Source organism: Streptomyces sp. NBC_00090 (assembly GCF_045160815.1).
Taxonomy (GTDB): domain Bacteria; phylum Actinomycetota; class Actinomycetes; order Streptomycetales; family Streptomycetaceae; genus Streptomyces.
In genome coordinates, this window is sequence record NZ_CP108224.1 from 8626216 (window position 1) to 8683886 (window position 57671).

Annotated in this window: 22 protein-coding genes and 2 pseudogenes (2 of these 24 only partly in view); 8 read left to right on the top strand and 16 right to left on the bottom strand. The window is 72.5% G+C overall.

Translation table 11 applies throughout. The annotated features are described in order from the left end of the window. The 4 genes from OG361_RS38190 to OG361_RS38205 form a co-directional block, all read right to left on the bottom strand. On the bottom strand, positions 1-6538 hold the 5' portion of the coding sequence (locus OG361_RS38190; protein ID WP_405861086.1) for an amino acid adenylation domain-containing protein. Its footprint begins 1295 nt before the window's first position; only the first 6538 of its 7833 coding nucleotides appear in the window; it begins with the start codon at positions 6536-6538; its stop codon lies beyond the left edge, outside the window. Beyond that, positions 6523-7572 (bottom strand): MupA/Atu3671 family FMN-dependent luciferase-like monooxygenase, encoded by a 1050-nt coding sequence (locus OG361_RS38195; RefSeq protein WP_405861088.1) that lies wholly within the window; start codon positions 7570-7572, stop codon positions 6523-6525. Before OG361_RS38195 ends, OG361_RS38190 begins: the two co-directional genes overlap by 16 nt. A 66-nt stretch (positions 7573-7638) precedes the next feature. Beyond that, entirely contained in the window at positions 7639-11544 is a 3906-nt protein-coding gene (locus OG361_RS38200; protein WP_405861090.1) for an amino acid adenylation domain-containing protein, read from the bottom strand. 156 nt (positions 11545-11700) lie between these two features. Beyond that, positions 11701-11919 carry an MbtH family protein gene (locus OG361_RS38205; protein WP_405861092.1) on the bottom strand — a complete coding sequence of 73 codons (219 nt, stop codon included), beginning with the start codon at positions 11917-11919 and terminating at the stop codon, positions 11701-11703. A 204-nt stretch (positions 11920-12123) separates the two neighbouring features. Between OG361_RS38205 and OG361_RS38210 the strand changes: the two genes are divergently transcribed. After that, complete coding sequence (locus tag OG361_RS38210) at positions 12124-13389, top strand: MFS transporter (RefSeq protein ID WP_405861094.1); 1266 nt, start codon at positions 12124-12126, stop codon at positions 13387-13389. A 262-nt stretch (positions 13390-13651) separates the two neighbouring features. Here the strand turns inward: OG361_RS38210 and OG361_RS38215 are convergent, their stop codons facing one another. Genes OG361_RS38215 through OG361_RS38225 form a run of 3 tightly spaced genes read right to left on the bottom strand, consistent with a single transcriptional unit; the run spans position 13652 to position 18781 of the window. After that, the gene (locus tag OG361_RS38215; RefSeq protein WP_405861096.1) at positions 13652-15532 is read right to left on the bottom strand and encodes a hypothetical protein; all 1881 of its coding nucleotides are present in this window, start codon (positions 15530-15532) and stop codon (positions 13652-13654) included. Positions 15533-15548: 16 nt separating this feature from the next. Continuing rightward, entirely contained in the window at positions 15549-17096 is a 1548-nt protein-coding gene (locus OG361_RS38220) for a patatin-like phospholipase family protein (protein WP_405861098.1), read from the bottom strand. Further along, entirely contained in the window at positions 17093-18781 is a 1689-nt protein-coding gene (locus OG361_RS38225) for a GMC oxidoreductase (RefSeq protein ID WP_405861100.1), read from the bottom strand. The genes OG361_RS38220 and OG361_RS38225 overlap by 4 nt, the downstream gene beginning before the upstream one ends. A gap of 287 nt (positions 18782-19068) precedes the next feature. Here OG361_RS38225 and OG361_RS38230 point away from each other — a divergent pair, with 287 nt between their 5' ends. Continuing rightward, positions 19069-21495 carry a bifunctional serine/threonine-protein kinase/ABC transporter substrate-binding protein gene (locus OG361_RS38230; RefSeq protein WP_405861102.1) on the top strand — a complete coding sequence of 809 codons (2427 nt, stop codon included), beginning with the start codon at positions 19069-19071 and terminating at the stop codon, positions 21493-21495. 70 nt (positions 21496-21565) lie between these two features. Here OG361_RS38230 and OG361_RS38235 read toward each other — a convergent pair whose 3' ends face one another. The 4 genes and pseudogenes from OG361_RS38235 to OG361_RS38250 form a co-directional block, all read right to left on the bottom strand. After that, positions 21566-24940, bottom strand: coding sequence for a pyruvate carboxylase (locus OG361_RS38235; RefSeq protein ID WP_405862662.1), 3375 nt, complete (start codon positions 24938-24940; stop codon positions 21566-21568). A gap of 220 nt (positions 24941-25160) precedes the next feature. After that, the gene (locus OG361_RS38240) at positions 25161-25853 is read right to left on the bottom strand and encodes a DUF4328 domain-containing protein (RefSeq protein ID WP_405861104.1); all 693 of its coding nucleotides are present in this window, start codon (positions 25851-25853) and stop codon (positions 25161-25163) included. A 174-nt stretch (positions 25854-26027) separates the two neighbouring features. Then, positions 26028-27377, bottom strand: coding sequence for an ABC transporter substrate-binding protein (locus tag OG361_RS38245; protein WP_405861106.1), 1350 nt, complete (start codon positions 27375-27377; stop codon positions 26028-26030). Positions 27378-27445: 68 nt separating this feature from the next. Next, a pseudogene (locus OG361_RS38250) lies at positions 27446-27547 on the bottom strand (carbohydrate ABC transporter permease); the annotation flags it as partial. A 281-nt stretch (positions 27548-27828) separates the two neighbouring features. Here OG361_RS38250 and OG361_RS38255 point away from each other — a divergent pair. Both OG361_RS38255 and OG361_RS38260 read left to right on the top strand, forming a co-directional pair. Beyond that, complete coding sequence (locus OG361_RS38255; RefSeq protein ID WP_405861108.1) at positions 27829-28389, top strand: hypothetical protein; 561 nt, start codon at positions 27829-27831, stop codon at positions 28387-28389. Between the two features lie 102 nt (positions 28390-28491). Beyond that, the gene (locus OG361_RS38260) at positions 28492-29115 is read left to right on the top strand and encodes a hypothetical protein (RefSeq protein WP_405861110.1); all 624 of its coding nucleotides are present in this window, start codon (positions 28492-28494) and stop codon (positions 29113-29115) included. Positions 29116-29193: 78 nt separating this feature from the next. Here OG361_RS38260 and OG361_RS38265 read toward each other — a convergent pair whose 3' ends face one another. Then, on the bottom strand, positions 29194-30450 hold the full coding sequence (locus tag OG361_RS38265; protein WP_405861112.1) for an extracellular solute-binding protein: 1257 nt from the start codon (positions 30448-30450) through the stop codon (positions 29194-29196). A gap of 494 nt (positions 30451-30944) precedes the next feature. On the opposite strand from OG361_RS38265, the gene OG361_RS38270 reads away from it, so the two are divergent. From OG361_RS38270 to OG361_RS38285, 4 genes and pseudogenes are all read left to right on the top strand, one after another. Then, a complete protein-coding gene (locus OG361_RS38270) occupies positions 30945-32045 on the top strand; it encodes a peptidoglycan-binding protein (RefSeq protein WP_405861114.1) in 1101 nt (366 codons plus the stop codon). A gap of 145 nt (positions 32046-32190) precedes the next feature. Further along, positions 32191-32274: pseudogene (locus tag OG361_RS38275) on the top strand (chemical-damaging agent resistance protein C); the annotation flags it as partial. Positions 32275-32339: 65 nt separating this feature from the next. Then, positions 32340-33488 (top strand): DUF475 domain-containing protein, encoded by a 1149-nt coding sequence (locus OG361_RS38280; protein ID WP_405861116.1) that lies wholly within the window; start codon positions 32340-32342, stop codon positions 33486-33488. Positions 33489-33627: 139 nt separating this feature from the next. Beyond that, positions 33628-34809, top strand: coding sequence for a cytochrome P450 (locus OG361_RS38285; RefSeq protein ID WP_405861118.1), 1182 nt, complete (start codon positions 33628-33630; stop codon positions 34807-34809). A 57-nt stretch (positions 34810-34866) separates the two neighbouring features. Here OG361_RS38285 and OG361_RS38290 read toward each other — a convergent pair whose 3' ends face one another. From OG361_RS38290 to OG361_RS38305, 4 genes are all read right to left on the bottom strand, one after another. Further along, positions 34867-38019, bottom strand: coding sequence for a type I polyketide synthase (locus tag OG361_RS38290; protein WP_405861120.1), 3153 nt, complete (start codon positions 38017-38019; stop codon positions 34867-34869). A gap of 28 nt (positions 38020-38047) precedes the next feature. Next, positions 38048-41653: an SDR family NAD(P)-dependent oxidoreductase gene (locus OG361_RS38295; protein WP_405862664.1), complete on the bottom strand. Its 3606-nt coding sequence runs from the start codon at positions 41651-41653 to the stop codon at positions 38048-38050. Beyond that, positions 41596-49548, bottom strand: a complete 7953-nt coding sequence (locus OG361_RS38300; protein WP_405862666.1) for a beta-ketoacyl synthase N-terminal-like domain-containing protein — start codon at positions 49546-49548, stop codon at positions 41596-41598. Before OG361_RS38300 ends, OG361_RS38295 begins: the two co-directional genes overlap by 58 nt. A gap of 67 nt (positions 49549-49615) precedes the next feature. After that, on the bottom strand, positions 49616-57671 hold the 3' end of the coding sequence (locus OG361_RS38305) for an SDR family NAD(P)-dependent oxidoreductase (RefSeq protein ID WP_405861122.1). 10838 nt of this gene lie beyond the right edge of the window; 8056 of the gene's 18894 nt are visible here — the last part of the coding sequence; the start codon falls outside the window, past its right edge — the gene reads right to left on this strand; the stop codon is at positions 49616-49618.

The following is a 57671-nucleotide window of genomic DNA, read 5'->3' on the forward strand; positions in this document are numbered from 1 at the left end:
GCCGGTCGAGCAGCGACTGGAGCAGCGCCCGCAGCCCCGGCAGGGACAGGGCCGCCGGGGTCCGTACGAGCACGGACTGGTGGAAGCCGTCGACGGGGCCGCCCCGTTCGCGCTGCCAGTGGACGATCGGGGTGAGCGGCACCTCGCCGGCCGACGGCGCCGGGGCGGATCCCGTCGCCGCGCCCGCCTTGGGCGTCCGCACCTTCGCGTGGACGGCCAGTTCGGCGACGGTCCGGTACCGGAAGACGTCCCGCGTGGAGATGGCCAGACCTCGTGAGCGGGCCCGGGACACCAGCCGGATCGACACGATGCTGTCGCCGCCGAGCTCGAAGAAGTCGTCCTCGACGCCGACGTCGGGCCGTCCGAGGATGGCGGCGAACAGTTCACAGAGAAGCTTCTCGGCGGGGGTGTTCGGCTCCCGGGCCTCTCGGGTGGGGGAGACAGGGCCGTTCGGGGCGGGCAGGGCGGACCGGTCGAGCTTTCCGTTGGGCGTGAGCGGCAGCCCGTCGGGAAGCACGACGAGGGTGGGGACCATGTACGGCGGCAGCGCCCGCCGCGCCCACTCGGCGAGTTCGGAGACGAGGCCGTCGGCGGCGCCGGCGGCCCGGACGGGGGCGACGTACGCGACGAGCCGGCGCTCGCCCGGCCGGTCCTCGCGCACCACGACGGCGCAGCGGGTGACGCGGTGGTGCCGCTCCAGGACCGCCTCGATCTCGCGGGGCTCGATACGGAAGCCGCGCAGCTTCACCTGGTCGTCGGTGCGCCCGAGGAAGTCGAGTTCCCCTTCGGAGGTCCACCTGACCAGGTCGCCGGTGCGGTACAGGCGGGCGCCGGGCGGGCCGTACGGATCGGCCACGAACCGCTCGGCGGTCAGCCCCGGGCGGCCGAGGTAGCCCCGGGCCACGCCCGCACCCCCGATGTACAGCTCGCCCGGCACTCCCACGGGCACCGGCCGCAGCGCCTCGTTCACGACGTACACCCGGGTGTCGCCCAGCGGGGAGCCGAGCGGCGGGCGCTCCGCGTTGTGCGGGCCGATCGGGGCCGCGAGGGACCAGATGGTCGTCTCGGTGGGCCCGTACACGTTGGTGACCTCCGCGGCCAGGGCGGCGAGACCGTCGGCCAGGGCGGGGGGCAGCGCCTCGCCGCCGACGAGGACGCGCAGCCCCCGGACCGCGTCGGGGACCTCGGCCACGAGGCCGGACCACAGGGAGGGCGTCGCCTGGACGGCGGTGACCCCGTGCCGTCCGACCAGCCGGGCGAGGGCGTGCGGCTCGCGCACCTCGTCGGGAGAGGCGAGGACGACCGCGGCGCCGCCGAGCAGCGGCAGGAGGAGCTCCAGGTGGGCGATGTCGAAGGCGACGGTCGTCACGGCGAGCAGGCGGTCGGTCGGGCCCAGCGGCAGCCGGTCCCGCATGGCGGCAAGCAGATGGGCGAGATTGCGGTGGGTGACCGTCACCCCCTTCGGCCGGCCCGTCGAACCGGAGGTGTAGAGGACGTACGCCGTGCCGTCGGCCGGGATCGCCTCGTCCGGGCCCGGGCCTTCGGCACCGGCCCCGGCGGCGAGCCGGGGATCGTCCAGGGCGAGCCAGTCGTCGGTGCCGAGCGCGTCGCGGGTGGCGCGGTCCGAGAGCACCAGGAGCGGCGCGGCCTCGGACAGCACCATCTCCACCCGGTCCTTGGGGTGGTGCGGATCGACCGGGAGGTACGCGGCACCGGTCCGGTGCACGGCGAGGAGCGCGACCAGGAGGTCGGGAGTACGGTCCATGGCCACGGCGATCAGCCGCTCCGGGCCGGCGCCGAGCCGCCGCAGATGCCCGGCCAGCCGGTCCACCCGCGCGTCGAGCTCCCCGTACGTGATCCGGCGGTCCCCGTGGAGCACCGCCGCCGCGTCGGGTGTCCTGGCGGCCTGATCACGGAACCACTGCGGCACCGAACCGGTCGGCTGCTCCGCACCGGCCGCCGCACCGCTCCACTCCGTGAGGACGGTGTGCCGCTCGGCGGGGGACAGGACGTCCAGCTGCCGCACGGGCCGGGTGGGACGGGCGGCCGCGTCGGCGAGGTAGGTGGTGAAGCACCCGGCGAGCCGTTCCGCGCTGGCGTGGTCGAAGAGGTCGCGGGCGTAGAAGAGGGTGCCGTCCAGGCCCCCGTCGGACTCGGTGAGGTCGAAGAGCAGATCGAAAGGGGTGGTCCGGTGCCGGCCGTGGTTGAGCATGTCGACGTGGAGGCCGGGCAGTTCGACGGCGCCGGTCGCGTTGTTCTGCAGGCTCAGCATGACCTGGAAGAGCGGGTGCCGGGCCGCCGACCGCACCGGGTTCACGGCGTCCACGACCTGCTCGAAGGGCACGTCCTGGTTCTCCAGCGCGGCGAGGACTTCGGTGCGGACGCGGTCGATCAGGTCGCCGAAGTCCGGATCCCCTGAGGCGTCGGTCCGTACCACCACCGTGTTCACGAAGCAGCCGACCAGGTCGTCGAGAGCGCTGTCGGTGCGTCCGGCGACCGGGCTGCCGATGAGGATGTCCGTCCCGGCGCCGAGCTGCCGCAGCAGGCCCGCCAGGGCGGCGTGCAGCACCATGAACACGCTCGCGCCGTGCTTACGCGCCAGGGCGGTGAGGCGCGAGTGGTCCTCCGGGGCGAGCCGGAACGGCACCGCGCCGGCGCGATGGGAGGCGGCGGCGGGGCGTGGCCGGTCGGCGGGCAGCGGGATCTCGTCGGGAGCGTCGGCCAGCGTGCCGGTCCAGTGGGCGAGTTGCCGGGCGAAGGGGCTGCCGGGGTCGTCGGGCTCCCCGAGTCCCTCACGCTGCCACAGTGTGAAGTCGGCGTACTGCACGGGCAGTTCCGGGAAATCGGGGGCCCGCCCCCGCAGCCGGGCGGCATAGGCGCCGGAGAGGTCGCGGAGGAAGGGTGCGGCGGACCAGCCGTCGAAGGCGATGTGGTGGATCGTGACCGCGAGGACGTGCTCCTCGGAGGCGCAGGCGAAGAGCTCGGCCCGCACCGGTCTCTCCCGCGCCAGGTCGAAGTCCCACTCCGACGCCGCGACCAACGCCGTCTCGATGTCGCTCTGTGACGCCTCCCGCACCGTCAGGTCGAACTCTTCCGCCTCCAGGACCAGTTGACGGGGCACCCCGTCGGTGACCGGGAACACGGTGCGCAGACTCTCGTGCCGTTTCACCACATCCCGCAGCGCCGCCGACAGCGCCTCGGCGTCCAGCGGACCGGTCAGCCGCAGGGCGGTCGTGACGGTGTGCGAGGCGGCGCCCTCCGCCAGCTCGCCCTGCAGCCAGAACCGCAGCTGGGAGAAGGACGGAGGCAGTACCTCCCCGCGCGGCCGGGGCCGCAGCGGGCCACGGCCGGTACCCGCGGCCCCGACCCGCTCGGCGAGTCCGGCGGGCGTCGGCGACTCGAAGACCGTACGCATCCCGATCCCGTCGCCCAGCACCTCGCGCAGCCGGTTCACCAGCCGGATGGCGAGCAGGGAATGACCGCCGAGCTCGAAGAAGTCGTCGTCCGCACCGACCGCCGACAACCCGAGCACCTCGGCGAACAGTCCGCACAGCAGCCGTTCGGCGGGCGTGCGGGGCGGGCGGGAGCCGGTGCCCTTCCCGGGGGCGGGCAGAGCCGCCCGGTCGAGCTTGCCGTTGGGCGTGAGGGGAAGCCCGTCGGGGAGCACGACGACGACGGGGGCCATGTAGTCGGGCAGGGTCCGCCCGGCGTGCTCGGCGACTTCCGCCGCGGGATCGCCGTCGATGTGCGGGGCGGGGACGACGTAGGCGACGAGGCCGCGCTCCCCGGGCCGGTCCTCCCGTACGAGGACGGCGGCGCGGCCGACGGCCGGGTGGCGCTCCAGGGCGGCCTCGATCTCGCGGGGTTCGATGCGGAAGCCGCGTATCTTGACCTGGTCGTCGATGCGGGTGAGGAAGTCGAGCTCGCCGCCGGCGGTCCATCGGACGACGTCACCGGTGCGGTACATGCGGGTGCCGGGCGCGCCGTAGGGGTCGGCGACGAAGCGCCCCGCGGTGAGTCCCGGGCGGCCGAGGTAGCCGCGGGCCAGTCCGGCGCCCGCGACGTACAGCTCGCCCGGCACCCCCACGGACACCGGCCGGAGCCGCTCGTCCAGCACGTACACCCGCGTGTTCGCCATGGGCCGGCCGATCGGCGGCTTGCCGCCGTCCGCGTCCCGGGCCGGGTCCAGGCTCCTGAAGGTGGTGAACGTCGTGTTCTCGGTCGGCCCGTAGACATGGGTCAGCGCGGCGCCGGGGAAGCCCGTCAGCATCTGCCGCACGGCCCCGGCCGACGGCTGCTCGCCACCCGTCCAGACGTGCCCGAGCCGGCCGAGCGCCGAACTTCTCTCCGCGACAAGCAGGTTGAAGAGCGAGGTGGTGAGGAAGGCGCTCGTCGCGCCACCCTCGGCCACGGCCCGCTCCAGCGCCTGCGGCGAGGAGTCGCCGGCCGGCACCATCACGACCGTACCGCCGCCGAGCAGCGGCACCCACAGCTCGTACGTCGAGGCGTCGAAGGAGTGCGGCGAGTGGGCGAGCACCCGTGCGTGGCCACCGTCCGCCGCCCAGCAGGGATCGGCGGCGAGAGCGACGATGTTCCGATGGGTCACCAGGACACCCTTGGGGCGGCCGGTGGAGCCGGACGTGTACATCGCGTACGCGGCCCGGTCGCCGGTGATGTCCGGCCACCCGCCCGCATCCGGATCGAGGTCGACCGGACCGGCGTCCTCGGCCAGAACCAGCGGCACACCGAGCGGCGCGCCCGCGAGATCCTCGGCCCGCTCCTTCGTGGACGCGTCCGCCAGGAGCAGGCAGGGCCGCGCCTCCTCCAGGATCGCGCGCTGCCGCTCATCCGGGTTGCGCGGGTCCAGGGGAAGGTAGGCGGCCCCCGTCTTCAGTACGGCGAGCAGGGCGACGACCAGGTCGGCCGAGCGGCTCACGGCCACGGCGACCAGCCGTTCCGGCCCTGCGCCCTGCCGGCGCAGACGGCGGGCGAGGCGGTCGGCCCGGGCCTCGAGCCCCGCGTAGGTGAGCCGGGACTCGCCGCAGATCACCGCGGTGTCGTCGGGCGCGGCGACCGCGCGCCGCCGGAACAGCTCCGGTACGGAGTCGGCCGGGAGCGCCGTGTCCCGGCCGTTCCACGTCTCCAACGCCGTGCGGCGCTCGGCGGGGGTGAGGAGCTCCAGAGCGCCGATGCGCCGCTCCGGCGCGGCGACCGCCTGGGTCAGGAAGGCCGTGAAGCAGCGGACCAGACGCTCGGCGGTGTCGTGGTCGAAGAGGTCGCGGGCGTAGACCAGGGTGCCGTCGAGCGCCCCGTCGGTCTCCGTGACGTCGAGGAGCAGGTCGAAGGCGACCGTCCGGTGGGGGCTGGGGTCCAGCAGGCGGGTGTCGAGGCGGGGGAGGTGCACGGCGGCGCCCGCGTTGTTCTGCAGACTGAGCATGACGTGGAAGAGCGGGTGCCGGGCCGCCGACCGCGCCGGGTTGACGGCCTCCACGACCTGCTCGAAGGGCACGTCCTGGTGGTCGAGTGCGGCCATGACCCCCGTCCGGGCCTGCTGGAGCAGATCGTGGAAGTCGGGGTCGCCGGAGGTGTCGGTCCGGATGACGACCGTGTTGACGAAGCAGCCGACGAGGTCGTCGAGGCCGACGTCGGTGCGGCCGGCGACCGGGCTGCCGACCAGGATGTCGGTGCCGGCGCCGAGCCGTCCGAGGAGCCCCGCGAGCGCCGCGTGGAGGACCATGAAGGTGCTGGCGCCGTGCCGGCGGGCGAGTTGGGAGAGGTGCCGGAAGCTGTCGGGCGGCAGGTGGAAGGGGACGGTGCCGGCCCGGTGGGTGGCGGCGGCGGCGGGGCGCGGCCGGTCGGTGGGGAGGGGGAGTTCGGCCGGCGCGCCCGCGAGGGCGCGGGTCCAGTGGGCCAGTTGCTCGGCGAAGAGGCTGCCGGGGTCGTCGGGCGCGCCGAGCTCCTTGCGCTGCCACAGGGTGAAGTCCACGTACTGGAAAGGGAGTTCGTCCCAGGACGGAGGTCGGCCGTCGAGGCGCGCGGTGTAGGCGTGCGAGAGGTCGCGGAGGAACGGTGCGACGGACCAGCCGTCGAAGGCCATGTGGTGCACGGTGATCGCCAGCACATGGTGGTCGTGGGAGCCGACGGCGAGCAGGACGGCCCGCAGCGGGATCTCGCGCGCCAGGTCGAAGTGATGCTCGGCCGCGTCGGTCAGGGCCGCCTCGACGTCCTCCTCCGCGACCTGTCGTACGGGCAGCTCGACCGTCACCGCCTCCAGGATCCGCTGCCCGGGCACCCCGTCGGTGACCGGGAAGACGGTGCGCAGACTCTCGTGCCTCGTCACCACGTCCCGCAGCGCGTCGCGCAGCGCCGCCGCGTCCAGCCGGCCCGTCAGCCGGAGCGCCATCGAAGCGTTGGGCCATTCGCCGGCGCGGTCCATCTCTCCCTGGAACCAGAACCGCAGCTGCGAAAACGACAGAGGGATCACGGTGGTCTCGGCCTCTCGGGTCTCTCGGGTTTTTCGGATCAGTTCGCTTCGCATGCTTCGCGGAGGGCGTTCAGGTAGCGCAGCCCGTCCAGCACGGTCTTGGTGTCGATGCCGAAGTCGATCAGGCAGGCGATCTCGTCCACGCCGATGCCGCGCAGCCGCTCGACCGTCGCCTTCGCCTCCTCCACCGTCCCGAACAGCCCCCGTTGCTCGAAGTAGGCGTCGAAGGACTGGGCGACGAGGAAGTCGAGGTCCTCGTCCTCCAGTGCGTCGATGTCGAAGTCCGGGTCGAGGGCGCCGAACGAGCGGGCGATGAGATGGACCGAGCTTCTGAGGTAGGCGGACAGCGGCCCTTCGACGGTGGCGCGCACCTCGTCCCGGCCGGCGCCGAGAAAGGTGTGCAGCATCAGGACGACATGCCCGTCCCAGCCGTCGTGCGTCTCACGCGCCGTCCGCCGGTACTCGGCGATCTTCGCGGCGAGTTCGTCGACATCCTGGTGCAGCAGATGGGTGAGGACCCCGGCCCGCGCCGCCGCCGCCGTACGGAACGTGTCCGCGTCGCCGGCGCTGGTCACCCAGAGCGGCAGCTCCCGCTGCACCGGTGGCGGGAAGATCCGTACGGTCGCCGGGGCGCCGTTGCCGTCCACGACCTCGTGGCCGTCCCCGCGCCACAGCCCGCGGAGTTGCTCGATGCTGTCGGTCAGCTGGCGTTTGCGGTCCTTGTACGGCACCCGGCTCAGCGCGAAGTCCACCGGGTGCCAGCCGGAGGCGAGCGACACCCCGGCCCTCCCGCCGGAGAGGTTGTCCACGACCGACCATTCCTCGGCGATCCTCAGCGGATGGTGGAGGGGCGCGACGACGCTCCCGGCGCGGATGGCGACGGTGCTCGTGACCATCGCCAGGGCGGCGCCCACCACGGACGGGTTCGGGTAGAGCCCGCCGAAGGGGTGGAAGTGCCGTTCGGGCGTCCACACCGCGCGGAAGCCGTGCCGGTCGGCGAAGCGGGCGCCCTCCAGGAGCAGTTCGTACCGTCCTGCGTCCCCGTCAGGTGTGCTGTCGTCGGCGAAGTAGAAGAGGCTGAAGTCCATCGGGAATCCTTCGATAACCCTTGCCGTACGTGATCCGGTCGGTGTCGCGGGCCCGTGCTGCTGCCGTCAGCCGGGGCGAGGCATCCTCCGCAGGGCCGGTCGTGCCCTGCGGGCCTCCGTGAGCCTGGACGCGAGGCCGGCCACCGTGGGCGCGTCGAAGACCGTGCGGACCTGGACCTCCACCCCCAGCTCGGCGCGGACGCGGCTCACCAGCCGGGTGACGAGCAGCGAATGGCCGCCGAGCTCGAAGAAGCTGTCGTCGATCCCCACCGCGTACGCCGTGTCCGCCTCGCTCGCCGCGTCCACCCCGTCCACCGGTCCCGCCGTGGCGAGCCCGAGGACCTCCGCGTACATCCGGCACAGCGCCTCCTCCTGCGGGTTCCGCGGTCGGCGGCCGGCCCCGCGCCGGGCGCCGCGCGAGGCGGGCAGGGCGGCCCGGTCGAGCTTGCCGTGCGGGGTGAGCGGAAACTCGTCGAGGACGACGATCGCGGACGGCACCATGTACCCGGGGAGGTACGCGGCCGCCCACGCGGCGACCGACGCGATGAGCTCCGCGTCGTCGGACGCCGCGAAGGGCACGTTGACATGGCGCTCGGGATCCACCGCCGGCTCGGTCCCGACCTCCGGCGGGAAGTCCCGCTCCCCGGAGGAGAACTCGGCGTCGACGTGGTCGGGTCCCGCCTTCGCGGACCAGCGCACCACGACGCGGTACCCCAGCCGTTCGCCGAGGCGCGCCAGGTCCTCCGGGTCCGGACCGGAGGCCGGCGACCCGCCCGACGCGCGCAGATCCTCGGCGAGGCGCGCGTTGGGCACCCCGGCGACCCGGACGGGTACGGCGTCCCGCGCGCGGTCCCGCAGGGCGTCGGCGACGTCGTCGAGCGTACGGACGTCCGCTCCCCACAGCAGTTCCGCCACCGCACCGGTGGGGGTCCGCGCTTCGCCGGTGCGGGACGGCGCTTCCATCGTTCGGCGCAGGACGACGTCGTAGCGGTAGCGGGTCAGTTCGTTGTGATGGGTTCCCCGCTTCAGCCGCACGTCGGAGGTCGCGAAGCGCGGCCCGGAACCCTCGGCCGCGACCGTCAGCGACCGGAAGAACTCCGGATCCACCAGCAGCTCCGGCTCCGTGGCCATGCCACGCGCCACGGCCCGGCGATGCTCCCCGCTTCCCGGTACGGCGCCCGCCGAGCGGGCCGCGGCCGCCCCGTGGAAGGACTCCATGAGCCCCAGGTGCCGGACGTCGCCGACGAACACCGACCCACCGGGCGCCAGAGCGGCCGCGGCGAGCCCGAGCACCCGCGCGAGATGGCGCCCGCTGGGGAAGTACTGGACGACGGAGTTGAGGACGACCACGTCGAAGTACCCGCGCGGGACGCCCTCGTGGTCGTCGGCCGGCCGGCTGTGCAGGACGACCCGCCCGGCCAGGTCCGGTCGCTCGTCCACCTGCCGCCGCAGCCGCTCGATCACCCGGGGCGAGAGGTCGAGCCCCCAGTAGGCCTCCGCCTCGGGGGCGAGACGTGACAGCAACAGGCCACTTCCCACGCCGAGTTCGAGCACGCGCCGGGGCCGCAGGGCGCGGATGCTCCGTACCGTCTCGTCGCGCCACTCCCGCAGCTGCTCCAGCGGCAGCGCGCTGCCGTCGTATCCGCTGTTCCACCCGGTGAAGTCCTCGCCGAAGGCCGTCGGCCGGTCGTCGGCCGGCACGGCGTCGTGGACGCGCCGCCATGCGGCCACGCGGGCCGCTTCGCTCCGGCGGTCGGCGCCTGCCGACCCGGTCGGCTCGCGGCGGACGTAGGCGACGAGCCTCCGGTCGCCGTCCTGGTCCTCGTGCACGGTCACCGCGGCGGCGGACACCCCGGGATGGCCGACGAGCCTCGCCTCGACCTCGCCCGGTTCGATCCGGTGCCCGCGCACCTTGACCTGGTCGTCCGCGCGACCGGCGAACTCCAGTTCGCCCGACGTGTTCCGGCGGGCCAGGTCGCCGGTGCGGTACATCCGCGTCCCGGCCGGGCCGTACGGGTCCGCGACGAAGCGCTGCGCCGTCAGACCGGGCCGGTCGAGGTAGCCGCGGGCCAGGCCCGTCCCGGCGACGTACAGCTCGCCCACCACTCCGGCAGGCACCGGCCGCAGGGCGGCGTCGAGGACGTAGAGGCGCGTTCCCCGGATCGCCCCGCCGATCGGCGGCGTGCCGCCGCTCGCCGTGAGGGGCCGGCTCATGGTGGCGCAGACCGTGGCCTCCGTCGGTCCGTACGCGTTGATCAGGGTCCGGCCGGGAGCCCAGCGCCGCTGCTGCTCCGCGTCCAGGGCCTCGCCGGCGGCGACCAGGACGCGTACGCGCGGGAGGGCGTCGGACGGGAGGACGCGCAGCACCGACGGGGGCAGGGTCGCGTGGGTGACCCGCTGTTCGTCGGCGAGACGGCACAGGCCGGGCCCGGGCAGGAGGCTGAGCGCGGGCGCCAGGACGAGCGCGGCCCCGGCGGACAGCGCCATCGCCAGTTCCCAGAAGAACGCGTCGAAGCTGGGCGAGGCGAACTGCAGGACTCGGCTGTCGGCGTCCACCGCGAGGGCGCCGCGCTGGTGGGCGGTCAGGTTGGCGAGACCGGAGCGGGTGACGACCACACCCTTGGGCAGGCCGGTGGACCCGGAGGTGTGGATGACGTACGCGGGCAGGTCGCCCTGTGCGCGCCGGGCGCCGGCCGGCGGGCCGGACGCCGGGGCGCGCCGCAGCGCCGCGCCGGTCTCCGGATCGTCCATGTCGGTACGGGGTACCGCGGTGCCGGCCGGGAGGACCGTGCCGGAGTTTGCGAGGAGCAGTGCAGGGGCCGCGTCGCCCAGGATGTGGGCGATGCGCTGCTCCGGGTAGCCGGGGTCCACCGGAAGGTGGGCGGCCCCGGCCTTCATCACCGCCAGGACCGCGACGACCAGCTCCACGGAGCGGTCGAGCGCCGAGGCGACCACTGTCTCCGGCCCGGCGCCCCGCGCGGCCAGCACGTGGGCCAGCCGGTTCGCGCGGGCGTCGAGCTCCGCGTAAGAGACCTCGTCCTTCCCGAACACCAGGGCGGTGGCGTCCGGGGCGGTCCCGGCGCGCTCCTCGAAGAGGTCGAGCAGCGGCCGTGACGGGGCGTCCGTGACGTCGGGGGCGCCGTGCGGCGCGGGGCCCTCCGGGGCGTCGGGTGCGGGGTGGGCGGCACGGTCGACGTACTCGATCTCGCCCGGCTCGCCCTCGGCCACCGGCCGCAGCGCACCGTCGAGGTCGGTGGCCCCGTACTCCCTGAGGAACCGGGCGAACAGCCCCGGATCGGCGCGCAGTTCGTCGGTGGGAAGGAGCAGGGTGTCGCCGCGGCAGATCCGGACCCACTGCTGGACCGAGGCGTCGAAGCCGAGGCCCGCGTTCCACACCACCCGCGCCGGGGCCGGGGGATAGACGCCGCGGTCCTCCCACGCGCGGACGAGACGCGCGGTGTTGCCCCGGGTGACTGTCACTCCCTTGGGACGCCCGGTGCTGCCCGAGGTGTGGACGACGTACGCCGGGGCCGCGTCCGGCACGTCACGCGCCGGGGCCGGTGTGCCCGACGCGAACGGGTCGAGGCCGGAGGCGAGATCGAGGCGGCGCGTGCCCGCCGGCCACTCGGTGTCGTCCGGCCCCGCGGTGAGCACCAGGCGCGCCCCGGCATCCTCGGCGAGCAGGCGCCGCCGGTGCGCCGGATCGGCGGGGTCGAGCGGTACGTACGCCGCGCCGGCCCGCCACACCGCGAGCATCGCCGTCACCAGGTCGACACCGCGGGGGAGATTCAGGGCGACGGTCGTACCGGGCTCCGCGCCCGCCGCGCTCAGCGCCCGGGCGGTCCGCTCCGCCCGCTCGTCCAGTTCGGCGAACGTCACCGACTCCGACGGCGTGACCACGGCTGCGCGTTCGGGGTGCCGGGCCGCCTCCCGCAGAAAGCGTGTGAGGAGGTCGATCGCGCTGGTGACCACGGACAGCTCCTTGCACGGTAAGGGGGGGCGGTGTCGGTGTGTGCGACGACGGAGGGACCGGGTGCGGGTTCCCGGCGCTCTCGGAGGGATCGGGTGGGGTTCCCGGCGCCCTCGGAGGGGCCGGAGGCGGTCGCGGCGCCCTCGGAGGGGCCGTCGCTAGTGCGGTGCCGTGTCCATCGCGGCGCGCAGGCTCGCCGGCCGCATGTCGGTCCAGGCGTGCTCCACGTACTCCAGGCACGCCGCCCGCAGGTCCGGTCCGAATGCCGTGCTCCAGCCGGCCGGAATATCGAATTCCAAGGGCCAGAGGGAGTGCTGGTTCTCGCCATTGACAAGGACCAGGAATTGGCCGGAATCATTCTCGAACGGATTGATCATCCGGGCTCGACCCTCCCACGGGGCATGGTTCGTTGGCAATGGACGCGGCAGAGCCTAAGCGGCACCGGCGGGAAATGGCCACCCTGGTTTCCGGGACGATGAACTTGTACGATCCAGCCCGAACTCACGTCCACCGCACGTACTCTGTGGCGCGTCAGGAATTCGTCGTGCTATCGAGGTCCGGAGGCCGTGCTGGAATCCGCCGTGCCAACTGCCACGCAGTCCGCGAAAGACCAGGGCCAACGCTCCCGCCGGAACTTCCGGTTGCTGCTCATCGGCGAGACCACCAGCAAGCTGGGCACCAGCGTGACGTCCGTCCTGCTGCCGCTCGTCGCCGTCACCACACTCCACGCCTCGCCGTTCGTGATGGGTGTGCTCACCGCCGCGCCGTGGCTGCCGTGGCTGGTCATCGGCCTGCCTGCCGGTGCGTGGGTCGACCGTCTCGCGCCACGCCGGGTGATGCTCGTGTGCAACGCCGTCTCCGCGGCGGTGTTCGTGAGCGTGCCGGTTACCTGGTGGCTGGGAGTCCTGACCATCGGGCACCTCCTCGGGGCCGCCCTGATCTCCGGTACCGCCTCCGTCTTCTTCTCCACCGCCTACTCGGCCTATCTGCCCCAACTGGTCGCCACGGCCGAGCTGATGGACCGCAACGCGCAGCTGCAGGCCGGGGATCAGGCCGCCAGGGTGGCGGGCCCCGGTCTCGGCGGGCTGATCGCCCAGACCCTGGGCAGTGTGCCGGGCCTGCTGCTCGACGCGGCCTCCTTCGTGGTGTCATCGCTCTGTCTCACGGCCATCCGCTCCGACGGACCGCGCCCCGCCCCGGCACCCCGGCGGCGGCTGAGCCGCGAGATCTCCGACGGCCTGCGCTTCGTCGTCGGTGATCCTTGGGTCAGGGCCGTCACCGCGTTCGGCGCGGCGGTCAACCTGGCGATGGCCGGCCTCCAGGCCGTCCAGATCGTCTTCCTCGTGCGGACCGTCGGCGTCGGCTCCGACACGCTCGGCTGGCTCGTCTCCTTCGGCGGTCTCGGCGGGGTGCTCGGCGGCCTCGTGGCCGGTCGGCTCGCCAGGCGCCTGGGCACGGCACGCGCCCTGCTGGCCATCCAGTTCGCCGCCTCGCCCTTCGGCCTGCTCGCCGCGCTCGCCGGTCCCGGGCCGAGGCTGGCGTTCTTCGTGCTCGGAACGGTCGTGATGCTCGCCGGGGTCGTGGCCTGCAACGTCATCATCGTCAGCTTCCGGCAGGCGTACTGCCCGTCCGAGCTGCGGGGGCGCGTCACCGCGACCACCCTGTTCCTCAACTACAGCACCATCCCGCTCGGAGCCCTCCTGGGCGGCTCCCTCGCCTCCCTCTTCGGCGCCCGCTCCACGATGTGGGTCGTCACGGCCGCGCTGGTGGCCGCCGGCGGTTTCCTGCTGGTGGCACCGCTGCGCGGGCTCCGCGACCTGCCGGGCGCACCTGCCGCCGACGGTTGAGAATTCCGATGAATTCCGGCCAAGAATCTTCGAGGGTCGAGAAAACGCCCGACGAGGTGCTTAACAGGGGGCGTCAATGGGGAGGTCTTGGTCCGCTTATGGTCCGGATCTCGGTGAGGACCGTGGAGATGCGGCTGGTGTCAACAATGTCGACGCATGACAGCCGCGTGCGGGTGTGGTTCGCCCGGACTGCATCCAGCGCGTGGGACGCGCCTTTCTCGGCCAAATGGGCGCGGGCCGGGGCAACGTGTCCAGCGGCACGTCACACAGCGTCTTCTGCCGGGTCAGCCGGGGCCGGAGGCGGTTGTCCTTGGCCGTGCCGCGCGATCACGAACGGCTCTTCGATCAGGCGTACGGTCTGGGGTGTCGCGGGCACCGGTCGCGTCCACGCGGCCGGGGTGTCCGCGACCTCGTCGAGGTCCCAGTCCCGGCAGGCGCCGTCGAGCGCCAGCGGGTAGAGGGTGAGTCTTCCGTCCCGTCCGATGTGCATCCGAACGAATCCCTTGTGGTCGTCGATGGACTGCCCGGACATCTGCCACTCGGCGACCAGACCATGGTTCGTCCACAGGACCCACAGGGCGAAGAGCTGGGAGCCGAGGGACGCGCCCGCCACGGCGGCGACCACCAGCAGGATCGCCAGGAACATGAACCCGTTCCAGGAGGAGGGGACCAGTTGGGCGATGGCGACGGTGCCGGTCAGTGCCGCGGTGGTGACCGCCAACTGGAACAGCACGACCACGACCGGACCGGACGGTGCAACGGGCCGCCGTTCGCGGAGCAGCCCCGTCCACCAGCCGATCACGAAGGGCAGGACGAAGAGGGCGGCACTCGTGCAGAGCAGGCCGAGCAGGTCGTCGCCGTCGGCGGCCCGCAGGGCGTCGACAGGATTGTGTCTGCCCTCGGCCAGCGCGAACGCGCCACACAGGATCAGGGCGAGCACCATGTGCACCACGCCGGTCAGGACCGCGAACCCGGGGTTTCGCCGCGGGAGCCAGTGCGGCGACCAGAACGCGGCGATCCCGCGGGCGAGCGAGCGGGACTCGCCCGCATCCGGGTACGTCTGTTGTGCGAGGGCGAAGGCCGGCGGCGGGTCATCCTTCTCTCGCATACGCGAGGTGGCCGGCGGCAGCGGCAGAGCCTTCGGAAGCCTGTGCGTGGCTGCCAGGTACGCGCCGCCCAGGCCGCACGTCACCATCTGGCGCCGGCGAGGGTCCGGAGGCAGGGCGTCGTCGGCTCCGGGCCCGTCGTCGGGCAGCCGTTCCGCGTAGCGGGCGTAGTGGTGCTTGTCGCCGGTGAGCCACAGCCGAATCGACGCGCCCGTGTCCTCACGCTTCCGGGTCGTCCGGTCGAACCGGGTCCGTACGATGTTGCGGTCGAACCAGTGCAGGGAGTTGAAGGCGTCGGGCTCCTCGCCGCTCTTCACCCAGGTGGGCGCGGCGGAGCAGACGATCACGCTGTCGCCCGGCCGCAGCCGCGGCGAGAGGTGGGTCTCGAAGTAGCGCCGCTGCGGATCGTCGAAGTAGGAGCCGAGTTGGCTGTCCAGCCCGACGAGCCACCAGCGCTGCGGCAGCTCCACGGCGAAGTAGCTCCGGGTCTGCCGCGTCTGCCAGCCTCCGATGGGGCTCTCCTGGGCGAACACCCGCAGGAACGCGGTGAGTCCGTCGTACCAGTCGTGGTTCCCCGGCAGTGCGACCATGAGCGGCTCGTCCGGTGCCGACGGGAGCGCGGCGCGGTAGGGCCCCTTCATCCGGTCCTCGTACGCGGTCGTCGACGCCACCGGGTACACCTGGTCCCCGCCGAGGACGAGCAGCGAGCCACGAGGGAGCGGGGCGGGCCCGGCGACGGCGAGCCGGTCCGCCGCCAGGGCGGATGCCACGGAGGCCGTCGCCTCGAACCCGTCGCCGAGGTCCGCGACGAAGTCGATCCAGATCTCCTCGGCACCGGGGTCCGCCAACGGTGCCCGCAGGAGACCTGCCTCGAGCGCGCCCTGTATCTCGCGCTTGTCCGAGTAGTCGGCGAACATGGCGGCCAGCGCGACCTTGACCGCCGTACGCGTCAGCTCTTTCGGTGCCAGCCAGCGCACCGGTTCCTGGGGTGTGAACCGGAGTGCCTCCACGTGCTTGCGCAACTCATGGATGTCCACGACGGCTCCTCCTCGGTCACAGCGGAGACCAGGGCATGACGTTCTGCGCGTACACGTCCCACAGCTTGCCGAAGAAGAACTGCCCGAAGCGCCGCAGCGTGGTGACCCTGCCGGGCAGCGTCGGAGCCTCGACCCGGAAGGTGGTCAGTTGCTTCAGGAAGTCGGCGGGGCGGATGTGCACGGTTCCGGAGGCCACCGGCACGGCTGCGGACTCTTCGCCGGCATCGACGTGGCCACGGAGCACGCGCGTGTGGAGGACGGACGTGTCCTTCCAGACTCCCCGACGGGAGTCCTCACTGACGTCCTTGTACCCGCTGAGCGTGAGCCGGTGACCGGCCCGGTCGGTGAAGAACAGGCGGTAGCGCATCCGCAGGTGCTGCGGGTCCGAGTGCTCCACGAACAGCTGGAAGGTTCCTCGTTCGACCGGAAGGCGCCCACCCAGCTCCTGGCAGACGATCTCTCCGCGCAGTGAGGCCTCGTGCTCCGGATCGACGAGGAAGCGGTCCACTCCCTGGATGTCGACGGTCAGGTGCAAGGCGATGTCGGCGGTTGCTCCACCCTCCGTCGAGACAGTTTCCTGGACGTCCTTCTCCCCGAAGACGACACGGCCGACCATGCGTTCGGTGAAGCGAAGGCGGGTCGGGTCGTCGGGGCGGCCCGGAGGGGCGCCGGCCTTCCAGGGAATCCCCTGGGCCGTGCACCAGTGGCGAGCACGTTGGACCCCGAGTTCCACGGCCTGGGCGAAACGGTCCCTGCTGAAGTTGATGAGGTAGTTCAGGGGGACCTCGCCACTCAGGAGGCGGACGTCGATCAGGCGCCCGAACTCTCCGTCGTCTCCTCTGCGGATGGCCGCGTTGCTGGCCTCGATCCGACGCAGCCAGTGCTGCAACTGACCGTTGGCAGTTGTTTCGATGATGTGGAAGTAGTTGGCGATGAAGCCGTCCCGCCAGCGGTGCCGTCGGCTGACCGTCCAGATGATCCACAGCTCGTCACAGCCTCGCCGGATCGCCTCCTCGACGTTGCCGTCGGTCAGATAGACAGGGTCGATGTAGGTCTGTCCGTCGATGACGACCGGAGGGAACCACATGGGCAGCGACACCCCGGCACAGAAGCGGTCCTCGTCCATGCGGTCGGCGGTCACCGTCTCCAGTTCGTTGGAGCTGAAGTTGTAGAGGTTGAAGGTGGCTTCCCGATCGGTGGCCCGGATCCGATCCCAGTCCAGCCCCCAGTCCGGGAAGACGCGTCGCCGATACCCGTCCAGCGTGAAGAGGGAACGGGCGTACGGCCCCTTCGGCAACTCGCGCCAGTTCGGGGAGACGCCCTTCAGCGGAGAGAGCCTGCGCCAGTTGTCCGCCATCTCGCGTCCGGACATCCCCTGGCAGTACATCGCGAGGTTGAACACACCTCCGCTGGCGCCGTCGGCATGGTCGAACGTCAGCTCGGCCTCGTCGAGGAGAACCTGGAGGACCCCGGCCTGGTAAGCCACCTTCAGCCCGCCGCCGGCGAGGATGAGCGATCTGCGCGGGGATCCGCTGCGGGCCGTGGCGCCCTGTCCGGTCGTCATGAGGGGCTCACAGGGTTCTGCTGGTGGTCCTCGATGATGCGGTCGGCCGACCGGTCGGCCAGCGCCGCGATGGTGAGCGAGGGATTCGGTCCCACGGGGCCGGGCAACACCGATCCGTCGGCGATCGACAACCCCGGACAGCCGTACACGCGGCCGAAGGGGTCCACCACGCCTTCCCGTGCGGTGCGCCCCATCGGCGCGCCGCCCACGGGATGCACGGTGATGAGGCGGTTGAGCAACCACAGGGGATTCGCGGCGTAGTGTCCGCCGAGACTGCGGGACACGCGCTCCATGGTCTCGTTCATCTGGTCGAAGTACTGATCGGATGCGGCCGGCTTCCAGTCGAGGTCCAGATGTCCGTCCCGGAGGAACATCCGGCCGTCGGGGACGTCCCGTCCCATGCCGAGCAACGGCAAGGACGTGGCGGTGAACAGCCCCTTCCCCATGGCGTCACCGATCTGTCGTCCCACACGGCTCCTGGCGGTCCTCGTCAGCTGCGACCACCCTCGCCGCAGCACGAACCTCGCGACCCTGTTGGACATGGTGAGGACGTTGTGCTCGACGAGCCAGTTGAGGAACTCCGGGTACCCGGCGTCCTCGATGTAGAAACCCCGGTCCCTCTCGCCGCTCCCCTTGCGGTCCACCCGCATCGCACTGGTGATGACCGGGCCGAGACTCGGATCCAGTATGCGCGGCACCGTCTCCCCGGGCCGGTCCTGGCGTCTCTCCCGCGCTTTGAACACCAGCCCGAGAAAGTCCCCGTTCCCGGAGAAACGAGTACCCAGCGCGGGGCTGAGCGCAGGAAAGGCGCTGCGGTTCCTCAGCAGCAGATAGGTGGTGCCGAGCGTACCGGCAGAGAGAATCAGCCGCCTGGCCCTGACGGTGCGCTGCTCGGGAGGAGCCGACGGATCTCCGTCCCCGGCCCCGCCGTGCTCGATGTACGAGACCAGGAACCCCTCTTGGGCCGGTTCGAACGAGCGGACCTCGCAGAGGGTCCGGATTTCCACCCCGAGCCGGTCCGCGGCGCTGAGGTAGGTGAAATCCAGACTGTTCTTGCTGCCGAAGTTGCAGCCGAGGTCGCATTCACCGACAAGCCTGCACGCATAGCGCGGGCTGTGGTGCAGATTGTCCTCACCGCCCTCGAGGGGGGCGCCCGGAACCGGGGGGTTCCCGAAGGAGACGGCCAGCGGCGGCAGCTCCCACGGAAGACCCAGCCGCTCGGCCGCCTGCCGCATGGCGGCGGTTTTGGGCGTGCTCCGGTAAGGCTCCACATCGAATGGGTACTTTTGCGCACCCATCATGGTCTCGACGTCGGCGTAGTGCGGATCGAGGTCCGCACGTGTGACGGGCCAGTCCTCGTAGCCACCGTCGAAAGACTCGTGGACGAACCAGCTCTCCGGCTTGCGAATCAGCACGTTCGCATAGATCAAGGAGCCCCCGCCCAGCCCGCTGGACACCAGCGCGTCCATCTTCGAGAAGCTCCACATGTCGTACATTCCGTAAAGCCGGGAATCCGGATCCCAGAAGTTCTTGGCCGTTTCGTGGGGACTCCGCGGAAAGGATCTGGGCGGGAACGGCTTTCCTCTTTCGAGAAGGCACACGCGAAGTCCGGCATCGGCCAGGCGATAGGCGGTCACGGATCCACCGAAACCGGATCCGACGACGACGGCATCGAAAACGTCCATCCTCGCCACCTCTGGGAGCCGAAGCTGAAACCCGTGCCTTGACTTCCCCCCGTCTGCGGCTGCTGCACGCACGACCTCTTTCCATGGTTCACCCACGTGTGGTGAGGCGCACGTCGAAGCGTCGGCCCGTCGCCGCCGGATCGGCCGGTTTCCCGTCTTTCCGTGCGTCAGGAAGCGAGTCAGCGTGCAGGAGCGGCGGTATTTCCACTCCGTGTCCTCGTCACCGTGGGCGTGATCAAGCCGTCTTTCCGTCACCTGATCGGCTCAGCAGGACCTAGAGTGTGCGCGTGACCGAGCAGAATCCCGAACTCATCGCCGGCCGGTACCAGCTGGTCGAACGCATCGGCCAGGGCGGTATGGGCCGGGTCTGGCGCGGCCTGGACCAGCAGCTCTTCGGACGCGAGGTCGCTGTCAAGGAGATCCTCTTCCCGCCGGGCCTGGACGACGGCGACCGCGCCGAGCTGCTCAGGCGGTTCACCAGCGAGGCCCGCGCAGCGGTCACTCTCAGCCACCCCGGGGTCATCACCGTCCATGACGTGGTGGAGCACCACGACGCCCCCGTCATCATCATGGAGTTGATCCGCGGGCAGTCCCTGGCCGCCGCCATCCGCGACCTCGGCCGACTCCCTGTACGGCGGGTGGCCGAGATCGGCGCCGCCATGCTCGACGCACTGGCCGAGGCGCACGCGGCGAGGATCGTCCACCGCGACATCAAGCCGGACAACGTGCTGCTGACCAAGGACCGTGTGGTCCTGACCGACTTCGGCATCGCCCACCTCGCGGACGCCACGACGAAGCTGAGCCACAGCGGGATCGTCATCGGCACGCCCCAGTACATGCCGCCGGAGCAGTTGGAGGGCAAGCGACCGACCCCTGCCAACGACCTGTGGGCGCTCGGCGCCACCCTCTACCACGCCGTCGAGGGGCACCCGCCGTTCGATGTGGAAGGGCTCCACGCCCTCGCCGTGGCCGTGTTCACCCGCCCGCACCGGCCACCGGTCCACGCCGGTCCGCTGACCTCCGTGCTGGACGCGCTCCTCACCAAGGACCCGACGCAGCGCGTGGGCGCCGCGGAAGCGGCCGAGATGATCGCGTCGGTGCTGCGGTCCTCCCCGTCTCGGCCCGACGTATCCGGCGGGCACGGGCCGACGCACGACCCCGAGCCCGAACCCACGCCAGATCCGCGAGCGACGCCCGCACCGGCACCGGCACCTGACGCGGCACCGGACGCGGCGGCGGAGCACGCTTCCGCTCCGACGATGCCGCAGCACGCACCATCACCTCCGCCGACACCACCAACCCCCACGGTCCTGGACTCCGGGTCCGCCGCCGGCACCCCGCCCCGCCCCGTGCCGGACCGGCCGACCGCCACGCCCGTACCCGTACCCCCGTCTGGGAACCGGGCCACGCTCGGTGCGACGGCCAGGTCGGAGCACAATGAGCCGGCGTACGCCCGGCGACGTGGCCTCACCCGGCGCTCCGCGGTCCTCGGCACGGCGCTGGCCGTGCTCACCACGGGCTCCGTCCTGACGTGGACCCTCACCCGTGACGATGACGCACCCGGCGGCGGGGCAGCCGGCAGCGGCGCGGGGGCCTCCACTGTCACGGTGGTGATCGGGGTGGACGCGCCACTGAGCGGGGGACTGTCCTCGATGGGCGTCGGTATCAGGAACTCCGCCGACCTGGCGGCCAGGACCGCCAACGAGTCCCGGCACGTCACCGGCGTGAAATTCGAGATCAAGGCCCTGGACGACGGGGCCGACCCCGCCAAGGGAGCGCCCAACGCCGCCCAGTTCGTGTCCGACGAGAAGGTGCTGGGGGTCGTCGGCCCTCTCAACTCCGCTGTCGCCCGGACCCTGGTGCCACCGCTCGCGCGGGCGGACGTGGTCAACGTGTCACCGGGCAACACCGACCCCTCCCTGACCCTGGGCACCGACTGGGCCGCGGGCACCAGGTCCCGTCCTCACTCCACCTACTTCCGCACCATCGCCACGGACGTCGACCAGGGGCCGTTCGCCGCCCGCTACCTGCATGAGGCGAAGAAGACCAAGCTCTACGTGATCGATGACGCGAGTGCCCACGGCACCGCGCTCACCTCCGGTCTCACGGCAGAGTTCGCCAAGCTCGGCGGGACCGTTGTCGGCACCGAACAGGTCGATCCCGCGGAACGCGCCTTCGCGGGCCTCGCCGTCAGGGTGCGGTCGTCGGGCGCCGACGCCGTCTACTTCGGCGGCTACCACGACACCGCGGCGCCGCTCTCCCAGCAGCTCAAGCAGGCGGGGGTGAACGTCCCCCTGATGGGCGGCGACGGCATCTTCGACCAGCAGTACCTCACGGCGAACCCACAGGCCGAGGGCGACCTCGCGACCAACCCCGGCCTACCCGCCGAGGAATCGGAGGCAGGGCAGGACTTCCTCACCCGGTACCGGAAAGCGGGCTACCCGCAGCCGGCCGGCTGGTACGGCCCTTACGCCTACGACGCGACCTGGACCCTCATCGAGGCGGTGAAGAGCGTCGTGGCGGCCAACGGCGGAACCCTCCCCGACAACGCCCGGGCGAAGCTGCCGCAGGCCGTCGCCGGGTTGGCCTTCGACGGTGTCACCGGCCGCGTCGCCTTCGACGAGGACGGCGACACGGTCAACCGCCGGCTGACGGTGTACGCGGTGAACGCCGGCAGCTGGAGGATCGTGACGAGCGGCCCCGCCACCCCCTGACACCCGCCGGAGCGACGCGGCCCGGCCGGGACACCTGGCTCGGTGTCCCGGCCGCCCACCGACCAGTGCCTCACCCGATCTCGACGAGGAGGTCGCCGCCTTCCACCTGCTGGATCCTGGTGATGGCCAGACGGGACACCCGTCCGCTCCGCGGGGCGGTGATCGAGGCCTCCATCTTCATCGCCTCGATGGTGGCCACCGTCGCACCGGCCTCGACGTCGTCGCCCTCGGCGACGGCCAGCGTGACCACCCCGGCGAACGGCGCGGCGACATGCCCGGGCTTGGACCTGTCGGCCTTCTCGGTCACCGGGAGGTCGGCGGCCGCCGCGTTGTCGCGTACCTGGATCGGCCGCAGTTGGCCGTTCAGGGTGGACAGGACGGTGCGCATGCCGCGTTCGTCGGCCTCGCCGATGGCCTCCAGCTCGATGAGCAGCCGCACACCGGGCCCGAAATCGACGGTGTACTCCTTCCCGGGGCGCAGCCCGTAGAAGAAGTCCTTGCTGTCGAGGACGCTGGTGTCGCCGTAGGCCTGGCGGTGTGCCTCGTACGCCTTCGTCGGGCCGGGGAAGAGGAGGCGGTTCAGCGTCGCGCGGCGGTCCTTGGCCAGGCCGGTGCGGTCCTCGGCGGTCAGGTCCGGCATCGGCTTGGGGCCGGCGCGGCCCTCCAGCGCCTTGCTGCGGAACGGCTCGGGCCAGCCGCCGGGCGGCGTACCCAGCTCGCCGTGCAGGAAGCCGATGACCGAGTCGGGGATGTCGAAGCGGTTCGGCGCCGCCTCGAAGTCCCCGGGCGCCACGCCGGCACCCACGAGATGCAGGGCGAGGTCACCCACCACCTTCGACGACGGCGTGACCTTCACCAGTCGGCCCAGCATCCGGTCCGCGGCGGCGTACGTCGACTCGACGTCCTCGAAACGGTCGCCGAGGCCGAGCGCGACGGCCTGCGTACGCAGGTTGGAGAGCTGCCCGCCGGGAATCTCGTGGTGGTACACGCGCCCGGTCGGCGAGTCCAGACCCGCCTCGAAGGGGGCGTACACCTTGCGGACGCTCTCCCAGTACGGCTCCAGGTCACCGACCGCCTGCAGGTCGAGCCCGGTGGGCCGATCGGAGTGGTCGGTCGCGGCGACGATCGCCGACAGCGACGGCTGAGAGGTGGTACCGGCCATGGAGGCCACCGCGCCGTCCACCGCGTCAGCCCCGGCCTGGATCGCCGCGAGATAGGTGGCGAGCTGGCCGCCCGCGGTGTCATGGGTGTGGAGGTGCACCGGCAGGTCGAACTCCCTGCGCAGCGCGGAGACCAGCTTCGCCGCGGCGGGGGCGCGCAGCAGGCCCGCCATGTCCTTGACCGCCAGCACATGCGCACCTGCGGCGACGATCTTCTCGGCCAGCCGCAGGTAGTAGTCCAGCGTGTACAGCTTCTCCGCCGGGTCGGAGAGGTCGGACGTGTAGCACAGCGCGACCTCGGCCACCGCCGTCCCGGTCTCCCGTACGGCGTCGATGGCGGGGCGCATCTGGTCGACGTCGTTGAGCGCGTCGAAGATCCGGAAGATGTCGATGCCGGTGGCGGCGGCCTCCTGCACGAAGGCGTCGGTCACCTCGGTCGGGTAGGGGGTGTACCCCACGGTGTTGCGGCCTCGCAGCAGCATCTGCAGGCAGATGTTCGGCACGGCCTCGCGCAAGGCGGCGAGGCGCTCCCAGGGGTCCTCCGCGAGGAAGCGCAGCGCGACGTCGTAGGTGGCGCCGCCCCAGCACTCCAGGGACAGCAGCTGCGGGAGGTTGTGCGCCACCGTGGGGGCGACGGCCAGCAGGTCCTTGGTCCTGACCCGGGTGGCGAGGAGCGACTGGTGGGCGTCGCGGAAGGTGGTGTCGGTGACACCGATGGTCGGCGACTCGCGCAGGCTCCGCGCGAAGCCCTCCGGGCCGAGCGCGAGGAGCCTCTGCCGGGAGCCGGCGGTCGGCTCGCCGGCGGGCAGCGCCGGCAGCTTGGTGGCCGGGGCGATCAGCTCGGGCCGAGGGCCGTGCGGCTTGTTCACGGTGACGTCGGCGAGGTAGGTGAGCAGTTTGGTGCCGCGGTCGGCGGAGTGGCGCGCGGTCAGCAGGTGCGGCCGCTCCTCGATGAAGGCCGTCGTGACGTGCCCCGCCTGGAAGTCCGGGTCGTCGAGCACGGCCTGCAGGAAGGGGATGTTCGTGGAGACGCCCCGGATGCGGAACTCGGCCACCGCGCGCCGGGCCCGGTTGACCGCGGTCCTGAAGTCCCGGCCCCGGCAGGTCAGCTTGACCAGCATCGAGTCGAAGTGGGCGCTGACCTCCGTACCGGCGTGGGTGGTGCCGCCGTCGAGCCGGATGCCGGAGCCTCCCGGAGAGCGGTACGCGCTGATCATGCCGGTGTCCGGGCGGAAGCCGTTGGCCGGGTCCTCGGTGGTGATCCGGCACTGCAGGGCGGCACCGCGCAGGACGACGGACTCCTGCGCCAGGCCGAGGTCGGCAAGGGTCTCGCCGGCGGCGATGCGCAGCTGCGACTGCACCAGATCGATGTCCGTGACCTCCTCGGTCACCGTGTGCTCGACCTGGATGCGCGGATTCATCTCGATGAAGACGTGATTGCCGTCGCGGTCGAGGAGGAACTCCACGGTGCCCGCGTTCCGGTAGCCGATCCGACGGGCGAACTTCACGGCGTCGTCGCAGATGCGCTGCCGCACCACCGGGTCGAGGTTCGGGGCGGGCGCGAGTTCGATCACCTTCTGGTGGCGCCGCTGCAGCGAACAGTCGCGCTCGAACAGGTGGATGACGTTGCCCTCGCCGTCGGCGAGGATCTGCACCTCGATGTGACGCGGGTCGACGACGGCCTTCTCCAGGAAGACGGTGGCGTCGCCGAAGGCGGACTCCGCCTCGCGGGCTGCCGCTTCGATGGACTCGCGCAGCGTCGCCGGGTCCTCGACCCGCCGCATGCCGCGACCGCCGCCGCCGGCGACGGCCTTGACGAACACCGGGAAGCCGATGCCCTCGGCGGCCGCCACCAGCTCGTCCACGTCGGTGGAGGGCGCCGAGGAACCCAGCACCGGTACGCCCGCCTCCCGGGCGGCGGCCACGGCACTCGCCTTGTTCCCGGTCAGCTCCAGGGTCTGCACGCTCGGGCCCACGAAGGTGATGCCCGCCGCCTCACAGGCGCGCGCCAGTTCCGGGTTCTCGGACAGGAATCCGTAACCCGGGTAGACGGCGTCGGCGCCGGCCAGGCGGGCCGCCCGGATGATCTCCTCCACGGAGAGGTAGGCCCGCACCGGATGTCCGGGGTCACCGATCTCGTACGCCTCGTCGGCCTTCAGCCGGTGCAGAGAGTTGCGGTCCTCGTGGGGGAAGACGGCGACCGTACGCGCACCCAATTCGTAGCCGGCGCGAAACGCGCGAATCGCGATCTCCCCGCGATTGGCCACCAGTACCTTGCGGAACATCATGATCCCTTCACCCTGCCGGTGATGAGCAACGGGTTGCCGACGCCTCCCCGCGTACGCAGTGCACTGGGGAGCGGCACTCGCCCGCGTCGCGCCCGGCTCGTTTCGCCAACGCTAAGGGCTGCGCCGCGGCCTTCTGAAGATCTCACGACAGTGACATGGATCATCGCATCGCCGCTGTCCGTGATGGGCACGGAGGGGGTACCCGGGGCCGCCCCGGTCAGTGGCCGGCTGTGACCTGCATGCGGGTGAGCCGGACGGTGAAGTACGCGGCCGCGCCGGCCGCGACGATGTTCAGCGCGTCGGCCGCCATCCCCAGGGTGACGGCGTCCAGCGCCTCCGCGAGGCCCTCGGCCCGCTTGTGGCGGAACCCGGAGTACCAGCGGAGCAGGAGCGAACCGGCGAAGGTGCCCCACCAGAGGTTCACCGGCCAGAAGGAGGTTCCGGTGCCCGCCGTACCGCGGCCGGCACCCCGCGGGCAGGCTGCCCACATCTCGACGGCGATCCGGTACGGCATCCACAGGCATGCCCCGGGAACGAACCAGGCCCCGATTGCCCAGCCCGGGCCCAGCCGGAAGCCGTCCGGCGCCAGCGCTCCAGCCGCGCGCCGCATCCGGTGGAACCAGGCGATGAAGACGGCCGCGCAGACCACCAGTGCCGGGGCGTAGAACCGGTCCACCATCCTGAACAGAGCATCCGCTGAGTCAAGTTGATCCTGCCGGGCGAACGCGAAGCTCCCGTCCCCCTGTACCGAGGAATGGGTCCGGAAGCCGGCGTACACGGCGAACACGTCACAGACTGCGACGGCCACGAGCAGCACGCACACCGCGACGAGCAGAGCCCGCCCAGGACCGGGCACCCGGCCGGGCAGAGCCGGGCGCGGACGCAGTACACCGAGACGGGAAGAGGACATGCGGTGTGGCCCCCCCCACGGGCATGGAACCGGAATGTGCCCGCGGACGTGCGTGCAGAGGGGGAAGCTACGCCATGGGGGTGTGGTCCGTCCACGGCGAATCCGCACACACACGCAAGGCCCTTGCCGTCCGCGCGCTGCTCGTGGTCACGGGGAGGGCCCGCCGTCGGAGGGCTATGGGTTGACCGTGAAGCCATGGTCCTTGCCGTACTTGATGCTGGCGTCCTGCCAGGCCTTCAGGCCGTCGTCGAGCGTCGTCGAGGAGACGTACGCCTTGCCCACGGTGTCGTTGAAGATGGAGTTCGCGTACACCTGGAAGGGCAGGTAGGACCAGTCGGTGCCGACGTTGCGGGCGGACTCGGCGAAGATCCGGTTGGCCTGCTGGCCGCCGAAGTACGGGAACTTGGTGTCGAGGAACGCCTTCGACTCGAGGTCGGCGCGGGTGGCGGGGAAGGCGCCCTGGGCGACGCGGGAGCTCGCGCCGACGCCGGTGGTGGCGAACTCGGTGAAGGCGTAGGCGAGTTCCTTGTTCTTGGCGTCCTTCGGCACGGCGAGCGAGCTGCCGCCGTTCTCGGCGGTCGTCATGTCGCCCTCCGTCCACGCCGGCAGCGGGGCGACCCGCCAGTCACCGGAGGCGGAGGGGACTCCGGAGGTGAAGTTGGCCGGCATCCAGGCACCGATGGAGAGAGTGGCGATGGAGCCGTCGGCCAGTCCCTTGTACCAGGCGTCGCTCCACGTGCTGACCGGCGCGACCAGCTTCTCGTCGAGGAGCTTCTGCCAGGTGGCGGTGTACTTCTTGGTGCCTTCGTCGGCGAAGTTCACGGTGACCTCGGTGCCGTCGGTACCGTCGGTCTGGTAGGGGCGGCCGCCGGCCTGCCAGATGAGGCTGGTCGTGGCGCCGGCGTCGCCGGTGTCGTTGGTGATGAAGATCTTCGGGTCGGCCTTGTGGAGGGTACGCGCCGCCTCCACGTACTCGTCCCAGGTCGTCGGCACCTTGATGCCGTGCTTGTCGAAGACCTTCTTGTTGTAGAAGAACGCCATCGGGCCCGAGTCCATGGGCAGGGCGTAGACCGCCTTGTCCCCGGTGACGGCGTCCCATGTGGCGGTGGTGAAGCTCGTGCCCCATTTCTGGGCGCCGTAGGGGGAGAGGTCGTCGACGGACTTGGCGGCGGTGAACTGGCCGAGGGCGTAGTACTCGACCTGCGCCACGTCGGGGGCGCCGTTGCCGGCCGCCATCGCGTTCTGCAGGGACGTGTACTGCTTGTCGCCGGTGCCCGCGTTGACCAGCTCGACGTCGACGTTGGGGTACTTCTTCTCGAAGTCCTCCGCCACCTTCTTGAGCGTGGGCTCCCAGGCCCACACCGTCACCTTGCCGCCCTTCTCGAGCGCGGCGTTGATGTCCTTCGGGGTGGCGCTGGGGGCGCCGGTGTCAGGGTCGTCGGAGCCGCAGGCGGTGGCGGTCAGCGTGAGCGTGGCGAGCACGGCGACTGCGCCGAACAGTCTGCGAGTGGTGTGCGTACGCATGGGAGGTGCTCCTGGTCGGTGGTGCGCGCGGGGAGGAACTTCCGGGAGGGGGGATCAGGGGCGGGCGGTCATTCCTTGACGGTGCCGGCGGCCGGGCCGGACTGCCAGTACCGCTGGAGCTGCAGGAAGACGGCAAGGGTCAGGGGGGACCAGTCGGGGTCCTTGATCACTGAAGCCAGTGAATCTTGCGTTATGGGTGGCGGGCCGGTTGCGCTGCCACCGTCTCCGCACGCCGCCGCAGACCGGAGTGCCCCAGCCGCAGCAGCGGCCGCTGCAGCCCGGCGTCCCCGGCATACGGGGCGAAGGGTGCACTGGGCGGTTCATGCTTTCAGAATGAGCCGCCGTGGGGTGCTCAGCATTTCGTGAGGCGGCGGGACAGTCGCGCCCCGGGCGCACAGTTCGGTCCGAGGGGGTGCCTCTTTGGGGCGTGCGATCGACAACCAAGGTTTACATGGCTTCGATCGTTAACTATGGTTGTCGGATGCCTCCATTTGAGATCACTCCCGAAGAACAGGCAGAGCTCGACAAGGCCCTCTGTGACGCCCTCCACCCGCTCGCGTCGGCCCTGCGCTCCCGAGCGACGGGGCTGCCCGAGGACCGCATCTGGGAAGCGGACCCCGCCGAGGTGACGCTGTCCGTACTGGCCGCGTGGAAGGTGGTGGACGCGGAGGTCAGACGGCTGACGGCGATCGCAGCACGCACAGCGGGGTCCTACGGCGCAAGCTACGAGCAGATGGGTGCTGTGTGGGGCATTACCCGGCAGGGCGCTCGCAAGAAATGGCCGGAAGCCGTCAGCCGTCCAGCCACCACAGCGGCGCGGACGAGCAGTGCACTCGACCTGTGCGGCGGAACGGCCGAACTGACGCAGGAGCCCAAGTCCGGCGACTGGCGGTGGGCCGGTACCGGTGCGGACGGCACGCACCGGTCGGGCGACTCCGGCAGGTCGTACTCGACGAAGGAGGAGGCCGCAGCCCATGCGGGGGCCTTTCTGAAGGAGCACGCACTCGGCTGAGGGCTGTCCCGTACGTGGGCGGCACCCCCGCCCGTAAGTGGGCGGCACCCCCGTGCCGATACCGGATCGGACCGTGTCAGTGGCTGGTGACAGCATCGAGAGATGCTGATCAAGGGATATGACGGCGGCCCGTTGGTGCCGGGCGAGTCACTGCTGGTCCACCCGGGCTTCTGGTCGAACTACCTCTTGTCGATGTGCAGCGACGGGGGGTGTGCCGAGCGCCCGGCTCCGGAGTGGTTCGGTGAGGACGGCGCCGATGCCGATGTCCTGTCCGAGGTCCTCTTCGATCCTGAACGCTGGCCAGTGTTCAGGATGCCGGCAGAAGGCGGCCCCGGAGCCGTGGTGATCTATCGCAACTTGGATGGCGACTACGGCACCGACTACCTCCTCACCCATCCAGGCAGAAGCTACGTCGAGCGGATCGCCGGCTGGGACGGAGACTTCTCGGGCACCGGGTTGACATGGCACGAACTGATCCGGATCGCTGACAGCCCGTCCCTTGCGGCCGAAGGTGTCCAGGACGCGGCCGGCCGCTTCCTGCTGCTGCTTCCCCTCCTCACCGACCCGGACGTGCCGGAAGCAGCATCGGCAAGGCTTATCGCCGCCCTGACCGTGGTCGGCGCGCCGCAAGACACTGCCTCCATCGCGGCGGAGCACCTGCTGGCCCACCTCACGAGGAGATCCCGACACGACCCCACGTGGGCGTCTCCGCTGAGCGGCAGCTGAGAGGTGCGCCGAGCCGCCGGTCACCCCATGGAGCGATCTTGGTCTGGCTGATGTGATCACGGCGTCGGAGTCTTCCCGCTACCTTCGCTGCGCTGCGTCCCGGGCCTGCTGGGCGATGTGCTCCAGCACGATCCTCGGGTCGCTGGACGGCGCGACGGCCTTGCCGATGCTCCGCTTGATGGTGTTGCTGACCTGCAGCCAGGACGGGTCGTTGACCGGGTAGAGCTCGGCAGTTTGCAGTGCGGTCAGGAACTGATCGGCGCTGGGGTCCGCCGCCGCGTCCTGGGATGTCTCGGTGGCGGACACCGTCGATGGCAACAGGTGGTAGCGCCCGGCGAACTCGCTGAGGTTCTTGTCCTCGTAGACGAAGTTCAGGAAGGAGCCCACCGATTCGCGATTTCCGTCGCGCTTGAAAGCCATCATCCAGTCGGCGACGCCGGCCGCCGGCGGGGTCACCTCGTCGCCCAGCGTGTCCGACACCGGCATGCTCAGTGTGCCGACTTTCATGCCCTTCTTCCTCGCCTCGTGAAGAAGGGAGGGATAGCCATTGACCATGCCGACGTCGCCGCGCAGGAATGCGGCGAAAGCGTCCTGCCGGTTGAGCTCGGCCGGGGGGATCGGGCCGGTCAGGGCCGGCGTGACCAGGTTGTCCTTGATCCAGCGGAACGTCTGCGTGTTCCGCTCGGACGCGATGCTGTAGTCGCCGTTGCTGTCGGTGTACCCGCCACCGTTGCTCAGTTCCCAGATCAGGGCTTCGGCGTGCGCCTCCTCGGGGCCGAGCGGCAGCGCGTACGGGTAAAGCACGCCCTCCTCCTTCAGCGCCGTGGCCGCGTCCTTCAGGTCCGACCAGGTCTTCGGCGGCTTCGCTCCGGCCTTGTCGAACAGCTCCTCGTTGCAGAAGAGCAGCCGGCTGCTTGCCGCGAAGGGCAAGCCGTAGAGGGTGTCGTCGACCGAGCCCGCCTCCGCGAGTGGCGGCAGGAAGTTCGCCTCCGCTCTGATCGACATCACCTCACTGGCGGCGTAAAGGCGGCCCTGCGCCGCGAAGTCGGAGTACGCGCCCATCAGAGCCACGTCCGGGGGGTTGTTCTCCTGGACCATGTGGGCGACCTCGCGGTCCACGTCTGCCCACGGGTAGAGCGTCACCTCGACCGTTATGCCGGGGTGGGCGGCGGTGAAGGCGGCGGTCAGCTTGTCCCAGTACGCCTTGGAGCTGGTCGTCGGGCCGTCGCCGTACTCGGGGGCCACCACGCGCAACGTCGTCCCGCCGCTCCCGGACGAGCCGCAGGCGGTGACGAGGGAGCCCAGTAGTCCGAATGCGGCCACGGAGGCGGTCATGCCGAAGAGTCTTTGTCGCACGGATATTTCCTCTTGATCTTTTTGGGCAGTGCGGCCGAAATTGTCTCCTGGCCCGGGGCATATTGCGCCCCCTGTCGGACAGTTGTGGTCATAGCTCCAACCGGGACGATTCCGAATGGTGTTTTCCGATATGGCGGACCTGATTCCGACGCGCGTAGAACCCTCCACCATGTCCAAAGCGACTCCGGTGAGGAGCATTGACGAAGGGGTCGGCAGAGGACGGCACCGGCACGGCTGCGACGACCACTGGCAGGCTTGGAGCCGCGGTAGCCAGGGAGCGGGGCGGCGCACCCCGTTCGCGCAGGACAGGCCGGATCGTGCGGCATACAGTCGGGAGTAAGAGGCGTTCCGCCCGGTCCTGAACGGTGGACCGCGGGGGCGGTGGGCGGGACTTCGCACGGCCGGCCGGCCACGACCGACGGGGGACGAGCGAGCGTCGCCGTCCGGCCCTGAGTCCAGGGACCCGATGAGTCATGCCTGACGTAAAGGTTGTATGGACAGGTATGGAGTGCAATGTCCGCCAAGAGGCCGAGGACGAGATCTTCGGCACCGTCCAGCTGATTGCCGGGATGACTCCGCAGGCACCGGTGACATTCCCGGACAGCGGCACGCTGCTGTTCGGGCCTCCGGGGCAGCGGATCTTCAACGCCCAGCGTCTGCTGTACTCCGGCCCGGCGCAGGACATCAGCGTGTCCGCCGCGCTGGTGGAACAGGACTCCGGTGACGCGGAGCAAGGAAAGGCGGCCGTCGCCCAAGCGGTCTCCGCCGCGGCGAGCGCTGCCATCGCTTCCTTCACCGGCGGGGTGGGCGGCGCGGCCAAGCCCTTGGTCGACCTCCTGGCGGGTGCCCTGGTCGAATTCGTCGCCGATGACGTCCTGGGCATCGGCGACGACGTATACAACCCATCGGCCGCCTTCATCCCGAAGGAGAGGCTGCTGGACGCAAACTCCCGACGGCAGACCCGTCAGCGTCCCGACGATCCGCGCACCCTGCAGTTCACCGATAAGGTCGAGGTCAGAGGTGTTGACTTCGCAGGCGACCTCGGGGTGTACACGCTGTACCTGGACGTCCAGCCGTCGGTGACCCCGGGCGGAGGTGGCACGCCCGGCATGGACGACGGTGTCGGCACGCCGACACTGAGCAGGGGTTCGCAAGGAGTCGCGGTGGAGAAGCTCCAGCGGCTGCTGAACACCCACGTGCCCGACCTCCAACCCCTCGACGTCGACGGGGACTTCGGATCCGTCACGGAAGGGCGCGTCCGCGAATACCAGCGTCGCGTCGAGATCGACGACGACGGTGTCGTAGGGCCCCAGACCTGGGGGATGCTGACGGGTGGTGAGCGGGCGCAGGAGGACGCCGCCGGTACGCCCACCCTGAGCAACGGCTCGCACGGCGCTGCGGTACGCAAGCTCCAGCGACTGCTCAACGCCCACGTGCCGGATCTTCAGGCCCTCGCGGTCGACGGGGTCTTCGGTCCCGTCACGGAGCGACACGTCCGAGAGTTCCAGAGCCGCCTCGCCATCGCGGTGGACGGCATCGTCGGCCCTCAGACCTGGGGCGCGCTGACGCGCTGAAGCCGGCAAAGGGGTTCGCACCGGCGGCGCGTGCTCATCGTGTCTTCAAGTACGCCGTGTTGACGTCGTGTTGGTGCTGTATGGGTTCGTCGACGGCGCCCGGCTCGTCCAACTCGCCGGGACAACAGCCTCGCTGCCCTTCAGCGAGGTCTGCCGGCATGGCGGCGAGTGGAAGGCCCGCGCCGTTGGCCGGTATACGTCGGGGCTCAGAGGCGTCGCTCTAGACTTCAGGTCAATACTTCGTAAAGTCAGGTACGGCGCGGGGGAGCCCCGCACACAACGATTGGGTAGCCAGTGCTTCTGAAAACGTTCGGCTGGTCGTTCGCGGTCACCGCGCTCGGCCTGGTCGCGGCGGTGTTATACGGGGGATGGACCGGCTTCGGGATCGTGGCGATCCTGTCCATCCTCGAGATCTCGGTGTCCTTCGACAATGCCGTGGTCAACGCCGGGATCCTGAAGAAGATGAATGCCTTCTGGCAGAAGATCTTCCTCACCATCGGCGTCCTGATCGCGGTCTTCGGCATGCGCCTGGTCTTCCCGGTCGTGATCGTCGCCATCAGCGCCAGGATCGGTCCGATCGAAGCGGTACGGCTCGCGCTCGACGACAAGGAGACGTACCAGCAACTGGTGACCGACGCCCACCCGTCGATCGCCGCCTTCGGTGGCATGTTCCTGTTGATGATCTTCCTCGACTTCATCTTCGAGGACCGTGACATCAAGTGGCTCGGCTGGCTGGAGCGTCCGCTCGCCAAGCTCGGCAAGGTCGACATGCTCTCCGTCTGCATCGCGCTCATCGTGCTGCTCGTCTCCGCGATGACCTTCGCCACCAAGGCCCACCAGTACGGCGGCGTCCATGCGGACAAGGCGGAGACCGTCCTGATCGCCGGGATCGCGGGCTTGATCACCTACCTGATCGTCGCCGGCCTCTCCGGCTACTTCGAGAACAAGCTCGAGGAAGAGGAGGAGCGAGAGCACGAGGCCGCGGAGGAGGCCAGGAGGAGCGGCAGGAAGGTCCCAGCGGTCGTGATGGCCGGCAAGGCCGCGTTCTTCATGTTCCTCTACCTGGAGGTCCTGGACGCGTCCTTCTCCTTCGACGGCGTCATCGCCGCCTTCGCGATCACCAACGACATCGTCCTGATGTCGCTCGGCCTCGGTATCGGCGCGATGTACGTCCGCTCGCTCACGGTCTACCTGGTCCGCCAGGGCACCCTCGACGACTACGTCTACCTGGAGCACGGCGCGCACTACGCGATCGGGGCCCTGGCCGTGATCCTGCTCGTCACCATCCGGTACGAGATCCACGAGGTCATCACGGGCCTCGTCGGTGTCGTCCTGATCGCCTGGTCCTTCTTCTCCTCGGTCAGGCGCAACCGCAGACTGGCGGCGGCCGAGGGAAAGCACACGGAGTCCCGCGAGAGGGCTGACGTCTCCTCCGGCGTCTGAACCGGGCCGCCGGCGCGGGCCGCAGGGCCGCCGCCAGGCGGAATGGTCCCTGGTTTAGGGGCGCTTTAACGGGGGTGCGGAGAATACCGCGTCCCTGCGGACGCTCGGTCGTCCGCCGTCCCGGAAAGCAGGGGGCCTCATGCTGCCCACGTTCCCCATGTCGCGCCAGTGCCCGTACCACCCGCCCTCCGGATACGACGCGTTGCGTCAGGACGGACCCCTCGCCAAGGTCCGGCTGTACGACGGACGCACCGCCTGGGCCGTCACCGGCTACGCGGAGACCCGGCAGCTGCTGGTCGATCCGCGCCTGTCCTCCGACCGGTCCCGTCCGGACTTTCCCGTGCTGGTGCCGCGGATGGCCGCCGCCAAGCTGGTCGCGCTCGTCGGGATGGACCCGCCCGAGCACGACGTGCAGCGCCGCATGCTCATTCCCAGTTTCACCGTGAAGCGGGTCAACTCGCTGCGCCCGGCGATCCGTCGGACGGTCGTGGAACGCATCGAGGCGCTGCTCGCCTCCGGGCGGCGGGAGGCCGACCTCGTCCCGGAGTTCGCGCTGCCCGTGCCGTCCACCGTCATCTGCGAGCTGCTCGGAGTGCCGTACACGGACCACGAGTTCTTCGAGGAGCAGACCCGGCGGATGTTGCTGGCCACCAGCACGGCCGAGGAGGCGGCAGCGGCGAGCGGCGCGCTCGTCCGGTACTTCGACGAGCTCATCGAAGCCCAACTGGACGAGCCCCGCGAGGGGTTGGTCGGCGAGCTCATCGCCGAGCGGTTCAGGCCGGGCGAGCTGGGCCGGGAGGAGCTGGCGTCCATCGCCATGTTCCTGCTGGTCGCCGGCCACGAGACCACCGCGAACATGATCGCGCTGAGTGTCCTCACCCTCCTCGAGCATCCCGAGCAGCTCGACCGGCTCCGCGCCGACGAGAAGGGCGCGGGCGACGCCGTCGAGGAACTCCTGCGATTCCTGTCGGTCGCCGACGAGCTGCAGCGCGTCGCCGCCTCCGACATCGAGATCGCGGGGCACGTGATTCGGGAGGGCGACGCCGTCTACCTGCCGAACGCCGCCGCCAACCGCACGCCGGAGGTCTTCCCCGACCCGGACGTCCTCGACCTCGGACGCAGCGCCCGAGGGCACCTCGCCTTCGGGTACGGCATCCACCAGTGCATCGGCCAGAACCTGGCCCGCGCCGAGCTGGAGATCGCCCTGTACGAGCTGGCCGTACGGCTCCCGGGGCTGCGGCTCGCCGAACCGGTGGAGCAGCTCGGCACCAAGCCGGGCGGCTCGGTGCAGGGGATCCTCCGGCTGCCCGTCGTCTGGTAGCGAAGCACGGAGCGGCGGGCGCGGGGACCTCCTCCCCGCGCCCGCCGCTCCCGTGTCTCAGGCCGCCGGCGCCTGCTCCTCCATGAAGCGAGCCACTGCCGCCGGCGTCGGGTGGTCGAACAGCAGCACGGGCGGCAGCAGCAGGCCCGTCGCCTCGCAGAGCCGGTTGCGGACCTCCAGCGCGGTGAACGAGGAGAACCCGATGTCGAGGAAGTTGTCGTCGGCGTCGATCAGTTCGGGCGAGGCATGCCCGAGCACATCCGCCGCGTGGACCCGCACCAGCTGCAGGAAGGACGCCTCCTCGGGCAAGGTGTCCGCCGGGTCCTCGGCCGACGGGACCCCGGCCGCCGCGTTCGACGTCCCGTCCGCCCGCCCCGCGGGTCCCGGCACCGGCCCCGTGCGCGCCGGCCACCAGTACGGGACGTGCTCGAACGGGTACGTCGGCAGGTCCGCGCCCGCCCTCACGCCCGCCGGGCCGCCGTACCACTCCCGCCAGTCCACCTCCGCGCCCGCCACGTGCAGCCGCGCCAGCGCCCCGGCCAGCGAGACCTCCGCCGGGCGCTCGCGCACCAGAGCGGGCGCCACCACCGGGGCGGCCGCCCCGGCCGGCAGCGCCGCGGACGCCATCGGGGACAGGACCGCGTCCGGACCCACCTCCACGAAGGCCGTGACGCCCGCCTCGTGCAACGCGCCGAGCGCCGCGCCGAAGCGCACGGGGGAGCGCAGCTGGTCGGCCCAGTACTCGGGCCGGCGCAGCTCCTCGAACTCCACCGTGCGGCCGGTCAGGTCGGAGACGATCCGCAGCGCCGGCGGCCGGAACCGCAGCCCGGCCACCACCCGGCGCAGCGGCTCCAGGGCGCCGTCCATGTGGTGCGAGTGGAAGGCGTGGCTGACCCTCAGCCTGCTGGTCCGCCGTCGCCACACCGTGAGCGCCGCGGCGATCTCCGACACGGCCTCCGCGTCGCCCGACACCACCACCGACGTGGGCCCGTTGACCGCGGCCAGACCCACCCGGCCGCCGTACTCGCCGAGCAGCGCCCGCACCTCCTGCTCGGACGCCTCGCAGGCCAGCATCGCGCCGCCCGCCGGCTGTTCCTGCATCAGCCGACCGCGCGCCGCCACCAGCGTGGCCGCGTCCTCCATCGACAGCAGCCCCGCCGCCACCGCCGCCGTGAGGCCGCCGATGGAATGCCCGGCCACCCAGTCAGGCTCCGGGAGCAGCGTCCCCAACTGCCGGAACAGCGCCAACTCCAGGGCGAACAGGGCGGGCTGCGCGAACTCGGTCCGCTCCAGCAGGGCGGCCTCCGCACTGCCCTCGTCCGCCAGCAGCACCGGCAGCAGCGGCCGGCCCAGCGGGGTGTCGAAGGCGGCGACCACGTCGTCCAGCGCCGCCCGGAACACCGGCCTGCTCTCGTACAACTCCCGCCCCATCGCGGCGCGCTGACTTCCCTGCCCGGTGAACAGGAAGGCCGTCACGGGACGTTCATCCGAACTGCCGCGCACGACGCGCCCGTTCGGCCGACCCGCCGCCAGGTCCGCCAGCGCCGCCCGGACACCCTCGCGGCCTCCCGGGAGTACCGCCGCCCGGTGCCGCAGATGCCCGCGACCCAACGCGAGCGTGCGTCCGACCTCGATGTCGGGCAGCTCGGAGGCCGGATCCGCGCCCGGGACTCCCCGCTCGTCCAGGCGCGCAAGCAGCCGCCCGGCCTGCGCCCGCAGCGCCTGTTCCGTACGGGCCGACAGCAGCCACGGAGCCGGTACCTCGGGAGCCCGCACCGGAGCCGGTACCTCGGGAGCCCGCACCGGCGCTTCCCCGGCGGTCTCCGCCGGCGCCTGCTCCAGGATCACATGGGCGTTGGTGCCGCTGATCCCGAACGAGGACACCCCCGCCCGGCGCGGCCGATTCCGGTCCGGCCACGGCACCGACTCCGTCAGCAGCTCCACCGCCCCCGACGACCAGTCGACGTGCGGGGTCGGCTCGTCCACGTGCAGGGTGCTCGGCAGCACCCCGTGCCGCATCGCCTCCACCATTTTGATCACCCCGGCGATCCCGGCGGCCGCCTGCGTGTGCCCGATGTTCGACTTGAGCGAGCCCAGCAGCAGCGGTTCGCCCGCAGGCCGGCCCTGCCCGTACGCGGCCAGCAGCGCCCGCGCCTCGATCGGATCGCCCAGCCGGGTGCCCGTGCCGTGCGCCTCGACCACGTCGACCTGCTGCGGCGCCAGCCGCGCCGAGGCCAGCGCCTGCGCGATCACGCGTTCCTGGGTGGGCCCGTTGGGCGCGGTCAGCCCGTTGCTCGCCCCGTCCTGGTTGACCGCAGAACCGCGCAGCAGTGCCAGGATCCGATGCCCGTTGCGCCGGGCGTCGGACAGCTTCTCCAACAGCACAAGACCGACGCCCTCGGAGAACCCGGTCCCGTCGGCCGCGGCCGCGAACGCCTTGCACCGCGCGTCCGGCGACAGCCCGCGCTGCCGGCTGAACTCCACGAGCAGCTGCGGTGTCGCCATCACGGTCACCCCGCCCGCCAGCGCGAGGTCGCACTCGCCGCCGCGCAGCGCCTGCGCCGCCAGATGCATCGCCACCAGCGAGGACGAGCAGGCCGTGTCGAGCGTCACGGCCGGCCCCTCGAGACCCAGGTGGTAGGCGACCCGCCCGGACGCCACGCTGGTCGCGTTGCCGGTCATCAGATGCCCCTCGTACCCGTCGGGCACCTCCGCGGGCGGCGGCACGTACGCCTGCGAGACGACGCCCGCGAACACTCCGGTGCGGCTGCCGCGCAGCGAGGACGGCGCGATGCCGGCGCGCTCGAACGTCTCCCACGCCACCTCAAGCAGCAGCCTTTGCTGCGGGTCGGTGGCGATCGCCTCGCGCGGCCCCATCCCGAAGAACGCCGCGTCGAACCCGCCCGCCTCGTACAGGAAGCCGCCCTCCCGTGTGTACGTCGTCCCCGGCCGGTCCGGGTCCGGGTCGTACAGCGCGTCCAGGTCCCAGCCCCGGTCCACCGGCAGCCCGGAGACGGCGTCACGCTCCTCCGCCACCAGCCGCCACAGCGCCTCGGGGGAGTCGGCGCCGCCCGGGAGGCGGCAGCCCGTCGCCACGATCGCGATCGGCTCGTGGCTGCTGTCCTCCAGCTCACGGATCCGCCGCTTGGCCTGCTTCAGGTCGGCGGTCGCCCGCTTCAGATAGTCGCGGAGCTTCTCCTCGTTGCTCATCGCCGTCGCACTCTCTCCATTCAGCGGTTCAGGAGGCATCGAATTCCCCGTCCAGTTCTCCGTCGAGCTCCCCGTCCAGCGCGCGGAACAGCTCCTCGTCGGTGGCGTCCGACAGATCGGGCGGCCCGGCCGTGTCGGAGCCGTCGGAGGAGCCCGCCGGACCGGCCTCCTCCTCCCAGCGCCACAGCGCGGCCCGCAGCCGCTCCCGCAGCACCGGGAAGTCCGGGCTGTCGACGGTCACCGAGGCCAGCAGCCGGTCCAGATCGCCGGCCGGGTCCGTCGGCGCAAGGAGACCGAGCAGCCGCCCGGCCAGCGTCTGCGGCGTCGGGAAGTCGAACACCAGCGTCGTCGGCAGCCGCAGCCCGGTCGCGGCGGCGATCCGGTTGCGCAGCTCCACCGAGGTCAGCGAGTCGAAGCCGATCTCCTTGAACGCCCGGTCCGCCGCGATCCCGTCGGCCGCCGCATGTCCCAGCACCGCCGCCACCTGGTCGCGCACCAGCGTCAGCAGCACCCGCTCGCGCTCCGGCCCCGGCAGCGGCGCCAGCCGGTCCGCCAGGCTCTGTGCCGACACCGGCGCCGCCTGCGCGGCCCGCCGTACGACCGGCCCGCGCACCAGCCCGCGCAGCACCGCGGGCAGCCCCTCCGTGCCCGCCTGGGCACGCAGCCCGGCGAGGTCCAGCGGGGCCGGCACCAGCACGGGTCGCCCCGCGCCCAGCGCCGCGTCGAAGAGCGCCATGCCCTCGGGCACCGACATCGCGACCAGACCACCCCGGCCGATCCGGGCCAGGTCCGCCTCGGCCAGATGACCGGTCATCCCGCTCGCGTCCTGCCACATGCCCCAGGCCAGGGAGACGGCCGGCAGGCCGAGCCGGCGCCGATGGCCGGCGAGCGCGTCCAGGAAGACGTTCGCCGCCGCGTAGTTGGCCTGCCCGGCCCCGCCGAGCTGGCCGGAGGCGGAGGAGAACAGCACGAAGGACGACAGGTCGAGGTCGCGGGTCAGCTCGTGCAGATGCCAGGCCGCGTCCACCTTCGGACGCAGCACGGCCGCCGTCTTCTCCGCGGTGAGCGACGCGAGGATCCCGTCGTCGAGCACTCCGGCCGCGTGGACGACGTCGGTCAGCGGATGCGCCGGGTCGACCGACCCGAGCAGCGCGGCCAGCGCCGCGCGGTCCGCGGTGTCGCACGCCACGATCCGCACCTGCGCGCCCAGCGCCTCCAGTTCCTCCGCCAGCTCGCGTGCCCCGGGCGCCTCCGGCCCCCGGCGGCCGGTCAGCAGCAGATGCCGCACACCGTGCACGGTCACCAGATGCCGGGCCAGTGCCGACCCGAGCGTGCCGGTGCCGCCGGTGATCAGCACCGTCCCGTCGGGCGACGGCGCCGGCAGGATGAGGACCACCTTGCCGACCTGCCGCGCCTGGGAGAACCAGCGGAACGCCTCCGGGGCCCGGTCCGCCTCCCACGTGGTCACCGGCAGCGGTTGCAGCACCCCCCGCTCGAACAGTTCCAGCACGGAGGCCAGCACCGCGCCCACCGTGTCCGGATCCATGTCCAGCAGCTCGAACGGGTGGTAGGCGACACCCGGCCGTACGGCGGCCACCGCCTCCGGATCCCGCAGGTCGGCGATGCCCATCTCCACGAACCGCCCGCCCGGCCCGAGCAGCCGGAGCGACGCGTCGACGAACTCACCGGTCAGCGAGTTCAGCACCACGTCCACCCCGTCACCGCCGGTGGCGGCGCGGACGGAGTCCTCGAAGCCGGTCGTACGGGAGGAGGCCAGCCGGTCCCCTGTGACGCCGAGCGCCCGCAGGGCACCCCACTTGGCGACACTGGCCGTCGCGAACACCTCGGCCCCCAGGTGCCGGGCCAGTTGCAGCGCCGCCAGCCCGACGCCGCCCGCGGCGGAGTGGATCAGCAGCCGCTCCCCGGCCTTCAGGCCGGCCAGCTCGACCAGCCCGTAGTACGCCGTGGTGAACACCGCCGGGACACCGGCCGCCTGGGCGTACGACCAGCCTTCCGGGATCCTGGCGATCAGCCGCCGGTCGGCCACCGCCACCGGACCCACCGCCCCGGGCACGAGCCCGAACACCCGGTCGCCGACGGCGAGATCGTCCACTCCCGGTCCGGTCTCCAGGACCGTGCCGGCCGCCTCGGTCCCGAGCGGCGCCCCGACGGGCACCATGCCCAGCGCGGTCAGCACGTCCCGGAAGTTCAGCCCGGCCGCGCGCACGGCGATCCGCACCTGGCCCTCGGCCAGGTCGGCGCGCGCCTCCGGGTGCGGGGCGGCGTACAGGTCGTCCGGCGAACCGCCCGGCGTCGTCAGCCGCCACGGCCCGCCTTCGGCCGGCGGCGCGAGCGGCGCACCGACGGTCACGGGCGCCAGCCGCGGTACGAGGACCCGGCCCTCCCGCAGCGCGAACTGCGGCTCCCCGGTGGCGACGGCAGCGTCCAGGATCCGGCGGGAGGCGGAATCGGCGTCCGTGTCGTCGATGTCGGCCAGCACGATCCTGCCCGGGTTCTCCGTCGCGGCGGACCGGACCAGCCCCCACAGCGGGGCGGCGGCCAGATCCGGCACGTCACCCGGGTCGACGGCCACGGCCCGCCGGGTGAGCACCAGCAGGGGGCCCTCCGCGTCCCGTTCGGCCCACTCCTGGAGCCGGCCCAGCACCTCGGCCACGGCGGCGCGGACCGCGTCGGGACCGGGTCCGCCGTACGGGCCGGTGGCGTCGAGCAGCTCGTACGGGACGGAGGCGGCACCGGCGGACGGCCAGGGCTCGGCGAGCTCCGTCCACACCGGCTCGTACAGTGACCGCTCACCGGACGGCCGCGGCCCCGAGGGCAACTGACCGGGCGCCACCGGCCGCAGGGTCAGCGCGTCGACCGACAGCACGGGCGCCCCGGTGGGGTCGGCGACCGACACGGCCACCGAGTCCTCGCCGCCGGAGCCCGGCGCGACCGTGACGCGCAGCGCGGTCGCGGACGTCGCCCGGAGCGAGACGCCGCTGAAGGAGAACGGCAGCCGGATCCCGTCGCCCAGGAACTCGCCAAGACCCATGGTGTGCAGCGCGGAGTCGAGCAGTGCCGGGTGCAGGGTGAACCGTGCCGCGTCGTCGTGGTGCTCCGGCGCGAGTGCGACCTCGCCGTGGACGGTGTCGCCGGCTCGCCAGGCGGCGCTCAGGTTCTGGAAGGCGGGACCGTACTCGTAGCCGAGTGTGGCCAGCTCCCGGTACAGCTCGGTCACGTCGATCGGGTCGGCGCCGGCGGGCGGCCAGACGGCGTCGGGCACGGAAGAGGTGTCGTGCGCGTCGTGGTCCGCCGGGGCCAGGACGCCGGAGGCGTGCCGGGTCCACGGCTCGGGCTCGTCCCCAGGGTCGGCGTCGGGGCGGGAGTGCACCGCGATCCGGCGCAGGCCGGACTCGTCCGGGGCCTGCACGGACACCTGGACCCGGATGCTGCCGCGCTCCGGAACGAACAACGGTGATTCCAGGGTCAGTTCGTCGACCCGGTTGGTCTCCGTCCGCTGCGCGGCCCGCAGGGCCAGTTCCAGGAGCGCGGTGGCGGGGAGCAGCGCGGTGCCGTTCACGGCGTGATCGGCGAGCCAGGCGTGCGAGGCCGCCGAGATCCGCCCCGTGAGCAGAAGCGCGTCCCCGTCGGCGAGCGTGGTGACCGCCGTGAGGAACGGGTGATCGGTGGCATCGAGGCCGAGACTCCCGGCGTCGCTGTGCGCGGCGGGATCCTCCAGCCAGTAGCGGTGGTGTTGGAAGGGGTAGGTGGGGAGGTTGGTGGGGGGTGTGGGGGTGGGTGTGGTGTGCCAGGTGGTGGGTGTGCCGTGGGTGTGGAGTTGGGCGAGGTTGTGGTGGAAGCGGGTGAGGGTGCCTTCGTTGCGGCGGAGGGTGCCGGTGATGAGGGGGTGTGGTCGGTGGGGGATGCGTCGGTGGTGTCTTGGATGGCGGTGGTGAGGGTGGGGTGGGGGCTGGTTTCGATGTAGGTGGTGTGGGTGGTGTTGATGAGGTTGTGGAGGGTGGGGTGGAAGAGGACGGGGTTGGCGAGGTTTTGGTACCAGTACTCGGCGTTGAGGGTGGTGGTGTCGATGGGGCCGCCGGTGAGGGTGGAGTGGAAGGCGGTGGTGGATGTGGTGGGGTTGATGTCTGCGAGGAGTTCGAGGAGTTGGTGGTGGAGGGTGTGGACGTGGGGGGTGTGGGAGGCGTAGTCGACGTCGATGGTGCGGGCGCGGATGTCGTGGTTCTTGAGGGTGGTGACGAGGTGGTGGAGTTGGTCGGGGTTTCCTGCGATGACGGTGGAGGTGGGGCCGTTGTGGGCGGCGATGTGGAGGTCGTCGTAGTGGGTGAGGTGGGTGGTGGTGGTTTCGGCGTTGAGGGGGATGTGGGCCATGGCGCCGGTGCCGGCGAGGGTGAGGATGGCTTGTGAGCGGAGGGTGACGATTTTGGCGGCGTCGGTGAGGGTGAGGGCGCCGGCGATGTGGGCGGCGGCGATTTCGCCTTGGGAGTGTCCGATGACGGCGTCGGGGTGGATGCCGTGGTGTTGCCAGAGTTTGGCGAGGCTGGTCATGACGGCGAACAGGGCTGGTTGGATGATGTCGACGCGGTCGATGGGCGGTGCGTCTTGGGTTCCGTCGAGGACGTCGAGGAGGTTCCAGCCGGTGTGTGTCTGGATGGCTTCGGCTGCTGCTGTGAGGTGCTGGGCGAACACGGGTGAGGTCGCGAGGAGTTCGCGGGCCATGCCGTCCCACTGAGAGCCCTGGCCGGGGAACACGAACACGGTCTTCCCCAGCGGACTCACCACGTTCCGCACGACATCGGCGTGTGCTGCGCCGCCGGCCAGGGCATCCAGAGCTTCGGTGAGCCCGTTCCGGTCGGTGTGGGTGATGACGGCCCGGTGGTCCTGATCCGCTCGCCCGGTCGCCAACACGTGAGCCACTGAGTCGAGTTCGGCATCCGGGTGGCTGTCCACGTACGCGCGCAGCCGACCCGCCTGGTCCTTCAGTGCCGCCTCGGAGTGGCCCGACAGCACCCAAGGTGCCGGCACGCCGTCGCCGGGCTTCTCCGTGTCCGCCCCCTCGGCCTCGTACGCCGGTGCCTCTTCCAGCACCACATGGGCGTTCGTCCCGCTCATGCCGAACCCGGACACTCCGGCCCGCCGCGGTCGCCCGTTCGCGGTCCATTCCCGGGCCTCGGTGAGGAGCTCGACGGCTCCTGCCATCCAGTCGACGTGCGGGGTCGGCTCGTCGACGTGCAGGGTGCGGGGGAGCAGGCCGTGGCGCATGGCCTCGACCATCTTGATGATGCCGCCGACTCCGGCGGCGGCCTGCGTGTGGCCGATGTTGGACTTGAGCGAGCCCAGCCACAGCGGCCGGTCGGCCGGCCGGTCCTGGCCGTACGTCGCGACGATCGCCTGGGCCTCGATCGGGTCGCCGAGCGTGGTCCCCGTCCCGTGCGCCTCCATCGCGTCCACGTCGGAGGCGGTCAGGCCGGCGTCGGCCAGGGCCTGACGGATCACCCGCTGCTGCGACGGCCCGTTCGGGGCGGTGATGCCGTTGCTGGCACCGTCCTGGTTCGTCGCCGTGCCCCGTACGACGGCAAGGACGTGGTGCCCGTTGCGGCGGGCGTCCGAGAGCCGTTCGACGAGCAGCAGCCCGACACCCTCGCCGAACGCGGTGCCGTCGGCGCCCGCCGCGAAGGCCTTGCACCGGGCGTTCTGCGCCAGGCCGCGCTGACGGCTGAAGCCGATGAAGATGTCCGGGTTGGCGAGGATCGTCGCACCGCCCGCCAGGGCGAGGTCGCATTCGCCGCTGCGCAGCGCCCGCACCGCCAGGTGCAGGGCCACGAGCGAGGAGGAGCACGCCGTGTCCACCGTGACCGCCGGGCCCTCCAGGCCGAGCGTGTACGCGATCCGGCCGGACGCGATGGAGCCGGCGCTGCCGATCCCGAGGTACCCCTCCATGTCGGCCGGGAGCTTCACCCGCGAGCCGTAGTCCGTGTAGACGACCCCGGCGAACACGCCGGTCTTCGAGCCGTGCAGCGACGCGGGGTCGATGCCGGCCCGCTCGAAGGCCTCCCACGCGGTCTCCAGGAGCAGCCGCTGCTGCGGGTCCATGCTGGTGGCCTCGCGCGGGCTGATGCCGAAGAACGCCGGGTCGAACAGGTCGGCGTCGTGCAGGAATCCGCCCTCGCGGGCGTACGAGGTGCCCGGGTGCGCCGGGTCGGGATGGAACAGCCGGTCCAGATCCCAACCGCGGTTGACCGGGAACGGCGAGATGACGTCGCTCTCCGACGCGACCACCTGCCACAGGTCCTCGGGCGAGCGCACCCCGCCCGGGTAGCGGCAGGCCATCGCCACGATCGCGATCGGCTCACCGTCGTACGCTCCGCCGCCCGAAGTGCCCACTCCCGCAGCCGCGTTCTCGACGGCGTCGCCGAGCAGCTCGGCCCGCAGGTGGGCGGCGAGCGCGCCGGGCGAGGGGTGGTCGAAGACGAGTGTGCTGGGCAGCCGCAGGCCGGTGGCGGTGTTGAGACGGTTGCGGAGTTCGACGGCGGTCAGTGAGTCGAATCCCAGGTCCTTGAACGCGCGCGAGGCGTCCACCGTGTCCCGGGCCGAATGACCGAGCACCCCGCCCACCTGTGTCTTGACCAGGTCCAGGAGGGCACGCAGCTGCTCTGCCTCCGGCAGCCCCGCCAGCGAGGACGCGAGCGAGCCGGCCGCGGCGGCGTTTCCGGCGGCCGCGGCGCTGCGCACCACGCGCACCAGGGACCCGAGGACCGGGGGCAGCAGCCCCGCCCCGGCCCGCTCCGCCAGCGCGGCCCGGTCCAGCCGGGCGGCGACGAGCGAGGCCCGGCGCTCCGCGCCCTGGGTCAGTGCCAGCAGGTCGCCGACCTGGTCGGAGCCGAACGGGACCAGGCCGCGCGCGGCCGCCGGACCGCCGGACGCCTCGCGGGGTCCCCAGGCGACCGAGACGCCGGGCAGGCCGAGCGTGCGGCGGTGATGGGCGAGCGCGTCCAGATGGGCGCCCAGCGCGGCGCCCGCGGCCCGGCCGGTCCCGCCCAGGACGCCGGAGGCGTCAGGTGCCAGCAGGGCGAAGGCGGTCAACTCGGTGCCCAGGGTCAGCTCGTGCAGATTCCAGGCCGCGTCGATCCCGGCCCGCAGGGTCGCGGCGAAAGCCGCCGGATCCGTGGACGGCAGCACGCTCCCGGCGACCGGCTCGGCCGCGTGCACGACGGCGGCCGGCGGCTGGTCCGCCGGCAGCAGTGCCAGGGCGGCGGCGAGCGCGTCGCGGTCCGCCGCGCTGCCCGCGACGGTTCGCACCTCGATGCCCTCGTCGGCGTAGGCGGCGGCCCAGCGGGGGTCCGTGCCGAGTACCAGCAGACTCCGGAACCCCCGGGCCTCGAGGAAGTACCGGGCCGCGGACTCGGCGAGATCGCCGTCGCCGGAGACGACCACGGTGCCGGCCGCCGCGGGCGCCGGTGCCTCGGCGAATTCGCCGGGAGCGCTGCGGACCAACCGGGGGACGAGGAACGTGCCCTCCCGAAGGGCGAGTTGGGGCTCGTCGGTGGCGAGGGCGGCCGGTAGGGCGGACAACGAGGCGGGCGCACCGTCGAGGTCGATCAGGGTGACGCGGTCGGGATGTTCCGACTGCACGGCGCGGACCAGCCCCCACACGGCGGCGGGCGCCAGGTCCTGCACGTCCTCCGAGTGAGTGGCCACGGCGTGCCGAGTGACCACCACGAACCGGGTCGCCGCGGCCCAGGGGGCGGCGAGGAGCTGCTGGAGAAGCGGAAGGAGTCCCTCTGCATCGGGGGCGGTCAGCAGGACGACGTCGGGCGTCGCGACGGTCGTCTCGCCCGGCGCGTCCGTCGCACTGGAGTCCTGCGCGTCGCCCGCGTCGCCCGCGTCGCCCGCGTCGCCCGCGTCGTCCGCGTCGTCCGTAGGGACGGGGACGGGAGCGGAGCCGAGGGCGGGCTCAAGGCCGGGGAGCTCGGCCCCGACCAGTGCCCAGCTGCCGAGCGGGCCCGCGGGCTCCGGTACGGGGTCGAGGGCCGGCCAGTCGAGCCCGAGCAGCCAGTCGTGCCGGGCCCCGGCGGCCCGGGGCAGCGGGCGCAGCACGACGGATCCGACGGTCGCGACGGGTGTGTCCGCGGCGTCGTGGACGTGCAGCTCGTACGCCTCGCCCCGGGGGGCGAGCACCACCCGGAGGGCCCCGGCGCCCACGGCGTGCAGGGTCACGTCCTGCCACTCCACCGGCGCCACGTCCTCGTCGAGCTCGGTGAGCGCGGCCCGCAGGGCGGCGTCGAGCAGGGCGGGGTGCAGGCTGTAGCGCGCCGCCTCGTCGGCCGTCTCCTGGGGCAGCGCGACCTCGGCCCGGGCCCCGTCGACCTCGTCCTCGCGAGCGGCATGCGCAGCAGCGGCGGTGAGCAGGCCGGACGCCAGCGCCGTCCAGGGACGGTGCAGGGTGTCGTCGTCGGCGCCGTCCTCGTACGGCCGGGCGTACAGGGTGAAGGTGCGCTCTCCGTCCTCCCCGGGCGCGGCCACGGTGAGCTGTACGTGGACGCCGCCGGCCGGAGGCAGCGCGACGGCGTCGCCGAGCGACAGCCGGGCGATGCCGAGCCCGCCGAGCACCCGGCCCGCCTGGAGCGCCAGTTCGAACGGGACGGTGCCGTTCAGAATCGGTTCGGTGAGCCACGGGTGGGCATGGGCGGCGATCCGTCCGGTCAGGAGCAGCGCGTCCCCGTCGGCGAGCGTGGTCGCCGCGGTGAGCAGGGGGTGCTGAGTGGTGTGCAGGCCCAGGCTCTCGGGGTCGCCTCCGGTTGCCGCGTCCTCCAGCCAGTAGCGGTGGTGTTGGAAGGGGTAGGTGGGGAGGTTGGTGGGGGGTGTGGGGGTGGGTGTGGTGTGCCAGGTGGTGGGTGTGCCGTGGGTGTGGAGTTGGGCGAGGTTGTGGTGGAAGCGGGTGAGGGTGCCTTCGTTGCGGCGGAGGGTGCCGGTGATGAGGGGGGTGTGGTCGGTGGGGGATGCGTCGGTGGTGTCTTGGATGGCGGTGGTGAGGGTGGGGTGGGGGCTGGTTTCGATGTAGGTGGTGTGGGTGGTGTTGATGAGGTTGTGGAGGGTGGGGTGGAAGAGGACGGGGTTGGCGAGGTTTTGGTACCAGTACTCGGCGTTGAGGGTGGTGGTGTCGATGGGGCCGCCGGTGAGGGTGGAGTGGAAGGCGGTGGTGGATGTGGTGGGGTTGATGTCTGCGAGGAGTTCGAGGAGTTGGTGGTGGAGGGTGTGGACGTGGGGGGTGTGGGAGGCGTAGTCGACGTCGATGGTGCGGGCGCGGATGTCGTGGTTCTTGAGGGTGGTGACGAGGTGGTGGAGTTGGTCGGGGTTTCCTGCGATGACGGTGGAGGTGGGGCCGTTGTGGGCGGCGATGTGGAGGTCGTCGTAGTGGGTGAGGTGGGTGGTGGTGGTTTCGGCGTTGAGGGGGATGTGGGCCATGGCGCCGGTGCCGGCGAGGGTGAGGATGGCTTGTGAGCGGAGGGTGACGATTTTGGCGGCGTCGGTGAGGGTGAGGGCGCCGGCGATGTGGGCGGCGGCGATTTCGCCTTGGGAGTGTCCGATGACGGCGTCGGGGTGGATGCCGTGGTGTTGCCAGAGTTTGGCGAGGCTGGTCATGACGGCGAACAGGGCTGGTTGGATGATGTCGACGCGGTCGATGGGCGGTGCGTCTTGGGTTCCGTCGAGGACGTCGAGGAGGTTCCAGCCGGTGTGTGTCTGGATGGCTTCGGCTGCTGCTGTGAGGTGCTGGGCGAACACGGGTGAGGTCGCGAGGAGTTCGCGGGCCATGCCGTCCCACTGCGAGCCCTGGCCGGGGAAGACGAACACGGTCTTCCCCAGCGGACTCACCACGTTCCGCACCAGGTTCGCGTGCGGCGCATCCTGGGTCAGGGCCGTGAGTGCCTCCCGGAGATCTTCGCGATCGGTGTACGTGACGACGGCCCGGTGGTCCTGGTGGGACCGGCCCGTCGCCAGCACATGGGCCACCCCGCCCAGTTCCGCGTCCTCGTGGCCGTCCAGGTATGCGAGCAGCCGGCCCGCCTGGTCGTGCAACGCCGCCTCGGAGTGACCCGACAACACCCACGGAGCCCCAGATCCGGCCCCGCCGCGCGGCTCGCCCTCGCCGGCAATCGACGAGGCCTCCGCGGCCTGCTCCAGGATGATGTGCGCGTTGGTGCCGCTGATGCCGAAGGAGGAGACCGCCGCGCGACGGGGCCGCTCCGCCTCCGGCCACGCCACCTCGTCCGTGAGGAGTTCGACCGCGCCGGCCGTCCAGTCGACATGCGGGGACGGTTCGTCCACGTGCAAGGTCCGCGGAAGGACACCGTGCCGGATCGCCTCGACCATCTTGATGATGCCGCCGACGCCGGCGGCGGCCTGCGTGTGCCCGATGTTGGACTTGAGCGAGCCCAGCCACAGCGGCCGGTCGGCCGGCCGCTCCTGTCCGTAGGTGGCCAGCAGGGCCTGCGCCTCGATGGGGTCGCCGAGCCGGGTGCCCGTCCCGTGCGCCTCGACCGCGTCCACGTCGGACGTGGTCAGGCCGGCGTCGGCCAGGGCCTGACGGATCACCCGCTGCTGCGACGGCCCGTTCGGGGCCGACAACTGACCACTCGTACCGTCCTGGTTGACCGCGGAGCCGCGGACGACGGCCAGGACATGGTGGCCGTTGCGGCGGGCGTCGGAAAGCCGCTCCACCAGCAGCAGCCCGACGCCCTCGCCCCACCCGGTGCCGTCCGCCGCGGCCGCGAACGCCTTGCAGCGGCCGTCGGCGGACAGTCCCCGCTGCCGGCTGAACTCGACGAACAGTCCGGGCGTCGCGATCACCGTCGCCCCGCCGGCGAGGGCGAGGTCGCACTCGCCGTTGCGCAGCGCCTGCACGGCCAGGTGCAGGGCGACGAGGGAGGAGGAGCACGCCGTGTCGACGGTGACGGCCGGGCCTTCCAGGCCGAAGGTGTACGAGAGCCGGCCGGAGGCGATCGACCCGGCGCTGCCGGTGCCGATGTACCCCTCCAGGCCGTCCGGGGCCTTGCGGATCCGGCCGCCGTAGTCCCCGTACATGACCCCCGCGAATACGCCGGTGCGGCTGCCGCGCAGCGTCCGCGCGTCGATGCCGGCCCGCTCGAAGGTCTCCCAGGCGGTCTCCAGGAGCAGCCGCTGCTGGGGGTCGACGGCCAGCGCCTCACGCGGGCTGATGCCGAAGAACGCCGGGTCGAAGCGGTCGGCGTCGTGCAGGAACCCGCCCTCGCGGGCGTACGTCTTGCCGGTGCGCTCCGGGTCCGGGTCGAACAGGGCGGCCGTGTCCCAGCCCCGGTTCTCCGGGAAGGGCGAGATGGCGTCCGTGCCCGACGAGACGATCCGCCACAGATCCTCCGGCGAGCGCACCCCGCCCGGGTAGCGGCACGCCATGCCGACGATGGCGATCGGCTCGTGCCGCTCGGCCTCCACCTGGCTCAGCTGTTCCCGCGTCTGCAACAGATCGGCGGTCACCCGCTTGAGGTAGTCGCGGAGCTTGTCCTCGTTCGTCATTCGACGTCAACTCTCCTCTTGGTGCGGTTCACTCGGAGCCGAGGCCGCCGTCGATGAGCCGGAACAGCTCGTCGTCGGAGGCCCGGTCCAGGAGTGCGGTGGTGTGCGTGTCGTCGGAGGCCCCGGCCTCCGGGCGGAGCCGGGCCAGGACCGCCGTCAGGCGGTCGGCGATGCGCTCGCGCGCCTCGGCGCTCAGTCCGTCGCCGTCGGCGAACGAGGTCTCCAGCTCCTCGATGCGGGCCAGGGTGGCCGCCGCGCCGCCGGGGAGGCGGGGCGCGAGCTCGCCCAGCAGATGCGTGGCGAGCGCGCTCGCCGTCGGTCGGTCGAAGAGCACGGTCGTGGGCAGCCGCAGGCCGGTCTCCGCTCCGAGCCGGTTGCGCAGTTCGACCGCGGTGAGCGAGTCGAAGCCCAGGTCGAGCAGCCCGCGGTCGACGGGCACGGGGTGGTTCGGCGGGTGGCCGAGCACCTCGGCCACCGTCGCGCGGACGAGATCCAGGGCGATCCGGGGCCGGTCGGCCGCGGACGCCTCGGCGAGCTTGCGCACCCACGGCGGGGGACCGTCCGCCGCCGCGCCCCGAACGCCGCCGGCCGGCCGCGTCGCGTTCGACGCGGGCCCCGGGGCCGGCGGCGGGACGAGGCCCCGCAGCAGGGCCGGGATGCCGGCCGGGTCGACGGCCCGGCGCAGGGCCGCCGTGTCGACCCGGGCCGGCACGACCAGCGGCACCCCGCTGAGCAGGGCCGCGTCGAAGAGCCGGAGTCCTTCGTCGACGGTGAGCGGGGCGATGCCGGTGCGGGCGATGCGGGCGACGTCGGATGCGCTGAGATGTCCCCCCATCCCGGTCTCGGTGTCCCACAGGCCCCAGGCGAGGGACGTGGCGGGCAGCCCGAGGGCGTGCCGGTGCTGGGCCAGCGCGTCCACATACGTATTGGCGGCCGCGTAGTTGGCCTGTCCCGGGTTGCCCGTGATGCCGGCCACGGAGGAGAACAGGACGAAGGCGTCCAGCTTCCGGTCGGCGGTCAGCTCGTGCAACAGCCCGGCCGCGACCGCCTTCGGGCGCAGCACCTCGACGACGTCCGACTCCGTGAGGGAGCCGAGCGTGCCGTCCCGGGTGACGCCGGCGGCGTGGACGACGGCGGTGAGCGGGTGTGCGTCGGGGATCTCGTCGAGGAGTGCGCGGACGGCGTCGGGGTCGGCGGTGTCGGTGGCGGTCAGGGTGACGTGGGCGCCCAACGATGTGATGCGCTCGGTCAGTTCGCGGGCTCCGGGGGCGTCGGGGCCGCGCCTGCTGGTGAGCAGCAGTCGGGTGATGCCGTGCGCGGTGACCAGGTGTTCGGCCAGGAGCGTGCCGAGTGCCCCGGTCGCGCCGGTGAGCAGCACCGTCCCGTCCGTCCGCAGGACTCCGGCGCGCGGCTCGGGCTCCGGTAGGACCGCCAGCCGTGGGATGAACAACGCGCCTTCTCGCACAGCGAGTTGTGGCTCGCCCGAGCCCAGTGCCCGGCCGAGTGCCGCCTCCGAGGCCGCGCTGCCGTCGGTGTCCACGAGGACGAACCGGCCGGGGTGCTCGCTCTGCGCCGTGCGCACGAGCCCCCACAGAGGAGCCTGCTCCAACCCGGTGACGGGTTCCGACTCCCGCACGGCCGTGGCGCCTCGGGTGAGGACGACCAGCGTCGCGTCGGCGCTCCGCTCGTCGTCCAGCCAGTCGCGCAGCGTCCGCAGCGTGTCGTACGCGGAGGCGGCCGGCGCCGCGGCGAGCACCGCGTACGGGGCGAACGCTGACGCGTGCGGCACGGACGCGGACGCCTCCTCGTACGGCGCCCAGTCCGCGGCGGCGGACTTCGGCTCCGGCAGCGGCGACCAGTCCACCCGGTACAGGGTGCTGCCGGAGCCGGATCCCCGGCGCGCGAGCAGCCGGGCCGGGTCGGTCTCCCGTACGTTCAGCTCCGCCACGGACAGCACCGGTTCCCCGGTCCTGTCGGCGAGGACCAGCCGGCTGCGGTCGGGGCCCGTCGGGGTGAGGGCGACCCGGAGGCCGCCGGACCCCACCGCTCCGTGCACCCGTACGCCTGCCCAGGAGAACGGCACCCGCAGGCCGCCGGACTCGCCGGGTCCTTCGAGTGCGAGCGGATGCAGCGCCGCGTCGAGCAGCGCGGGTCCCACCGGGAACCCGTGGGTCGCCCCGCCGGAGTCCCCGCCCGCTCCCTCCCCGGGCGAGACCTCGGCGAACCAGGCGCCGTCGTCACGTCGCCAGGCCGCCCGGAGACCCTGGAAGGCCGGTCCGTAGGCGTAGCCGAGCCGCGCCAGGTCCTCGTACGCGGACGAGACGTCGACCGGCTCCGCACCGGCCGGCGGCCACACGCCGAGCGAGTCCGCCCCGTCGGCGTCGGCATCCGGGCCCGGATCCGGGGCCAGCACACCGGAGGCGTGCTCCGTCCACGGGCCTTCACTCCCGGCCTCCCGCGCATGGACGCCGACGGTCCGCCGGCCCTCCGCGTCGGCCGCGCCCACCGTGACCTGGAGCCGCACCGCACCCTCCTCGGGCAGCAACAGCGGCGCGTTCAACGTGAGTTCGTCCAGCTTCGGTGCGCCCGCCGCCCGCCCCGCGTACAGCGCCAGGTCCAGCAACGCGGCACCGGGCAGCACGACCGCGCCGAGCAGCGCGTGGTCCCCGAGCCAGGGGTGGGTGAGCGCGGAGAGCAGCCCGGTGTGCACGACGCCCGAGCCGTCGGCCAGTTCGAGGGCAGCGCCGAGCAGGGGATGGTCCGCGACGCCGAGTCCGGCTCCGCCGACGTCCGCGTGCCTGCGGGCCGGCACGTCCAGCCAGTACCGGTCGCGTTGGAAGGGGTACGTGGGCAGGTCCGGGGCGTCCGCGCCCCGGCCGCCGAAGTACGCCGTCCAGTCCACCGGGACCCCCGCCGTCCACAGCGCTCCGAGCGCCTCGGACAGGGCGGCGGCCTCCGCCCGGTCGCGGCGCAGCAGCGGCAGCGCGACGGCGTCGTCCGGCAGGGCGTCGTCCGAGAGCGTGTCGGCGGCCATCGTCGCGAGCACGGCGTCCGGGCCGACCTCGAAGAACGCCCCGACACCCTGTTCCCGCAGCGTGCGCAGCACGTCGGCGAAGCGGACGGTGCCGCGGATGTGGGCGGTCCAGTAGTCCGGCGAGGCGAGCTCTTCGGCGCTTGCGAGCCGTCCGGTGAGGTCGGAGACCAGCGGGACGGCCGGCGGGTGGAACTCGAGGCCCGCCACCACCGCGCGGAACGCGTCGAGCATCGGCTCCATCAGCGGCGAGTGGAAGGCGTGGCTGACCGTCAGGCGCCGGGTCTTCGCGCCGGTCTCGGCGGCCCGGGCGGCGATCTCGCGTACGGCCTCCTCCGCGCCGGAGACGACCGTGGCCCGCGGCCCGTTGACGGCCGCGATGCCCGCCACGCCCTCGTGGCCCGCCAGCAGCGCCCGCGCCGTGTCCTCGTCCACCGAGAGGGCGACCATGGCGCCGCCCGGCGGCAGGGCCTGCATCAACCGGCCCCGTGCCGTGATCAGCGTCGCCGCGTCGGCCAGGCTCAGCACGCCGGACACATGAGCGGCCGCCACCGATCCGATGGAGTGGCCGGCCACGTGGTCCGGGGTGATGCCCCAGGTCTCAAGCAGTCGGTACAGCGCGGTCTCCAGGGCGAACAGGGCCGGCTGGGTGTACTCGGTGCGGTGCAGCAGGGTGTCGTCCTCGGCGAAGACGACGTCCTTGAGCGGCCGGTCCAGATGGGTGTCGAGGGCGGCGGTCACCTCGTCGAAGGCGGCGGCGAACTCCTCGTACGTCTCGTACAGTTCGCGGCCCATTCCGGCCCGCTGGCTGCCCTGCCCGGTGAACAGGAAAGCCGTTCGGGGCGCATCGGCGGGCGCCTCGCGCACCGCGGCCCGCGACTGGTCCCCCTCGGACAGGCGGCGCAGAGCGGCCGACGCCTCCTCCCGGCCGACGGCGACGAACGCCGCCCGGTGCTCCAGGGCGCTCCGCCCGCCGGCCAACGCCACGGCCGTTCCGCGGACCTCCGCCTCCGGACGCGCATCGACCCAGGCGTGCAGCCGTCCCGCCAGGGCGCGCAGAGCCTCGGGCGTCCGCGCCGAGAGCAGCCACGGCAGCGGGTCCTCGGCGACGGGCACGCCGTCCGGCTCGGCCGGAGCGGGATCCGGGGCCGGGTCGGGGACGTGCTCGAGCACCACGTGGGCGTTGGTGCCGCTGATGCCGAAGGAGGAGACGGCGGCCCGTCGCGGGCGGTCCCGCTCGGGCCAGGCCACGGACTCGGTGAGGAGCTCCACCGCGCCCGCCGTCCAGTCGACGTGCGGGGACGGCTCGTCGATGTGCAGACTCCTCGGCAGGACGCCGTGCCGCATCGCCATCACCGACTTGATCACCCCGGCGACGCCGGCCGCGGCCTGCGTGTGACCGATGTTGGACTTCACCGACCCCAGGAACAGCGGGTCGTCCGTCGGCCGGTCCGCTCCATAGACGGCGAGCAGCGCCTGCGCCTCGATCGGATCGCCGAGCCGGGTGCCGGTGCCGTGCGCCTCGACGGCGTCGACGTCCCGGGCGGTGAGTCCCGCGGTGGCCAGCGCCTGCCGGATCACCCGTTGCTGGGAGGGGCCGTTGGGCGCGGTCAGGCCGTTGCTCGCGCCGTCCTGGTTGACGGCCGTGCCGCTGACCAGTGCCAGGACCCGATGGCCGTGGCGGCGGGCGTCCGAAAGCCGTTCGACGAGCAGCAGTCCGGCGCCCTCCGCCCAGCCCGTACCGTCCGCGGCCGCCGCGAACGGCTTGCAGCGCCCGTCGGGCGCGAGCCCCCGCTGCCGGCTGAACTCGACGAACGTCGCCGGGCTCGCCATCACCGTCACCCCGCCGGCCAGGGCGAGGTCGCATTCGCCGTTGCGCAGCGCCTGCACGGCCAGGTGCAGGGCGACGAGGGAGGAGGAGCAGGCGGTGTCGACGGTGACGGCCGGTCCCTCCAGGCCGAAGGTGTAAGCCACCCGGCCGGAGGCCACGCTGCCCGCGCTGCCGCTGACCAGATAGCCCTCGAAGCCCTCGGGCGCCTCCTCGGCCTGGTGCAGCCGGGCCCCGTAGTCGTTGTACATCACTCCGGCGAACACGCCGGTCTTTGAACCGCGCAGCCCGGCCGGGTCGATCCCGGCCCGTTCGAAGGCCTCCCAGGCGGTCTCCAGGAGCAGGCGCTGCTGCGGGTCCGTGGTCAGAGCCTCGCGCGGGCTCATGCCGAAGAACTCGGGGTCGAACTCGGCGGCCCCGTAAAGGAATCCGCCCTCCCGTGCGTACGAGGCGCCCGGACGCTCGCCTTCCGGGTCGTAGAGGCCGGCGAGATCCCAGCCGCGGTCGGTGGGGAAGCCGGACACGGCGTCCGTGCCGTCCGCGACCAGCTGCCACAGCTCCTCGGGGGAGTTCACCCCGCCCGGGAACCGGCAGGCCATCGCGACGAGGGCGATCGGATCGTCGTCGACGCGCGCCCGGAAGACTGGCGCGCCCTCGGCGCGCGTGCCGGCGGTGGCCCGGTCCGGCAGCAGCTCGGCGAGGAGCCGACCGGCCAGCGCGGTCGGTGTGGGGTGGTCGAAGACCAGGGTCGTGGGCAGCCGCAGGCCGGTGGCCGCGCCGAGCCGGTTGCGCAGATCGACGGCGGCGAGCGAGTCGAAGCCCAGGTCGGTGAAGGCGCGGCCGGCCGTGACCGAGTCGGCGCCGGAGTGGCCGAGCACGGTGGCCGCGGCCGACCGCACCAGCTCCAGGATCTGGCGTTCCGCGTCCGCGCGGGAGAGCGCCGACAGCCCAGCGGCCAGGTCGGCCGGTGCCGCCGGGGTCGTACCGGAGGCGGCCCGCCGCCGGGTGACCCGGACAAGCGAGCGCAGTGGGGCCGGGACCGCCGAGGCGGACCCCTCAAGGGCGGCGGGCGCGAACCGGCTCGCCACCAGTGCCGCCCGCTCCGGGCCTGCCGGTACCGCGAGCGCGGCGTCGAAGAGGCGGAGTCCTTCGTCGACGGTGAGCGGGGCGATGCCGGTGCGGGCGATGCGCGCGACGTCGGATGCGCTGAGATGTCCCCCCATGCCGGTCTCGGTGTCCCACAGGCCCCAGGCGAGGGAGGTGGCGGGCAGGCCGAGGGCCTGCCGGTGCTGGGCCAGCGCGTCCACGTAGGCGTTGGCCGCGGCGTAGTTGGCCTGCCCGGCCGTACCGGTCACGCCGGTGATCGAGGAGAAGAGGACGAAGGCGTCCAGCTCCCGGTCCGCGGTGAGCTCGTGCAGCAGCAAGGCCGCGTCGGCCTTCGGGCGCAGGACGACGTCCAGGCGCTCCGGCGTCAGGTCCTCCAGCAGGCCGTCGTCGAGCACACCGGCGGCGTGGACGACGGTGGTGAGCGGGTGTGCGTCGGGGATGTCGTCGAGGAGTGCGCGGACGGCGTCGGGGTCGGCGGTGTCGGTGGCGGTCAGGGTGACGTGGGCGCCCAAGGCTGTGATGCGCTCGGTGAGTTCGCGGGCTCCGGGGGCGTCGGGGCCGCGCCTGCTGGTGAGCAGCAGTCGGGTGATGCCGTGCGTGGTGACCAGGTGTTCGGCCAGGAGCGTGCCGAGTGCCCCGGTCGCGCCGGTGAGCAGCACCGTCCCGTCCGTCCGCAGCGGGCGCGGATCGCCCTGCACGGCCGGCAGCGCGGCGAGGCGGGGGACGAGGATCCGACCCTCCCGCAGGGCGAGCTGGGGCTCGCCCGAGCCGAGCGCCCGGTCGAGGGCGGCAGCGGACGCCGCGCTGCCGTCGGTGTCGACCAGTACGAACCGGTCAGGATGCTCGGTCTGCGCGGTGCGGACCAGCCCCCACGCGGCCGCCGTCGGCAGCCCGGACAGGCCCTCGCCCGCACCGGTCGCCACGGCACCCTCGGTGACCAGCGCGAGCCGCGCCCCCGCGGGCCGTTCCCGCGCCAGCCAGTCCTGGACGAGCTCCAGGGCGCGCGCGGCGGCCGCCTGCGGGCTCTCGTACGACGCGAAGCGCTCCGTCACGGTCGCGGCGGCGGTTTCGACGTCCGGGGCGGACGACGGGGTCAGGTCCTGCCATGCCACGGCGTACAGCGGCAGCCCGGCCACGGCCGGGGCGGCGGACAGCGCGCCCTCGGGCAGTGGCCGCAGGACCATCGCCTCCGCGCTGACGACGGGCGCGCCGGCCGGATCCGTGGCGCGCAGGGACACCGCCCCCGGCCCGGCCGGGGCGAGCGCGACCCGCAGCGCGGTGGCTCCGGTGGCGTGCAGCCGCAAGCCCGTCCAGGAGAAGGGCAGGACCACCTCGGCGGAGTCCTCGTCCCGGACCGGCAGGAGGTGCAGGGCCGCGTCGAGCAGCGCGGGGTGCAGAGCGAACCCCTCGGCCGACGCCTCCACGTCCGCCGACAGCCGCACCTCGGCGACCAGAGTGTCCCCGTCCCGCCAGGCGGCGGTCAGATTGCGGAACGCCGGTCCGTAGCCGTACCCGAGGTCCGCGAGGCGGGCGTACACCCGCTCCACGTCGAGTGCGTCGGCGCCGGCCGGCGGCCACGCCGTGCCGGCCGCCTCGCCGACCGGGCCTTCGGGCACGAGGCTCCCCGAGGCGTGACGCACCCAGGGCGCGTCGTCGGCGGTCCGGGCGTGCACCGCGAACGGGCGGCGGCCGCCGGCGTCCGGGGCGTCGACGGTGAGCTGCAGCGCGACCGGGCCGGAGACGGGCAGCAGCAGCGGCGACTCCAGAGTGAGGTCGTCCACCACCGGGCTCTGGGCGTACTCGCCCGCCTGGAGCGCCAGTTCGGCGAAGACGCTGCCCGGGACGAGGGGCGCGCCGCCCACCACGTGGTCCGCGAGCCAGGGAAGCAGCTCCGGATCGAGACTTCCGGAGAACAACAGCCCCCGGCCGTCCGCGAGTTCCACCGCCGGGCCCAGCAGGGCCGCCGGGCCCGCGGCGGTGGACGCTGCCTCCATCCAGTAGCGCTCTCGCTGGAAGGGGTAGGTGGGCAGCTCGTGGGCGTCCGCCGGGCCGGTGGCGACGGCGCCGCCCGCGAAGGAGGACCTGTCCAGGGCCACGCCGTGCGCGTGGGCGGTGGCG

What these genes read in the sequence shown, in the direction of transcription:
- OG361_RS38195 (WP_405861088.1), bottom strand. Translation starts at nt 7,572, where the DNA reads ATGGACTTCAGCCTCTTCTACTTCGCCGACGACAGCACACCTGACGGG.
- OG361_RS38205 (WP_405861092.1), bottom strand. Translation starts at nt 11,919, where the DNA reads ATGATCAATCCGTTCGAGAATGATTCCGGCCAATTCCTGGTCCTTGTC.
- OG361_RS38220 (WP_405861098.1), bottom strand. Translation starts at nt 17,096, where the DNA reads ATGACGACCGGACAGGGCGCCACGGCCCGCAGCGGATCCCCGCGCAGA.
- OG361_RS38225 (WP_405861100.1), bottom strand. Translation starts at nt 18,781, where the DNA reads ATGGACGTTTTCGATGCCGTCGTCGTCGGATCCGGTTTCGGTGGATCC.
- OG361_RS38235 (WP_405862662.1), bottom strand. Translation starts at nt 24,940, where the DNA reads ATGTTCCGCAAGGTACTGGTGGCCAATCGCGGGGAGATCGCGATTCGC.
- OG361_RS38240 (WP_405861104.1), bottom strand. Translation starts at nt 25,853, where the DNA reads ATGTCCTCTTCCCGTCTCGGTGTACTGCGTCCGCGCCCGGCTCTGCCC.
- OG361_RS38245 (WP_405861106.1), bottom strand. Translation starts at nt 27,377, where the DNA reads ATGCGTACGCACACCACTCGCAGACTGTTCGGCGCAGTCGCCGTGCTC.
- OG361_RS38255 (WP_405861108.1), top strand. Translation starts at nt 27,829, where the DNA reads ATGGCTTCGATCGTTAACTATGGTTGTCGGATGCCTCCATTTGAGATC.
- OG361_RS38260 (WP_405861110.1), top strand. Translation starts at nt 28,492, where the DNA reads ATGCTGATCAAGGGATATGACGGCGGCCCGTTGGTGCCGGGCGAGTCA.
- OG361_RS38265 (WP_405861112.1), bottom strand. Translation starts at nt 30,450, where the DNA reads ATGACCGCCTCCGTGGCCGCATTCGGACTACTGGGCTCCCTCGTCACC.
- OG361_RS38270 (WP_405861114.1), top strand. Translation starts at nt 30,945, where the DNA reads ATGCCTGACGTAAAGGTTGTATGGACAGGTATGGAGTGCAATGTCCGC.
- OG361_RS38285 (WP_405861118.1), top strand. Translation starts at nt 33,628, where the DNA reads ATGCTGCCCACGTTCCCCATGTCGCGCCAGTGCCCGTACCACCCGCCC.
- OG361_RS38290 (WP_405861120.1), bottom strand. Translation starts at nt 38,019, where the DNA reads ATGAGCAACGAGGAGAAGCTCCGCGACTATCTGAAGCGGGCGACCGCC.